The following is a 55,559-nucleotide window of genomic DNA, read 5'->3' as shown; positions in this document are numbered from 1 at the left end:
AACCCTTTGCCGGGAAGGAAGAATTGCCCCGCCTCGCCCGGCACCTCGCCGCAGTGATGCAAGGCATCTCCATCCAGGCGCGCGACGGCGCGACGCGCGAGGAATTGCAGGAGATTGTCGAAGAGGTGGTGAGCGGCCTTAGGGCGCGGCGTTTATAGGATAAACGCAGCCGTCAAGCTGATTGATGCCCCGGAACGATCGGCAGCACCACCGCCTTGCTGCCAACGGGAACACGGCTATAGAGATCGATAATATCCTGATTGAACAGCCGGATGCAGCCGGACGAGACCTTGGTTCCGATCGTCCACGGCTCGACCGTGCCATGCAGGCGGTAAAACGTGTCGCGCCCGTCGCGAAAGAGGTAAAGCGCGCGCGGCCCCAGCGGATTATTCGGCCCGCCCGGCAGGCCATCCTTCAAAGGCCCGTAGCGCTCGGGCTCCCGCGCGATCATGTCCGGCGTCGGCTTCCAGCCCGGCCATTCCTTCTTGGCTGCTATCGTCGCCTCGCCCTGGAAATTGAAGGCCTCGACCTTTCCGACGCCGACGCCATAACGAAGCGCCCGGTTGTTCTCGCCGATCAGATAGGCAAAGCGCTCGTTCGGATCGACCACCACCGTGCCCGGCGCATAGGAAGAGACGTAATCCACCTCCTGCCGCAGGAATTTCGGGTTGACGCGCTTCAGGTCCACCCCGGCGATGGGCCATGGCTCCGACGTAACGGGTCCGTACATCTCCCGATAGAAGGAATCGCCAGCTGGACGTTTCGCTACCGGTCTTGCCGGAACCGGGATTTCAGCCGTCGCGCAGCCGCCGAGAGCAAGTGGCAGGCCAGCCATGAAAGAGCGGCGCGTGATGAGCATATGGGAATGATCTCCTTTTCTCCGCATGATCTCGACCCAAAAGTCTGCAACTTTTCGGGATCATGCTCTTTTCTCCGCATGATCTGGCGGCATAAGGAGCTCTGGCGCACGAAATGTCTATTGGTTATGATGGAATAGGCACCATAACCGAAAGCTATGCCATGGACATCAATGCCGCTCTTCGCGCCTTTGTCAGAACGGTTGAGAAAGGGTCGATCACCGGCGCGGCCAAGGATCTCTCGATCTCCCAGCCAGCGGTTACGAAACATCTGAGAAACCTTGAGCGGCACGTCAATGCAAGGCTGCTGGAGCGCAACAACCGCGCCGTCCGCCCGACGCCGCAGGGCTTGGCACTTTATGAGACAAGCCGCATGGCGCTGGCCTCAATCGAAGCGGCCCTAGAAGGCGTGCGGCGCGAAACGGGCGAGATGCAGGGCACGCTGCGCATCTTCGCGCCCTCCTGCATCGGAGCGCACCATATCGACCGTATCGTCATGGAATTTCAGGAGGAGCATCCGCTGGTCTGCGTCGACCTGGTGCTGGATAACCGCCATGTCGATCTCATCCACGAGAATTTCGACCTGGCGATACGCTATGACCAGCCGGAGAATCAGGATGTCATCGCCCGGCGGATCGGGCTTATCAGGCGCGTTCTGGTCGCCTCTCCCGCTTATCTCCAGCGTGTCGGCCCGGTCGATTCGGTCGAGCGTCTCGCCGACATCGACATCGTGACGACGCTTGCCTTCCTGTCGCCGCGCAACACGCTGACGCTGCATCGGGGCAGCGAGACGGTCGAGGTGCCGGTCCGCCCGAAGCTCAGAACGAACAATGCGGAAGTGATCACCCGCAGCCTCAGGGAGGGACGAGGCGCCGGACCGGTGCAGACCATCCTCGTCTCAGACGATCTCGCCGCGGGCAGCCTCATCCCGCTCTTACCGGACTATTCGATCCGCCCGACGGAAATGTTTCTGACCTTTCCCTCGACCCGCTTCATGCGTCCGATCGTGCGCGCCTTCACGGATTTGCTGGTGCCAAGGCTGAAGGCGGTCGAGGGCGTGGATTGAATGCTTCCCTTGAGGATTTTCGGCTTTACCGCATTGTCGGCATCACGAATTCCGCGCCCTCGCGAATGCCGGTCGGCCAGCGGCTGGTGATGGTCTTGAGCTTGGTGTAGAAGCGCACGCCCTCGGGCCCATGCATGTGATGATCGCCGAAGAGCGAGGCTTTCCAGCCGCCGAAGGAGTGGAACGCCATCGGCACGGGGATGGGCACATTGATGCCGACCATGCCGACCTGAATCTGGTGCGCAAACTCCCTGGCAGCGTCGCCGTCGCGGGTGAAGATCGCGGTGCCGTTGCCGAACTCGTGCTCGTTGATAAGCCGCGCGGCGGTTTCGAATGTATCGGCGCGGGTGACCGACAGCACCGGGCCGAAGATCTCTTCCTTGTAGATCGTCATGTCGGGCGTCACATGATCGAACAGCGTGCCGCCGATGAAATAGCCATTCTCATAGCCCTGCATCCCGAAGCCGCGGCCATCGACGACGAGCTTTGCGCCTTCCGCCACACCGGTGTCGATATAGCCCCGAACGCGCTCGAGATGCTGCTTCGTCACCAGCGGGCCCATTTCGGCCTCCGGGTCCGTACCGGGACCGATCTTCAGCGCGCGGATGCGCGGCTCCAGCTTCTCGATCAGCGTCTCCGCCGTCTTTTCGCCCACCGGCACGGCGACTGATATCGCCATGCAGCGCTCGCCCGCCGAGCCATAGGCCGCGCCCATCAGCGCATCGACCGCCTGGTCCATGTCGGCATCGGGCATGATGACCATGTGGTTCTTGGCCCCGCCCAGCGCCTGGCAGCGCTTGCCCGTGCGCGCCGCGGTCTCGTAGATATAGCGGGCGATGGGGGTGGAGCCGACGAAGCTGACCGCGGCAATGTCGGGATCGTGGAGGATGGCGTCGACGGCCTCCTTGCCGCCATGCACCACATTGAAGACGCCGTCCGGCAACCCCGCTTCCTTGAGCCATGCGGCGAGCAGCAGCGATGCGGACGGGTCACGCTCGGACGGCTTCAGGATGAAGCAATTGCCGCAGGCGAGCGCCACCGGGAACATCCACATCGGCACCATGGCCGGAAAATTGAACGGCGTGATGCCCGCGACGACGCCCAGCGGCTGGCGCAGCGAATAACTATCCACGCGCGTGCCGACATTCTCGGTCACCTCGCCCTTGAGGAGTTGCGGCGCGGCGGTGGCGAATTCCACCACCTCCATGCCGCGCTGGATCTCACCCTTGGCGTCGGACAGCACCTTGCCGTGCTCGGCAGTGATGACGGCGGCAAGCTCATCGATGCGCTCCTCAAGGATGTGGAGGAAGCGGTTCAATATGCGGGCGCGGCGCAGCGGCGTGGTGGCGGCCCATCCGGGAAAAGCGCGTTTCGCGGCGGCGACGGCCTCGCGCACCTCGTCAGTGCCGGCGAGCGCGAGGGAACCCGTTTGCTCGCCCGTTGCAGGATTGAAGACAGGGGCGGTCCGGCCGCTACGCCCGGCATTGAGACGGCCGTCGATGAAATGTGAAATGTCTGATGGCATGGCGTATGCTCCCCTGTTGCTGTTCGTCCTTTAGCGGGACGCAAGGATATTACAATGAAAAAGCCGACCGGAAGGCTTCCAGCGCCTGTTCCGGATCGCCTTTGGCGAAGGCTTCCATGGCGACGGGACCGCGATAGCCCATCTCGTGAAGCGCGCGGGCGATGGCGGGATAATTGATCTCGCCGGTGCCCGGCTCGCAGCGTCCCGGCACATCGGCCACCTGAATTTCGCCGATCCATGGCAGCGCGGCGCGGCAGGTCTCGATTAGGTTCCCCTCGCCGATCTGCACATGGTAGAGGTCGAGATTGAGCTGCAAGCGCGGATGGTTGACCGATGATACCAGCGCCAGCGTGTCTTCCGCCCGGGGAAAGGGCACGCCCGGATGATCGACCAGGAGATTGAGGTTCTCCAGCGTGAAGGTGACGTTTTCCTCTTCCGCCATGTCGGCGATGCGGCAGAGCGTGTCGCGGGCCTTCAGCCACATTCGCCCGGTGATGGTTTCGCTGGGTTTTACAGGCAGACCGCCCGGCCCAAGGCCGGTGCCGTGCAGGTTCAGCCGCGCGACACCGAGACGCTTGCCGATTTGCGCGGTTTGCCGGGCGGAGCGCAGGAGTTCGTCGGCCCCTTCGTCATCAGCAAGCCTGCCGGTGAGATAGCCGTTCATGATGGAGAAAGTCGCGCCCGAGCGTTCGAGCGCGGCGAGATCATGGTCAGGCCAGTTCCATAGGCCGACCTGGAAGCCCATTTCGTGAAGTCGCGCACAGCGCCACTCGATCGGGCGGTCGCGCCAGAGCATTTCGGCGCAGGCGGCGAGGGGGAAGGGGTGGGTCATTGGCGGAAACCCTTCGACCGTCGGCGCTCACCCCCCTCTGCCCTGCCGGGCATCTCCCCCTCAAGGGGGGAGATTGGCTGACACGGTCCTCCGCCCCTGCTTTGCAACGTCGGCGATTGGTGCCGAGCATCGATGAAGGCGTGATCTCCCCCCTTGAGGGGGAGATGCCCGGCAGGACAGAGGGGGGTGAGCGCCGACGCTTCCATTTTACATCAACCGCTCAACCGCCACCGCCGCCACAAACCGCCATTTGCGCAATGGTCCTGCCATCACATTGAGATAATACATCTCAAATCCTGGCGGCGCGGCGCATGGATGATGCCCGCGCGGCACGCAGACCACGTCGCCATCATGCACAGCCATCACCTCGTTCAATTGCAGATCGTCGGTATAGACCCGCTGGATGCCGAAGCCGTCCGCCGGGTTCAGCCGGTGGTAATAAGTCTCCTCCAGATAGGTGATGCGGGGGAAATCATCCTCGTCATGGCGATGACTCGGATAGCTCGACCAGTGCCCGGCGGGGGTGAACACCTCCGTCACCAGCAGCGAGTCGCAATAATCTTCGTTTTCCATGGCGATGTTGTTGATATAGCGGGTGTTGGTCCCCTCCCCGCGCTTGGTCAGCGTAATGCCGTCCGGCCCGATACGTCTTGCCTCGTGACCGCCCTTGCCCGGCGCGGAGCATACGGCGATGGTGCAATCCGTCTCCGCCACCGCCTCCCAGTCGCTGCCATTGGGCAGATAAAGGCAGTGCGGCGGCGATTTTTCGAAGACGCTCATTCGCTCGCCAAGCAGGCCCCAGTCCTGCCCCGCCCCGGTAAACCGCGCCTTGCCCTCAACCATGACTAGGATCACCTCGCGCGCTCCGGTCGCCTCAGCCGCACGCTCACCCGCGCGCAAGCGATAGAGCGAAAAGCCGACATAGCGCCAGCCCGCGATGGTAGGCGTGATTTCATGCACCTTGCCATGGGTGCCGAACGGGCGGTGGAGCAGATTAGGCATTGATTTGTTCCTCAAGAAGACCCGCTTCCGCAGCCGCCGCCTTCAGCGTCCTCAACCCCAGCGATTGATACTCAAACGGATTGCGCAAATCCGGATCCTGCTCCGCCTCGATGACGATCCACCCATCATACCCCGCGTCCTTCAGTATCCTCAGCAGCGGCGCGAAGTGGATGCCGCCTTCCTCATCGCCCGGCACGGTGAACACCCCGGCGCGCACGCCGTCCATGAAGGACATGCCCGTTTCGCGGACCTGCCGCATGACCGCCGGGCGCACATTCTTGGCGTGAAAATGGCTGACGCGGTCCGCATATTGCGCCAGCACCGGCGTGGGGTCGGCGCCATTGCTGCCGAAATAGCAATGCCCGGCATCGAAGAGCAGTCGGGTTTCAGCCCCTGTCGCGGCCATGAAGGCGTCGATTTCCTCGGGCGTTTCCACCACCGTTCCCATATGGTGATGGTACACGAGCCGGATGCCCTGCGCCGCGGTGAATTCGGCAAGCTCTTCTACCCTTCTGCCGAAGGCTTTCATCTCCTCGGGCGAAAGCACCGGGCTGCCGCGCAGCGGCACAGCTAGGCCCTGAATGCTGTTCGACGTTTCGCAGACGATGCAGACCGTACAGCCATTGTGCTTCAGCCTGTCGAGATGGCGCTGGATCGCTTTCTTCTCGTCCTCGACGGATTGGACGAGAAGGTTCAGCGAGTACCAGCCGGAGATAAAAGCAAGGCCGTGGGAGCCCAGCAATTGCTTGAGAGCCTCTTGGTCCTCCGGCCAGCGATGGCCGTTCTCGATGCCCTCGAAGCCGATTTCCGCCGCCTCGCGTAAGATTTGCCCGGTCGGGATGTTCGCGCCGAGGGTCTGGTCGTCGTCATTGGCCCATGCAATGGGGTTTGTGCCGAAGCGGATCATTTGAAGTCCTCAGTTAACCAGTCTCTGTTTCGCGGCGGCCTTGAGATAATCCGCATAGGCCTGTTTCAGCTTGTCGGTGCTTCCCACTTCCGGCACCGCCACATCCCACCACCAACCGGCATCGCCAAAGCCCGGGCCTTCGCTCGGGTCGGTATCGATGACGATGACGGTCGGGATGTCACGTTCCCGCGCGGCGGCGATCTGCGCTTCCAGATCGGGAATGTCCTTGGCCTTGACCGCAAAGGCCCCCATCGACGCGGCATGAGCGACGAAATCGATCTGCGGCTGCTCGACGATATTGCAATCCCTGTAGAGATTGTTGAACGGCTCGCCGCCGCTCGCCTGCTGCAGACGATTGATGCAGCCGAAACCTCGGTTATCCGTGAGCACCACGGTAAACGGCAGTTTGCGCATGACGGTGGTGGCGAGTTCCGAATTCGCCATCATATAGGAGCCGTCGCCGGCGAAGCAGATCACCTCGCGCTCGGGCCGGGCGAGCTTCACGCCCATGGCTCCGGCGATTTCATAGCCCATGCAGGAATAGCCATATTCCATGTGATAGCCGCCCTGGCTCGCCTGCCAGAGCAGTTTCAGCGCGCCGGGCATGGTTCCGGCCGCGCCCAGCGCAATGGCATTTTCCCCGGTCGCGCGCTGCACCGCGCCGATGACCTGCGCATCCGTCGGCAGGCCTTGGTCTGAGGGTGCGGCGCAATGGCGGTCTACGGCGGCAAGCCATTCGGTTCTGGAACGCGCGTCCGGTTCCGGCGCGCGGTGCTCTCCCAGCAATTCGCTCAAACGCTGAAGCGTCACCTTCGCATCGCCCACGAGGCCAATCGCGCCATGCTTATCCGAATCATAGGCCTGCACATTGATGGAGACGAGCTTCACATCATCGGCCTCGAACAGCGACCACGATCCCGTCGTGAAATCCTGAAAGCGGGTGCCGATGCCGATCACCAGATCGGCTTTGCGGGCGAGTGCGTTGGCGGCCGCGGAACCATCGACTCCCGCCGCGCCGAAATTCATCGGATGGCTCTGCGCCAGCGCCGACTTGCCCGCTTGCGTTTCGACTACGGTGATAGCGTGGCGGGTGGCGAAATCGGCAAGCGTCTCTTCCGCCTCGCTATAGATCACCCCGCCGCCAGCGACGATGACAGGGCGTTTGGCGGCGCGGATAAGGGCGGCGACATCGGCAAGGTCGCGCCGGTCCGGCTCCGGTCTGCGGATGCGCCAGACCTTCGGCTCGAAGAAGGCTTCGGGCCAATCATAGGCCTCCGCCTGCACATCCTGACAGAAGGACAGCGTCACCGGGCCGCAATTGGCCGGGTCGGTCATGACCCGCAGCGCCCGCGGCAGCGCGGTCAGGAGTTGCTCCGGCCGCGTGATCCGGTCGAAATAGCGGCTGACGGGGCGGAAGCAGTCATTGGCCGAGACGGCCCCGTCGTCAAAATCCTCTATTTGCTGCAACACCGGATCAGGCCTGCGATTGGCGAAGACATCGCCGGGGATGAGCAGCACCGGCAGGCGGTTGACATGGGCGAGCGCCGCCGCCGTCACCATATTGGTCGCGCCGGGGCCGATGGAGGAGGTAACCGCCTGTACCCGTCGCCGCTTCATCGCCTTGGCATAGGCGATGGCGGCATGCGCCATGGTTTGCTCGTTCTGGCCGCGCCAGGTGGGCAGGCTGTTGCCCGCCTTTTGCAGGGCCTCGCCCAGCCCGGCGACATTGCCATGGCCGAAAATTGCCCATACGCCATCGACGAAGCGCTCGCCTTCTTCGGTCATCTGGGCGGAGAGCCATTTCACCATGGCCTGCGCCGCCGTCAGTCTCACCGTGCTCATGCTGCCTGCTCCTTCTTTCGCGCCGCATCCCACACATGGCAAAGCCTCATGTAGCGCGCCGCCATGTCCTCGACCGCTGCCTCATCCGTTATTTCGCCCGCGAACCAGCGCCGCGCGCTATCCGCAAGGATGGTGCGCCCGACGGCGAAGCCCTTGACGAGCGGGAATTTGGCCGCGGCCGCAAAGCTCGCGGCAAGCTCGGCCTCCGGCGCGTCCAGCCCCAGCACGACGATGCCGCGCGTGTGCCGGTCATGCGCCTCGATGGCGGCGATGGCGTTCTGCCAACCGGCTTCCGTCTTCATCGGTTCCAGCTTCCACCAGTCGGGGTAGATGCCCGCCGCGTAGAACTGATGGATCAAGGTCGCGACACTCATGTCGTCGGTCGTGCCGACTTTGGAAGGAATGATCTCCAGCAGGAATTCCAGCCGGTTGCGCCGCGCCGCATCGAAGAGCCGCTTGACCGTTTCTTCCTGTGCCGCGCGGGTGGCCGCATCATCCTCCGGATGGCAGAAGCAGAGCACCTTCACCACCTCCTCACGCGCCCATTCGCCAAGCCCGCCGCAATCGGAACCGAGTTCCGGTTCAAGCGTGAGCGGCCGCGAGCCCGGCCATTCCACCGGACGGCCGATCCATAGGCCCGTGCCGGAGGCGCGGTGCAGGGCGGAGCGGCCGATGCGGCTGTCGCAGAGAATGCCGTAGCCGCTTTTGCCATCCTGCACGCGAAGCGCTGCGTCGAGGCAGAGTTCCTTGAACGCCGCGCCTTTTTCCCGTGTGAAGCCCGGCATCTCTTCCAGTTGCTTGCGGTGATCGAAAGCGAAAACGCGCATGGTGGACCAGTCGCCGTTCACCCGCGTGTGGCGGGTGGTGGACCAGTGGAGCTGTTCCAACTCCGGGTCATTGCGCAGATCAGGGCGAACCACGCCTCGCTTTAGGAAGAACTGAAGCTCTTCCCAACTCGGATAAGACGGCGTGCAGCCATGGCGGCTGACGGCGAATGCGCCGCAGGCATTGGCGTATTTGAGCGAGGTGGGCCAGTCCGCCCCCGTCAGCCAGCCGCGCAGAAGCCCGGCGAAGAAACCGTCGCCCGCGCCCAGCACGTTGAACACCTCTATCCGGAACGCCTCTCCGCTTTGGCCCTTGTCGAGACTGTCGGGAATCTCGCCCTCGAAGGCGACGGCGCCGAGCGGCCCACGCTTGCACACCAGCGTCGCGTTACTCACGCCGCGCACCGCCCTCAGCGCCGCCAGCGTATCGGTCGAGCCGCCGGCAATGTGAAACTCTTCCTCTGTGCCGACGATCAGATCGAAATAATGTAAGCCGGATTGCAGCTTGGCGGTAACCTTGGCGCTCTCGACAAAGCGGCTTTCGCCATCGCCATGCCCGGCTACACCCCAGAGGTTCGGGCGATAATCGATGTCGAGCGCGGTCTTGAGACCGTGCTTTCGTGCCAGTTTCAGCGCCTTGGTGACAGCGGCTTCCGTGCGGGCGTTGGAGAGATGCGTGCCGGTGACGACGAGCGCCCGCGCTGAGGCGATGAAACTCTCATCGATATCGTCCTCGCAAAGCGCCATGTCGGCGCAGTTCTCGCGGTAGAAGATCAGCGGAAACTGCCTGTCGTCGCGAATGCCGAGGATGACGAGCGCGGTGAGCCGTTCCGGATCGACCTTGACGCCTTCGGTCGAGACGCCTTCGCGCGCGAGCTGCTCCAGAATGAACCGGCCCATATGCTCGTCGCCGACCCGGGTGATCAGCGCGGATTTGAGGCCGAGCCGCGCCGCACCGCAGGCGATATTGGTGGGCGAGCCGCCGATATATTTCTCGAACGAGCCCATATCCTCCAGACGCCCGCCGACCTGTGTACCATAGAGATCGACGCTGGAGCGGCCGATGGTGATGACGTCGAGAGGCTTCATCCCTGTCCTCCGATCCGGACGGGCGTTCCGTTTGACGCCGCCATGGCATGGATGATCCTCTCGATCTCCAGCCCTTGCGCAAAGTCCGGTCCGGCATTCGGGCCACCGGCGATGGCGGCGAGAAGATCGCGCGCTTCGATCACCTTCTGCTCGTTGAAGCCGAAATTATGGCCGGGCGCGGGGCAGAAGGCGGCGTAATCGGGCTGCGCCGGGCCGGTCAGGTGACGCACGAACCCCGCTTCCCCGGTGCGATGCACCCAGAGCTCATTCATGTTCTCCTGATCGAAGACGATGGTGCCATCCGTCCCATGCACCTCCCATTGCAGGCGGCATTTGCGCCCGCGCGCCACGCGCGAGGTGGCGAAGGAGCCTTGCGCACCGGAGGCAAAGCGCAACAGCGCGATGGCGCTGTCCTCATTCTCCACCGGTTTCACGCCTTCGGGTGAAGGCCGCATGGGGATGGCAATCTGCGTCTGGGCGGTGAGTTCGCTCACCGGCCCCATCAGCGCCAGCATCTGGCTGACGAGATGGCAGCCGAGATCGCCCAGCGCGCCTAAGCCGCCGCCTTGGTGCGTCATGCGCCAGGACCAGGGAAGGTTCGGATCGGCGGAATAATCCTCGTCATAGACCCCGCGAAAGGCCATCGGCTTGCCGATTTCGCCCTTGCGGATCATGGCGCGTGCGGCCTGAAAAGCGGGGCTTCTGAGATAATTATAGCCAAGGATGGTGACCTGCCCCGGATGGGCGACGGCGACCTCCGCCATGGCCTCCGCGTCGGCAAGCGTCAGCGCCATCGGCTTTTCCAGCCAGACATGCTTGCCGGCCTTCAGCGCGGCCTCCGCCATCGGCCGGTGGAGTCCGTTGGGCGCGGTGATGGAGACGACATCGACCTTTGGGTCGGCAACCGCGTCCTCCCAGCGGGCGGTGGCGCGGGCAAAACCGAACTGGCGAGCGAAGGTGTTGGCGGCGTCCTCCGTTGCATCGGCGAGAATTTCCAGCCTCGGATGCGCCCCGCCAAACACCGCCGCGACATTGCGCCAGGCCGTGGCATGGCACTTGCCCATGAAGCCGGTGCCGATGAGGGCGACGCCCATTGTCTGCCCCGCCCTTAAGCTCCCTTCGGTCGCTGGCGGGGACCCCAGCGTCTCCTGCATGACTACCATCACACCGTCCCCCCAAGCGAACCTTCGAGCGAGGCGAGTTCCTGCCCTCCGGCCATCAAATCCTGCAGTTCCAGCGCTGATATTTCGCCCTTCCTCGCCGTGCCGAGCGTCTGCCCGCGATTGAGCACCGTGAAGCGGTCGCCCACCGCCAGCGCGTGCCGGACATTGTGCGAGATGAACACCACACCCACCCCCTGCGAGCGCACCCGGTCGATGGTGGCCAGCACATTCGAGGTCTGGCGCACGCCGAGCGCCGAGGTCGGCTCGTCGAGGATCAGCACTTTCGCGCCGAAATAGACAGCGCGGGCAATCGCCACCGTCTGGCGCTCGCCGCCCGAAAGCGTGCCCACCGCCTGGTCGGGGCGGCGCAGATTGATGCCCATGCGGCGCATCTCCGCCATGGTGACTTCGTTGGCCTTGTCCACGTCGAAGCGTCTGAACAGGCCTCTGCCCTTTGTCGGCTCGCGTCCCATGAAGAAATTGCGCGCGACCGACATTAGCGGGATCATGGCGAGGTCCTGAAACACGGTGGCGATGCCCGCCTCCATCGCGTCACGCGGGCTGTCGAAGGACATGGGCCTGCCTTCGAAGGTGATCGTCCCCTCGGTCGGCTTGTGCACGCCCGACATGGTCTTGATGAAAGTGGATTTGCCCGCGCCATTGTCGCCCAGCAGGCAGTGGCATTCGCCGGGAGCGACGTCGAAAGTAACGCCGTTCAGCGCGATGACATTGCCGAAATGCTTCTTGATGTTCTCCATGCGGATGATCGGAGTCATCTCAACGTTCCCCCGTCACGCGCTTGCGGATGACATTGTTGAAGATGACGGCGAGGAGCAGCATTGCGCCCAGAAACACCTGAAACCAGTCCTGATCGAAGCGAGTGTAGGTCAGCCCGATGGTAACCATGCCGAAGATAATCGCGCCGAAGAACGCGCCGATAGCCGAGCCGTAGCCGCCGGTGAGGAGACAACCGCCGATGACGGCGGTGATGATCGCCTCGAATTCCTTCATGAAGCCGCGGCGCGCGTCGGTGGAACCGGCGTCGATGACCGTGATGATGGCGACCAGCGCGGCGGCCATGGCTGTCAGCATGAAGAGCGCGATCTTGACGCGGCGGACGGGCACGCCGGAATTCTGCGCGGCAAGGGCATCGCCGCCCGTGGCGAATATCCAATTGCCGAAGGGCGTGCGCAGCAGCACCCATGTTGCGACAAGGGCGAAGAGAACGAACCAGATGATCTCGACGGGAATGCCGGGCACCTTTGGCGCGCCGGACTTGAAGGCGTCGATCAGGCCCGCCTTGGCCATCCAGTCGAAGAGAAAGCCGAATGCGTCGCCGGAAAAGATCGGCGCGAGAAAATCGTCCCCGACTGCTTCGCGCACGCCGCGCAATTGCGTCGCCCCGCCGGTGAATATTTTCAGGCCGACCAGCGACGCGCCGCGCAGCACGAACAGCCCGGCCAGCGTGACAATGAAGGACGGAAGGCCGGTGCGGATGACGATCAGCCCGTTCGTCGCGCCGAGCCCGGCGGCAAAAGCCATCGTCAGCGGGATGGCGACGATGAGCGGCAGGCCCAGATTGACGGTGAAAACGCCGAAGATCATACCGGCGAAGGCGACCATGGAGCCAATCGATAGGTCGAATTCCCCGCCGATCATCAGGAGCGCAGCGGCGATGCCGAGAATACCGAGCTGCGCCGCCGGAGTCATGACGTTCATCATACCCGACAGCGTGAACATGCTGCGGTCGGCGGTCGCCAGGAAGAAAAGCGTGACGAGGATGACACCTCCGATCGCGCCCAGCTCCGGCCGTTTCATAAGTTTGGTGACGGCGGATTCGGATGTAAGCCGCTCATCCCGTTTTGCCAGCGTGTCGGTGGGCATGGGTTTTTCCTTGATTACTTGGCGCTGCCGCCTTCCCTCCCCCTTGCGGGGAGGGTGGCCCGACGGGTCGGGTGGGGGTGGTGACGTTTGCGCCACGGTCTTCAGCAAAAGCGGCACGTCGCCACCCCCATCCGCCTGCTCCGCAGGTTTCGTCGCTGGGAAAGCCAAATCGTTGGCTTTTCCCTCGGCCCTACCTTATCCCCTTCGCCGAAAGCTCGATCACCTTCGCCGCGCTATCCTTCGTCACCAGGTTCGGCCCTGACGGCACGTCTCCGCCCGGTATCAGCCCATACTCCGCATTCAGCGCCAGGAACGACACCGGCAGATAGCCTTGCAGGAATTGCTGCTGGTCGATGGCGAAGGCGGCCTTGCCGTCGGCGACATCCTTGAGGAAGCCTGCCGAGAGATCGAAGGTGGCGATCAGCACATCGTCACGCCCGAGCGCCTGCGCGGCCTTCACCGCCGGTTCGCCCACAAGGGTTGCGTTGAGCGAGAGGACGGCGTTGACATCCTTGTCGGATTCGAGCGCGGCGCGGACTTTGGATTCCACTTCCGCCGGGTCGTTGCCGGTCGGCAGCACCGTCACCGGATTGCCGAATCCTTCCGTGAAGCCGGCGCAGCGCTGGTCGAGCGAGACATTGCCGACTTCCTGGTTGATGCAGATGCCTTTCTTGCCGCCCATTTCCGCGAGTTTCGCGCCGGCGGCCTTGCCCGCGTCGAACTCCGACTGGCCGACATGCAGCTTCACGCCGAGCTTGTGCGCGACATCGCCGCCCGCATTGATCGAGATGACGGGGATTCCGGCTTCGACGGCGCGTTTGATCGACGGCCCGAGGGCGTCGCCATCGGGGATCGAGACGACGAGGCCGTCAGGGTCCTGGTTGACGGCGGCATCGATCAGCTGGCCCATCTTGACCATGTCGAAGGTTTCCGGCGCGCGATATTCGACATTGACGCCGGTATCCTTACCCGCCTTCTCGACGCCGTTCTTGACCACGGACCAGAACGGATCGTTCGCCTGGCCGTGGGTCACCACGATGATGTCAGTGGCAAGAGCGGGGGTGGCCGCCAGCATCGCGACGGCGGCAATGCCTATGCATAATTTCTTCATGCTATCCCTCCCATTGGTTGGACGTCACCTCCTGACGCCCGTTCATCCGGTCAGGCGGGACCGGCACCGAGAGCGGCGGCTCGCACCTCCCCGTGCAAGCCGCGGCAATCTGTTAATGAGGGGCCACCGGCTGGCCCGTGTTCACCGAAGCGGTCGCGGCCTCGGCCAGCGCCAGCGCGGCGACGCCGTCGCGCAGCGTGACCGGAATGGCCGCGCCGTCGAGCACGGATTTGACGAAAGCATCCCATTCCGCCGCATAGGCGCGCATGTAGCGCTCCAGAAAGAACAGTTCCGGCTTGGCGCTGATGACGCCCGCCTTCGTCGCCTTGGACAGGGTATTCTCCAGCACATTTTCCGCCGAGAGCAGGCCTTCCGAGCCGAGCAATTCGACGCGCTGATCATAGCCATAGGCGGCGCGGCGGCTGTTCCTGATGACGGCAATGCGGCCATCGGCATAGGCCATGGTCACGACAGCCGTATCGACATCGCCAGCCGCACCGATTGCGGGATCGACGATGGAGGAGCCTATGGCGTAGACGGAAACAGGCAAATCCTGCATCAGGAAATTCGCCATGTCGAAATCATGGATCATCATGTCGCGGAAAAGCCCGCCCGACACTTTCACATAGCTCACCGGCGGCGGGGCCGGGTCGAAGGAGGTGATCGAGAGCAGTTCCGGCTTGCCGATTTCGCCGGCGGCGACGGATGCCTGCATCAGCGCGAAATTCGGATCGAAGCGGCGGTTGAAGCCGATCATGACGGGAATGCCGGTGGCGGATGCCTTTGCCAGACAGGCCCGCGCCCGCTCGAGCGACAGATCCACCGGCTTTTCGCATAAGACCGCCTTGCCCGCCCCGGTGGCGCGCTCGATCAAGTCCGAATGGGTGTCCGTGGAGGTGGCGATCAGCACGGCATCGATGGAGCGATCCGCCAGAATATCGTCCGTGCCCATGGCTTTCGCGCCGTAAGCCTCGGCCAGCGACCGCGCGGCTTCCTCGTTGACATCTGACACGGCGGCAAGCGTGCTCCGCGGATGGCCGGCAATATTGACGGCATGCACACGACCGATACGGCCTGCCCCAAGCAATCCAACTTTCAGCAAATTTTCCTCCCGCACGCGGGTTCCCGACCGCGATGGGTATACTATTTCAACTTTTGCACACGCGAGCAAGAAGATTTTGCCCGCGTGTGCAAAATTTTCTGAAACGCTGACGGAAATCGCTCTATAAAAGGTGCAGGCGATGGACATAGGAATCCGCGATGACCGATGAGAAGAACGCGCAGTTTGCCGGGCATGTAACCGCCGATGATGTGGCGCTCGCTGCGGGCGTGTCGCGCTGGACCGTCAACCGCGCCTTCCGGAAAGACGCCTCCATCTCCAAGAAGAGCCTTGAGAAAGTGATGGAGGCGGCGGAGCGGCTGGGTTATGTGCCGGATTTGCGCGCCGCCAGCCTCGCCTCCGACCGGTCCAATCTGGTGGCGCTGCTGATCGATGATTTCGCCAATCCGCACAAGCTCGTCATGATGGAGCGGCTGACCCGGATTCTCAGGCGCGAGGGCTGGGACATATTGCTGGTCAACACCCTCAACCGCGAGGATGCGGGCCACGCCCTTCTCAACGCCAGCCAGCGGCGCGTGGATGCGGTGATCCTGATCGGCATCCAGTTCGACGACGAGGTGCTGGAGACGGCGCTCCATGCGCGACGCTTCCGCAAGCTCATCATCTTCGCCCGCTCCTCGCAGAACCCGAACACGATCTCCATCGCCGTCGACGATATCCTCGCCATCAAGGAGATGGCGAATTACGTCAATGCGCGCGGCTATCGCCGGCCGATGTTTCTGGCGGGGCCGCAGACCTATTCAGCACATTTGCTGCGCAAGGAGACCTTCGTCGATTATTGGCGCGAGCATTTCGGCACGGCGCCCGAAATTGCCGGTGTGCCCGCTTACGATCCGGCGCTTGCTTCGCAAATCGTGATGGAAACGCTGGCCGGGCGGCCCGCCACCGCGCTGCCGGATATTCTGGTGTGCGAGAACGACGCCCTTGCGATGGGCGCAATGGATATTCTGCGCCACAATCTCGGCCTGCGCATTCCCGAGGATATCGCCATAACCGGCTTCGACGACGTGCCCCAGGCCGCCAGCCCCAATTACCGCCTGACCACCTATCGCCAGCCGCTGACCGAAATGGCCGAATATCTGGTCCATGTGCTGCAAAGCCCTGACAATGGCGATCTCGACCGGCTGTTCGCGGGGAAACTGGTGATCCGCGACAGCGCTTGACTGTCCGTAAATCCATCGGTGCCGGGAGAGGCTCCAGGATTTGACCCGCTTCACCCACTTTCAATTCCCGCAATCGAAAATACATAAGGGCTTGGAAGGCCGCATTTGCGCGGGTAAACATGCCCCGACCCCCGTTAGGGATGCAAAATCCGTCCGGAAACACTGTTTTTCGCAAAAGCCGGCTCCGAAAGCGACAGCGCAAGATATGACCTATGCCGTCAAAGAATTGTTCAAAACGCTCCAGGGAGAAGGCGCCCAGACGGGGCGGGCCGCTGTTTTCTGCCGGTTTGCCGGCTGCAATTTATGGTCCGGACGGGAAGAGGACCGGCATAAGGCCGTCTGCCAGTTCTGCGATACGGACTTCATCGGCACGGACGGCGAAGGGGGCGGAAAGTTTCAGGATGCAGCCGGATTGGCGAGCGCCATCGCCGCCAGCTGGGGCGATGCTAAGGCCAATCGGTATGTGGTATTCACCGGCGGCGAGCCGCTCTTGCAGCTGGATAGCGCTCTCATCGACGCGGTGCATGCCGCAGGGTTTGAAATTGCAATCGAAACGAACGGGACCGTGGAACCGCCCGATGGCATCGACTGGATCTGCGTCAGCCCGAAGGCCGGCGCGCCGTTGAAGCTCACATCGGGAAACGAGCTCAAGCTCGTCTATCCCCAGATGGGCCTGCTGCCTGACGATCTTCCTCCTGTCTCTTTCGACCATTATTTTCTCCAGCCGATGGACGGACCGGACCGCATCGCGAACACCGATGCAGCCATAGAATTCTGCCTTCTGAACCCGCGCTGGCGGCTCAGCCTGCAAACGCACAAAATGATCGGAATCCCATGAAAATCACCCAGGCGTTCACTTTCGAGGCCGCGCATCGGCTACCGCATGTGCCTGCGACGCACCGCTGCCATCGCATGCACGGCCATTCATACCGGGTAGAGCTTCAGCTCGAAGGGCCTGTCGATCCGAAAACCGGCTTCGTCATCGACTTTTTCGAGGTCGAGAAGGTGTTCGGGCCGGTTCTGGCACAGCTCGATCATCATACGCTCAACGATGTGCCGGGACTTGAGAACCCTACGGCCGAGCACATCGCAGTCTGGATATGGGAAAGGGTAAAGCCCCTGCTGGCCGAATTGAGCCTCGTCAAAATATTCGAAACGCCCCTTTGCTGGGCGGAATATGATGGCAAATAAGCCGAGGGGTATTTGATATGACAGCAACCGCACTCGTCCTTTTTTCCGGCGGGCAGGATTCCACGACATGCCTGGCATGGGCGCTCGACCGGTATGAGCGGGTGGAAACGGTGGGGTTCGATTACGGCCAGAGGCACAGGATCGAGCTCGAATGCCGCCAGGCGCTCCGGGCAAAGCTGCGGGAGATGAATCCAGCGTGGGGCGCACGGCTTGGCGAGGATCATACAATTTCGCTCGCGGCGCTGGGCGAAATCTCAAACACCGCGCTAACAGGCGCTATGGCCATCGATATGGCCGAGGGCGGGCTCCCCAACACGTTCGTGCCGGGCCGGAACCTTATTTTCCTCACTTTCGCTGCCGCCCTCGCCTATCGCCGAGGCCTCAAACACATTGTCGGAGGGATGTGCGAAACCGACTATTCCGGCTATCCCGACTGCCGCGACGACACAATCAAGGCGCTGCAAGCGACGCTCAATCTGGGTATGGAGACCCGCTTCGTGCTCGACACCCCGCTGATGTGGATCGACAAGGCGCAGACCTGGCAGCTTGCGAGGGACCTCGGCGGCGACGCGCTCGTCGAGGTCATCGTGCGCGACACGCATACCTGCTATCTGGGCGAGCGCGGCGACCTGCACGATTGGGGCTATGGCTGCGGCACCTGCCCCGCCTGCGACCTCAGGGCCAAGGGCTACCGCAAATTCCTCGCTGAAGCTGCTTGATCCACCGTCACGCTGTCAATGTGCGAAGAAGGCGGCGGCCATGCCGAGGCCGACCAGCGTGATGAAGATGCGAAGCGCGAGCATATTGGTGATGCGCCGCGCCACATGCGCGCCGAGATAGCCCCCGATTGCGCAAGCTACGCCCAGCACAACAGCCGATTTCCAGTCGATCAACCCCGCCACGGTGTAGGTTATGACCGACACCAGCGAGAGGATGCTGGAAAGCAGGTTCTTGAGGCCGTTCATCTCGTGGAGATTGGTGAAGCCGACAAAGCCGAAGGCGGCGAGCAGCATAATGCCGAGGCCGCCATTGAAATAGCCGCCATAGATCGACACCGCCAGGATGAGCGCCAGCGAGGCGGGAAGCGGAAGCCTGCCGCCCTTTCCCACCACATGCCGGACCAGAACCGGCCCCGCCGCGAAAGCCACGGTCGCAAAGAGCAGGAGCCACGGCACGAGGCTGACGAATATCTCCTTCGGCGTCACCAAGAGGAGAAGCGCGCCGAGGAGACCGCCAAGCACCGACAGGATGACCATGGCGCGCAAGGACACCGGCCCATCCGCGCGAATGTCCTTGCGGAACCCCCAGGTGCTGCCGATATAGCCCGGCAGCGCGGCGAGCGTGGCCGTGGCATTGGCGGGAATGTGGGGCACGCCGACAAACACCAGCGCCGGAAATGAAAGAAACGTGCCGCCCCCCGCGACAGCATTAAGCGCGCCCGCGCCGAGCCCGGCGAGCACGAGAATGACAAAATCCATGATGCCTCCTCCCGAGGCACACGGATGGCAAAGTTGGCGGCGAATTGCAAATCTTGAAATCCGGGTCTGCTAGAAACGCCCAGCAGGCTCAGGATCGCGCGCCGCGCCAAGCGCCCGGTCGCCTACCGGGCCTGCCGCAGGCCCTGATGTGTCGCATTGATCTTCGTGTTGGCCTGCTGGCCCTGCTTGTCGGGGTTCGCGGCCTTGGCAGGCTGGCGTTCTTCCAGCTCAACCTTTCCCGGCTCGCCCGGGCCTTTGTCGCTGCGATTTTCCTCCGGGACCGGGGGTATTTTCGAACTCATGGCCTTGCCTCCTTTTCCTGCCCTAACGGCGCAAAAGGAAGCGAGTTCCTGAAGTATTTTGTTTTTAAACCGGAAGCGTCGACGGGACAGCACCCCCCTCTGCCCTGCCGGGCATCTCCCCCACAAGGGGGGAGATTACGCTTTCATAGACGTGAGCGCCAATCGCAGACGCCGTAGGACAAGAGCCGAGCGTCGTGCCAGCCAATCTCCCCCTTGTGGGGGAGATGTCCGGCAGGACAGAGGGGGGTTGCCTCGCGATTCCGTCAAAACACAGCCCCGGTAGATTCTCGCGACAAGCCCGAGAATGGCATCGCCTCAAGAAGCCCCCAAACGGAACAAACCGTTCCATTCGCCAGTTTGTTACGTGCTGGCGGAATGAACGGAGAGATTATGGCAAAGCGGAACAGTCAGTCGCCGTGGTTCTTGAACAGCGTCATCTACGGCATCGACATCAAGAAGTTCCAGGACAGCAATGGCGACGGTATCGGCGACATCAGGGGCCTGTGCGACCGGCTGCCTTATCTCCACGATCTGGGCGTGGACTGCCTCTGGCTGCTTCCCTTTTTTGAGAGCCCGAGGGAGGACAATGGCTATGACGTCAGCAATTATTACGGCATCGACCCCGAACTCGGTACGCTCGACGATTTCATCGAGCTGGTGCGCCGCGCCGGGGAGCTGGGCATAAAGATCGTTATCGACCTCATCGTCAACCACACATCCCGCAAGCATCCATGGTTCGAAAGCGCCCGGCGCGACCCGCGCAGCCAGTTCCGCAACTATTATGTTTGGAGCGAGCATATACCCGATGTCGGCGTCAGCGAGACGTCGATCTTTCCCGGCGCCGACAATCCGCTGTGGACATTCGACGAGGCCGCCAGCGCCTTCTATTTTCACAAATTCTATGCCTCCCAGCCCGAGCTCAACACCGCAAACCCTGATGTGAAGGCGGAAATCCTGCGCATTTGCGATTTCTGGATTTCGCTTGGTGTTAGCGGTTTCCGGATCGACGCCCTGCCGCTGCTGCTCACCGATAACGGGAAAGAGCACGCCAATCCCGGCGACGGGCAGGCCTTCATGGAGGAGCTTGCCGAGTTCATCACCGGCCGGCTGCCGGAATGCCTGCTCTTGGGCGAGGCCAACGTCCAGCCGGATCAAATGCGCCAATATTTTGGGAGCGGCAACCAGATCCCGCTGCTGTTCAATTTCCGCCTGAGCTGCGGCATATTCGCGGCCATCGCCCGGCAAAGCGCCGGCCCGTTCGAAGAGATGCTCGCCACCCTCCCCGAGCCGCCGACCGGGTGCGGATGGGTGAATTTCCTGCGCAATTTCGACGATTTCGACTTGTCGCAGATACCGCAATCCATGCGCGACTTTCTCCTGGAGGCCTATGCGCCGGAGGAGGAAATGGGCATTTTCGGGCGCGGCATCCGCCGCCGGCTGGCGCCGATGCTGGGCGGCGACCGGCGGAAAATCGCCCTCGCCTTCAGCTGCATCTTCTCCATGCGCGGCTCGCCGCTCCTCGTGGCGGGGGACGAGATCGGCCTTGGCGAAGACCTCACCGCCAAAGGCCGGGACGCCGTGCGCCTGCCGATGGCGTGGGAGCCGGGTGGCAAGACGGGCGGTTTTTCCACCGCGCCCGTCAAGGATCTCATACAGCGGCCTTTGAACTCCGGGCCGTTTTCCTTTCACGAGGTCAATGTCCAGGATCAGCGCGCGGATGAAAAATCGCTCATCAACGAGGTGCGCCGTCTGATCCGGCATCGCCGCGATCTGCCGCACTTTCGCGGCGGGCGCTTTGCACAGTTCGCGCCTGATCATGAGGCGACCATGCTTCATGGGTTTCACGACGGCTCGTCGGTCCTGCTCATCGCCCATAATTTCTCCGGCAAGCCGGCGGAATTTTCCGCCGACCTCACCGGCATCATCGCCCCTCGCCTCGAGACCATATTGGGGACGCATGAGCGGCTCTCCATCGAGGGCGACCGGCTGACCCTGAAGCTGCCGGCCTATGGCTATTGCTGGCTTTGCACCGAAGGGAGCAGTGGATGATCGTCGGCTATCACGCCTCCCACGAGCAATTCACACCGCGAGAGCTCGTGCATTATGCAGGGCTTGCCGAGGCGAACGGCTTCGGCGCCGTCATGTCCTCGGACCATTTCGCGCCGTGGAGCGAGGCCCAGGGCCAATCCGGCTTTGCCTGGGGCTGGCTCGGGGCCGCGATGCAGGCGACAAAGGCCATCCCGTTCGGGCTCATCACCGTACCCTGCGGCTGGCGCTATCATCCGGCCATCACCGCGCAGGCGGCGGCGACGGTATGCGACCTCTTCCCTACGCGGTTTCCCTGGCTTGCGGTCGGCAGCGGGGAGAGGCTCAACGAGCATGTGGTCGGTCAGGGCTGGCCGGGGAAGGAGGAGCGCAACGAGCGGCTCGTCGCGGCCGTTTCCATCCTGCGCCGCCTGTGGAAGGGGGAAACCGTAACTGAGGAAACGGCCATCCCGGTCGATGCGGCGCGGCTCTTCACCCTGCCACCCAAACCGCCCGCAATTATCGCCGGGGTGCTATCCGCCGAGACTGCCCGCTGGGCCGGAGGCTGGGCGGACGGCCTCATAACCGTTAACCAGTCCCCTTCGAGCCTCCACGATATCTTGAGCGCTTTCGACGAGGGCGGCGGGGCCGGCAAGCCGCGCTTCCTGCAACTCCACCTCTCCTACGGCGCGACACAGGACGAGGCCCGCCTCCACGCGTTCCACCAATGGAAGAGCAACGCCATCAATGCGGAAACGGCGGAGAATACCCGGCTCACCGAGGATTTCGACCGCCTTTCTGCCGATGTCGAGATCACGGAGCTGGAGAACCACGTCCAGATATCCGCCGACCCAGACCAACACGCCGAGATGATCGCCGCCTACGCCGCGCTGGGATTTAACGAGATCTACCTGCACAATGTGGGGAGGAACCAGGCGGAGTTTATCGAGGTTTTTGGGAGGGAGGTTTTGCCGAAGCTGAGGTAAAGCCGCCTCGGGATATCACTCCCACTCAATCGTCCCTGGCGGCTTCGAGGTCACATCGTAGACGACGCGGTTGATGCCCTTGACTTCGTTGATGATGCGGGTGGCAGTGCTGGCGAGGAATTCCATGTCGAAATGGTAGAAATCCGCCGTCATGCCATCGACTGACGTGACCGCGCGCAGGGCGCAGACATATTCATAGGTACGGCCGTCGCCCATCACGCCCACGGTCTGGACCGGAAGCAGCACGGCGAAGGCCTGCCAGATCACGTCGTAGAGACCGGCCTTGCGGATCTCGTCGAGATAGACCGCATCGGCATTGCGCAGGATTTCCAGCTTCTCGCGGGTGATGCCGCCGGGGCAGCGGATGGCGAGGCCGGGGCCGGGGAACGGGTGGCGGCCGATGAAATGGTCGGGGAGGCCGAGTTCCTTGCCGAGCACGCGCACTTCGTCCTTGAAGAGCTCGCGCAAGGGCTCGACCAGCTTCATATTCATGCGCTCGGGCAGGCCGCCGACATTGTGGTGCGACTTGATCGTCACCGAGGGGCCGCCGGTAAAGGAGACGGATTCGATTACATCAGGATAGAGCGTGCCTTGGGCGAGAAAATCCGCGCCGCCGATCTTCTTGGCTTCCGCCTCGAACACTTCGATGAACAGGCGGCCGATTGTCTTGCGCTTTTTCTCCGGGTCGGTTTCGCCTTCCAGCGCGCCGATGAAGAGGTCGGAGGCATCCACATGCACCAGCGGGATGTTGTAATGCTCGCGGAACATGGCGACCACTTCCTGCGCCTCGTTCTTGCGCATCAGGCCGTGGTCTACGAAAATGCAGGTGAGCTGGTCGCCGATGGCCTCATGGATGAGCACGGCGGCGACGGAGGAATCGACGCCGCCCGAAAGCCCGCAAATGACCCGGCCCTTGCCGACCTGTTCACGGATCGCCGCGATGGCCTGCTCGCGATAGGCCGCCATGGTCCAGTCGCCCTTGATGCCGGCGATGTTGTGGACGAAATTTTGCAGGAGCTTCGCGCCGTCGGGGGTGTGGACGACTTCCGGGTGGAACTGCACGGCGTAGAATTTGCGCTTCTCATCGGCGATGGCGGCGAAGGGTGCGCCGGTGGAGGTGCCGATGACGCTGAAGCCTTCGGGCAGCGCCGTTACCCGGTCACCATGGCTCATCCAGACCTGATGGCGGGTGCCCTTGGCCCATACGCCCTCGAACAGCGGGCTGTCGGCCTCGATATCGAGGAAGGCGCGTCCGAACTCGCGATGATGGCCGCCCTCGACCTTGCCGCCAAGCTGAGCGCACATGGTCTGTTCACCATAGCAGATGCCGAGCACGGGGATGCCCGCCTCAAAGACGATCTGCGGCGCGCGCGGGCTGCCCATCTCGGTGGTGGAGGCAGGGCCGCCGGAGAGGATCACCGCCTTCGGCTTGATGCGGTGGAAGCCTTCCTCGGCGGACTGGAAAGGGACGATCTCGGAATAGACGCCGGCTTCGCGGACACGGCGGGCGATTAGCTGCGTGACCTGGCTGCCGAAATCGATGATGAGGACGGTGTCGGGGTGTGCTGTGGTGCTCATGCGCAGCGTCTAGAGAAAAAGCGCGGCCAATGCAATGGTCAAACGGGCCTTGCTGACAGGGGATGTCAGGAGGCGAGCCCTTCTTCAACAGGGCTGAGCAGGCCATTTGCCAGCGCCGCTTCCAGCCGGCCCACGGCGAGCGCCAGCTTCTCATCGATGATGCCGAGATATTCCGTCCAGTCATCGATGTGGTGCAGTTCGGTGGCGCCGTCGGAAATGCCGCGCAGGCCGATGAGGGGTATGTCGAAGCGCTGGCAGGCGCGTAAGGCTGCGAAGGTTTCCATGTCGACCATGCCGGTGTCGATGGCGTCATAGGCCGCGCCGGAAACGACGTTCGCGCCGGTGGAGAGCGTGGCTTGCTTAATGCCGGGGATGCGATAGGGCAGCGGTACGGTGGCGGGAAGATCGAGGAGCGGCGTCCGGCCTTTCTCGAAGCCCAAAGGTGAAGCGTCCATGTCGCGGTAGGAGACGGATGTCGCCTGATACACCTCGGCCTGCTCGAGGGAGCGCGACCCCGCGGAACCGAGCGAGACGACGAGATCGGGCAGGCTGTTTGCTGCGGCGAGTGTTGTGAGGGCTGATGACAGCACGACGGCGGCCTCCACCGGGCCGATGCCTGTCATCAGCGGCTGAAACAGCTTGCGCAGATGCGGACCATATTCCGGCTCCGCCGCCATGACGAAGAGGATGTTCTTGCCGGCGATTGATGTGATGGGTGCGGTCATTTCGGACCCCCTCGTGTGATGAAATTTATCCCACAAAACCCTACCCTACCCTTTGCAACACGCTGATGTAAAACCCGTCCGAAAACGTCCGCTCCGGCGAGAGCACCATGCCGTGATCGGGAAAGACGGGCATGGCTTCCCCTGCCTCGGGTACGGCGGAATGCCACAGTCTTGCCGCGTCGATCTCGGTATAGCCAGGGTTTTGATGCAGGAATGCCTCGATCTGGCGGTTATTCTCGGACGAAAACAGCGAACAGGTGACGTAAACGAGACGTCCGCCGGGCTTCACATAGCGCTTCGCCGCATCAAGCACTTCGCGCTGCTCCGCCTCGCGCCGTTCCAGCTGTTGCGGCGAGAGCCGCCACTTCGCATCGGGGCGGCGCCGCCAGGTGCCGGAGCCGGTGCAGGGCGCGTCGGTCAGCACGATGTCCATCTGGCCTTCCAGCGGCGCCAGGTCTTCCTTGACGGCATGGACCTGCGCGTTGCGGACGCCGGCGCGTTTCAGCCGGTCGAAGATCGGCGCAAGGCGCGGCTTCTCGGCGTCGAAGGCATGGATCTGGCCTTTGTTTCCCATCATGGCCGCAAGTGCCAGCGTCTTGCCGCCCGCGCCGGCGCAATAATCGAGCACCTGCCGGCCCGGTTCAGCGCCCGCGACAAGGGCGGCGATCTGCGAACCCAGATCCTGCACCTCGAACCAGCCCTTCTGGAAGGCGGGCTCGGCCTGCACGTTGGGGTGACGACCGAGCGCGCGCAAGGGCGGGATGCGGACAGCGCCGGAAAGAAGCGGCGCGGCCTCGGCTCCGGCCCGCGCCAGCTCCTTCAGCACCTTGTCGCGGCTCGCCTTCAACGTGTTGACGCGCAGATCCACCGGCGGGCGGCCAGCCAGCGCAGCCCCTTCCCTCACCCAGTCATCGCCGAACAGCGCCTGCAAATGCTCGGCGCACCATTCGGGCACATCGGCGCGGATATGGCCGGGCGCGGCGGCGAGATCGCGGGCCTCCCAGGCGGCGAGGCGCGATTCATCCAGCGGCGCGGGGGCGAATTTGTCGTCCTCGAGCTCGGCGCCGATGGCTTCAAGGCTCATCTCGGCATCGGACAGGAGCGCGCCATAGGCGATGTCGCGCGCCTCGGCGCTGTCCATGCGCCAGGCGATGGACGATTTCCTGCGCAGCGCGTCATAGACGATATTGCCGATGACCGCACGGTCGCCCGCCCCGGCAAAGCGGTGCGAGAGGCCCCAATCCTTCAGCGCGTCGGAAGCCGGCCGCTTCCGCGTCTCGATATCGTCAAGAATTTCAATCGCCGCCTGCAGGCGCCCGCCCAGCCGCATGTTGTTTCCTTTGTTATGGTCTATAGGTTTCGCATACCCTCCCCGGCGCATAAAAGAAAGCCGGGGTTTTGCCCCGGCTTTGATCTTGCATATGAAATTGAAGCGCCAGCGCGCTGCGTCACCACCCCCATCCGCCCGCTAACGCGGACACCTTCCCCGCAAGGGGGAAGGAGGGCGGAGCTATTCCGCCGCGACCGACTTTTCCTCGTTGGAGATGGCGGTGGCCTCGTAGCCATGCGCTTCCTTCAGCGCCGCGCGGACGCCAGCCTCATAATCCGGATGCACCAGATGGAAATGAGCGAGCTGGCGTTCGATGATATGGCCGGGCACGCCCTTCATCGCGGCGGCGATATTGGAGAAGAGGCGCGCCTTTTGCCCTGCATCGAACAGGTTGAACAGCGCGCGCGGCTGCGAGTAATCGTCATTGCCGAGGCGGTGGTTGTAGCGGTCGGCGTCGCCGGAAATCCTGAGCGGCGGCTCCTTGACGGAGGGCTTTTCAGCCGCGCCCGAGAAGGAGTTCGGCTCGTAATAGGCATCCCGGCTGCCGGTCTTCTGGCCGAAGAAATTCATCTGGCCGTCCTTATGATAATGATGCACCGGGCAGCGCGGCGCGTTGACGGGCAGCGCCTCGTAATGGGTGCCGAGGCGATAGCGGTGGGCGTCGGCATAGGAGAAGATGCGCGCCTGCAGCATCTTGTCGGGCGAAAAGCCGATGCCCGGCACGATGTTCGACGGGGAGAATGCGGCCTGCTCGATTTCGGCGAAATAGTTCTCTGGATTGCGGTTCAATTCCAGCACGCCGATATCGACCGGCGGGTAATCGGCATGGGGCCAGACCTTGGTCAGGTCGAAGGGGTTGTAGGGCGTCTTTTCGGCGTCGAGTTCGGGCATGATCTGCACCTGAACCTTCCATTTCGGAAATTCGCCGCGCTCGATGGCGCCGAAAAGCTCTTCCTGATAGCTCTCGCGGGTCTTGCCGATGACCTGCTCGGCTTCCTCATTGGTGTAGGTCTTGTGGCCTTGCAGCGTCTTGAAATGGAATTTTACCCAGAAGCGCTCGCCCGCATCGTTCCAGAAGGAATAGGTGTGCGAGCCATAGCCGTTCATGAACATGGGCGCGGCCGGCAGGCCGCGGTCGGACATCAGGATGGTGATCTGGTGCAAGCTTTCGGGCGAGAGCGACCAGAAATCCCACATCGCCGTGGCGGAGCGCAGATTGGTCTTCGGGTGGCGCTTCTGGGTGTGAATGAAATCGGGGAATTTCAGCGGGTCACGCACGAAAAAGACCGGCGTGTTGTTGCCGACCAGATCCCAATTGCCTTCCTCGGTGTAGAACTTGACCGCGAAGCCGCGCACGTCGCGCTCGGCATCGGCCGCGCCAAGCTCGCCCGCGACGGTGGAAAAGCGCAGGAGCAGCGGCGTTTCCGCACCCGGCTGCAGCGCCTTGGCGCGGGTGTAGGCCGAGATATCGCCAGTGATCTTGAGCGTACCGTAAGCGCCCCAACCCTTGGCGTGGACGACGCGCTCGGGGATGCGCTCGCGGTTCTGGTGGGCAAGCTTTTCGATCAGCTGATAGTCCTGCAGCAGCACCGGGCCGCGCTCGCCCGCGGTCAGCGAATTCTGGTTGTCGGCAACAGGCGCGCCTGCGGTCGTGGTCAATGTCGGACGGTCAGCCATGAAATGCTCCTCTGTTCCATGAAAGTGATTGGCCGGGCCGGCAAACTGCCAGCCCGTTCTGGTTGGGCAGGATTTCACCAGAACCGGCGTCCCGTTTGCGTAACCCTGCTTTGTGCCGCCAATATGGAATTATTCTAATTATAACTTCCAATTGAATTTGATGTGATTTCTGATAAGCAAATCCTATCATGTTCACCATCAGGCAAATGCGCTATTTCGAGGCGCTGGCAACCACATTGCATTTCCGCAAGGCGGCGGAACTGGCGCATGTCTCACAGCCCGCGCTCTCTGCGCAGATCGCCGAAATGGAGGAGATCGTGGGCAGCCAGCTCTTCGAGCGGACGCGCAAATCGGTGATGCTGACTGACATGGGCGAGAGGCTCCTGCCCCGGATCCGCAGCATCCTCATGGAAATCCAGGCGCTGGAGGACATCGCGGCGCAGCGGGGCGGTGTCTTGCAGGGGCGCATCCGGCTCGGAATCATCCCCACCATCGCGCCCTATCTGGTGCCGATGCTCATCCCGCTCCTGCGCGAGCGCTATCCGGCCCTAAAGATGGAGCTGAAGGAAGCCGTCACTTCCAAGCTGCTGGAGGATTTGCGCGCCGGGGACCTCGACGCCGTCGTGGCGGCCTTGCCGATCGAGGATGACCGGCTGACAGTGGAGCCGGTGTTCCACGACCGGTTTCTCATCGCCACATCCGAAAACGACCATGACATTCTTTCATCGCCCATGACGCAGGAGAATGTGGCGGTGGAGCGGCTGTTGCTATTGGAAGAAGGCCATTGCCTGCGCGAGCAGGCGCTGGCGGTGTGCTCGGCGACCCGTCAACGGCAATTGGTGAACTATGGCGCCACGAGCATGGCGACGCTGCTGCAAATGGTGAGCCATGGCATGGGTCTGACGCTCATCCCCGAAATCGCCGTGCGGGCGGAAGCCGCGCGGATGAAAATCCGGGTGGTGCCCTTTGCGGGGAGCGAGCCGAAACGGGAGATCGGCCTCATCTGGCGAAGACAGAGCGAGCGGCAGGCGGATTTTCGCGCGCTTGCGGGGTGTGTCGGGGAGAGCGCGGGGGTGTTGCGGTTGGGGGAGGAGGAGATGGCGGGGTTGTAGCGCCCTCCCTCCCCCTTGCGGGGAGGGTGGCCCCGTAGGGGTCGGGTGGGGGTGGTGACGTTTGCGCCACGGTCTTCGAAGCAAGCGCAACGTCACCACCCCCATCCGCCCGCTAACGCGGGCACCTTCCCCGCAAGGGGGAAGGAAGGGCGCGAGCTGTCCCGCCGACGCTTATGGCTACCCCCGCAGCAACCACACCGCCAGCCAAATCCACAACAGCGCATTGATGACAAACCCGGCGATGAACAGCGGCCGCCCCAGCCGCAGATCGTTCGAGGTGACATGCACGGCTGTGTGCAGGATGCGGCTGATAACAAAGGCCCAGGCTAAAAGCACGGCAATGAGCGTCGCGCCGTTCACGACGTAGAGCGACAGGCAGACCACATAGAACAACACCGGCAGCTCGAACTGGTTCGCCAGGTTGCGGATCGCCGTCGCGCTGGGGGCGGGTTCGGTGAAGGGCAGCTTGAAGTCCCCTGCCCGCGCAACGCCGGTCTTGACGGCGCTGGTGCGGCGGATGGAAGTGATGACATAGACGGCGTAAACCAGCGCCGTCTGCACGATCATCGGCCAGAAGATGGCGGTTTGGGACATGGTTTGGTTCTCCCCCGATGTGGTTATATCACTTTACAGCCAAACGTAGAAGGATAGTACCCGCCCTCCTCTGCCCTGCCAGGTACCCTCCGTTATCGTGGCGCAAAACTTTTCGACGTCAGTGTCACGGTCACGCTAATGCAGCAAGCGCTTGAAATGCCTGTGCGATCACGGGGCGCTGATCGGCAAAGGCGATGCCGGCGTCGAGACGGCCGGGATTCGCCTCGATGACCGACTTCGCCAAAGTGAGGCCGGGCATTTCCGGTACGACGCGCATCTTGAGGCCGCTTAGAACCTCGCGGAGCTGGGACGCGCATTTTCCGCCGCCGTGACCGCCATAGCTCACGATCACCGCAGGCTTATCGCGCCATTCGCGGTAAAGATGATCGATCGCGTTCTTGAGGGCAGCGGGATACCCCCAATTATACTGCGGCGTAACGAAGACGAATCCATTCGCTGCCGCGACCTTTGCGCTCCAGGCTTTCGTGCTATCGGACACATAGTCCGAATGGGCGGGAACACCAGGCTCCGCGTCCATGGGAAGCGGCCAGTCACGCAGATCGACAATCTCGATCGCCGCTTCGGGGATGATTTCCGCTCCGATCAGCGCAACCCATTTCGCAATGTCTGGGCAAAGCCGGTTCTTCCGGACACTGCCCATGATAATAAGAATTTGCAGATCTTGGGCCATGTCATGCACCTATTCCGCTCTATCGGAGCCGCCAGCCCTCACGCATTTCCCGGATAGTTCGGGCTCTCCCTCGTGATCGTCACATCATGCGTGTGGCTCTCGCGCAGGCCCGCATTGGTGATGCGTACGAATGTCGCCTTCTCGCGGAATTCCTGCAGGTTCTTCGCCCCGACATAGCCCATGGAGGCGCGGAGGCCACCGGCGAGCTGGTGCAGCACGCCTGCAACCGGCCCCTTATAGGCCACCTGCCCCTCGATGCCTTCAGGGACCAGCTTCAGCTCATCGCGCACTTCGGCCTGGAAATAACGGTCCGCCGAGCCGCGCGCCATGGCGCCGACGGAGCCCATGCCGCGATAGGCCTTGAAGGAGCGGCCCTGATGGAGATAGACCTCGCCGGGGCTTTCCTCGGTGCCTGCCAGCAGCGAGCCCGCCATGGCGGCGGCGGCGCCCGCCGCAAGGGCCTTGGCGAAATCGCCTGAGAATTTGATGCCGCCATCGGCAATGACGGGTACGCCGGATTTATGCGCCGCTTCCACTGCCGACATGATGGCCGAAAGCTGCGGCACGCCGACGCCCGCGACGATGCGCGTGGTGCAGATGGAGCCTGGCCCGATGCCGACCTTGACGGCGTCCGCGCCCGCGTCGATCAGGGCCCGGGTGCCCTCGGCCGTCGCGACATTGCCGGCGATGATCCGCACGGCGTTGGAAAGCTTCTTTGCCCGCGTCACCGCGTCGAGCACGCGCTGCGAATGGCCATGGGCGGTGTCGATGACGAGGACGTCGACGCCCGCATCGATCAGCCGCTCGGCGCGCTCGAAGCCGTCGTCGCCGACGCTGGAAGCTGCCGCAACGCGCAGACGGCCTTGCGCGTCCTTAGCGGCGTTGGGGTTCAACTGCGACTTCTCGATGTCCTTGACGGTGATGAGGCCGACGCAGCGGCCTTCATTGTCGACGACCAGCAGCTTCTCGATGCGGTGCTGATGGAGCAGGCGCTTGGCTTCCTCCTGCTCGACATTCTCACGCACGGTGATGAGCCTCTCGCGCGTCATCAGCTCGTGGATCTTCTGCTTCGGATCGGAGGCGAAGCGCACGTCGCGGTTGGTGAGGATGCCGACGAGACGGCCCGGACGGCTGGCGCTGCCCTCGACGACGGGAATGCCGGAAATGCCATGGGCGCGCATCAGCGCCTGCGCCTCGGCCAGCGTCGCGTCGGGGCCGATGGTGACGGGGTTCACCACCATGCCGGACTCGAATTTCTTGACCTGCCGCACTTCCTCCGCCTGCCGTTCCGGCGAAAGATTGCGGTGGATGACGCCGATGCCGCCCGCCTGCGCCATGGCGATGGCAAGGCGCGACTCCGTAACCGTATCCATGGCGGCGGAAAGGAGCGGCAGGTTCAGTTCGATATCCGGCGCGATCATGGTGCGGATATCGGTCTGCCCCGGCATCACCTCGGAATGGCCGGGCTGCAACAGCACGTCATCGAAGGTGAGAGCGAGGGCTCCGGTGGGGGATTCAATGATGCGCGCCATGTGCCAATTCCCTTAAAATGATGAAAACGCCGCTCCCGGTTCCGGGGCGACGAGTTCGTGGTGCTTCATTTGGATTGGCACGGGCTGGTAACATGGATATGTCCAGATGGGAAGGGCCGAAAACACAATATATTGTTTTCATTCACCCCATCCGTGTTAAACCGGGGATGGAGCGAACTTGAGTTTTGGTCGCTCAAAGCGTTCTGACCCGTTGTTGGGATGGAAATGTCGAGGCATGGATTCCTGTGACAAGCACAGGAATGACGGCGGTTTGGCCGTCGTCGCCAATCTGGCGCCTCGCGGCGTGATCTGCGGTCATGGTGGGTATACCGTTCTCACCTCGTCATTCCTGTGCTTGTCACAGGAATCCATGCCTCGACGGCAGTCCCCGCCGTTACGCTGGAGGGCGCGCGCATTGTTTCCGGCCTAAAACGACGGGTTCTGGAAATGTGACTTGAAACAAGAGGTTATTGATCCGTGCATCCCGCCTATAGACGCGTGCTCAGACGTTCTCATGTCATCTGGACGCCCCGGTTGTGGAAACCCCGGCTGGTGTTCTGGGCGGGCGCGCTGGCGATCGGCTGCATCAGTGTCGCCTTCGCCTATGCGGCGGATCAGGCGCAGGAGCTGTTCCATGGCATCACCACCGGCGGCGGCTGGCATCGATGGCTGCCATTGATCATTACGCCTGTCGGCTTCGTGTTCTGCGCCTTCATGGCCCATCGCTATTTTCCCAATTCCGAGGGCAGCGGCATTCCGCAGGCCATCGCGGCGCGGCACCTGACCAATGACGAGGACCGCGAGGGACTGCTCTCGCTGCGCATGACGCTGGGCAAGATTTTCCTCACCATTGTTGGGCTTTTTTCAGGCGCATCGATAGGCCGCGAGGGGCCGACGGTGCAGGTGGGCGCGTCGATCATGCTGCTTTCGGCCAAGATCGGCGGCATGGAGCAGGCGCGCGGGCTGATTCTCGCCGGGTCGGCGGCGGGCATCGCGGCGGCGTTCAACGCGCCGCTCGCGGGCATCGTCTTCGCCATCGAGGAGATGGGTCGCGCCTATGCCGCGCGCACCAACGGGCTGGTGGTTTCCGCCGTCATCCTCGCCGGTCTCGCCTCGCTTGGGTTAGTGGGCAACTACACCTATTTCGGCACTACCAGCGTGACGACTTCAGGCGGCGAAGATTGGGCGCTGGTGTTCGTGTGCGGCGCCGTGGGCGGGCTGGTCGGGGCGATCTTCAGCGCCGCCGTGCTTTATGCGGCGCGGCGCATCAAGCGGCTGATCCAGCCATGGCCGCTCGGACGCATCATGATGATCGCCGCTGCCTGCGGCCTCGCCGTGGCGCTGATCGGCGTCGTCTCAGGCGGCGAAACCTTCGGCACCGGGTATGACCAGGCCAGAAGCGCCATCGAGGGCGCGTCGCTGCCGCCGCTCTTCTTCCTCGGCAAGTTCCTGGCCGGACTGCTCTCGACGATCTCAGGCATTCCCGGGGGCATTTTCGCGCCGTCGCTGGCGGTCGGAGCGGGCCTCGGCTCGTCGCTCGGCCTCCTCTTCGGCGCCAATGCAAGCCTTGCCGCCGTGCTCGGCATGGCCGGCTATTTCGCGGGCGTGGTGCAGGCGCCGATGACCGCCTTCGTCATCATCCTCGAAATGACGGGCAACCACAATAACGTCATCCCGCTGATGTGCGCCTCGATGATCGGCTATGGCGCGGCGCGGCTCATCTCGCACGAGCCGCTCTATCATGGGCTGTCGCGCGGATATTTGGCGGATGCGCTGCGGAAGCGGCGGGCGCGGGAGAAGGAACGGGAAGCGGCAGTGAGGGAGTAGAAGCTCGCGCCCTCCTTCCCCCTTGCGGGGAAGGTGCCCCCGTTAGCGGGCGGATGGGGGTGGCGACGTTTGCGCTAGGGTTTTCGAAGTAAGCGCAAACGTCACCACCCCCACCCGACCCTTCGGGCCACCCTCCCCGCAAGGGGGAGGGAGGGCGCGAACTCGCTTCCCTATATCTCGAACTGATAGCTCACCGGCACGAAGCGATACCCCACATCCAGCTTTTCCACATACCCCACCGCCGGAAACGGCATGTGGTAGCCGATGAACGGCAGGCGGTCGGTGGCGATCATGTCGAACACGCGCTTGCGGGTGTTGGCGGCGCGGTCCTTGTCGATGTCGAAGGCGACGTGCCAGTCGGGACGCTGCAGCGAGGCGACAAAGTGGTTTGCCGTGTCCGCGGTCAGGATCAGCTGCTTGCCGCCCGATTCCAGGCGGAAGATCATGTGGCCCGGCGTGTGGCCGGAGGCGTCCTCGCTGGTAATGCCCGCCACGACGGCATCGCCCGGCTTGATGAAGCTGGTCTTTTCCGCCAGCGGCACGACCTTTGCCTTGACGATCTTGGCATTGCCCTCGGCGGGTGTGCCGGTGCGGTCGGGGCTGGTCCAGAAATCATATTCGGCCTCACCCACGACATAGCGGGCATTGGGAAAAGCCGGGTTCTCCCCTTCCGTCAGGCCGCCGATATGGTCGCCATGCAGATGCGTCAGCACGACGAGGCTGACCTGATCGGGCGAATAGCCTGACGCCTTCATGGTCGCGGCGAGTTGGCCGAGGCCGTTGGCGCGGCCCCCTTCCCCAAAGCCGGTGTCGAACAGCACGAGATCAGAGCCGGTATTGACCAGCACCGGCGTGAAGCCGTTGACATATTTCGTCTCGGGCAGGAAGTTCTGCCGCATCAGCCCAGCCATCGCCTCCTGGCTTTGATTGGCGCCGAAGGTCGGATACGGCCCGTCGCCGGGGCGAAGGCCGTCCAGAATGGCCGTCACTTCGAAATCGCCCAGCTTGAAGCGGCTGAAGCGCGCGGGCTTCGCGTCGGAAAACGGTACGGCGGCCTCCGCCGCGCGGATCATGATTTGCGGCGAAGCCAGGCCGCCCGCGATAACAGCGGATGCCTGGAACAGAGCGCGGCGGGAAATCGTTGCAGACTGCATGCACTCACTCTCCTGTTCCCTTGGGGTTATCGGTCTTTGCCGGGCATTGCGTCACCCAAGCCCCTGCCTTTAGACCCTGTTAACAGGAATAACACATGCTTGGTGACAATAGAACAATGGGTTGTTTTGGAAAGTATCAACCGATTGTGAGATGAAACAGGGCAGGATAGGCGTAGATAGGCGCACGCGCGCGGGCAGCGCAATATCCCGCCTTTTGTCTCCGCCATGATTGGATTTCAATCGTGAACCGTATCATACCCCTCGTGCTGGCCGTCGCCCTGTTCATGGAGCAGATGGATTCGAGCATCATTTCCACCTCGCTCCCGGCCATCGCGGCAGACATCGGCACGAGCCCCATCGCGCTGAAGCTGGCCTTCACCGCCTATCTCGTCGCGCTCGCCGTGTTCATCCCGGTCAGCGGCTGGATGGCCGACCGTTTCGGCGCGAAGAACGTCTTCCGCGCGGCGATTGCCGTCTTCGTCGTCGGCTCCGTGGCCTGCGCGATTTCGAATTCGCTCTTCGCTTTCGTCGTGTCGCGCTTTCTGCAGGGCATGGGCGGCGCGATGATGACGCCGGTGGGGCGGCTGGTGCTGGTGCGCTCGACGCCGCGCCACGAGCTCGTCTCGGCCATGGCCTGGCTCACCATTCCCGCGCTTGTCGGCCCGCTGATCGGCGCGCCGGTCGGCGGTTTCATCACCACCTATTTCAGCTGGCACTGGATCTTCCTCATCAATGTGCCCATCGGGTTTCTCGGCATCTGGTTTGCAACCCGCGTGCTGCCCGATGACACGGAGCGGTCGCTCCGGCCGCTCGACTGGCCGGGGTTCTTCCTTTCCGGCATCGGCATGTCGGCCATCATCTTCGGGCTTTCCGTGGTGAGCATGCCCTATATGCCCCCGATCATCGGCATCGTCACGATCGCTATTGGGTTCGTGTCCAGCATTCTCTATGTGTGGCACGCGAAGCGGACGCCCAATCCGCTGCTCGATCTTTCGCTGTTCAGGAACGAGGTGTTCAAGACCGCCGTCATCGGCGGCAGCATCTTCCGGCTCGGCGTCGGCGCCATGCCGTTTCTCCTGCCGATGATGTTCCAGATCGGATTCGGCCTCGACCCATTCCAGTCGGGCACGGTCACATTCGTCATCGCCGTCGGCGCGATGACCATGAAATTCGGCGTAAACCGCATCTTCACCCGTTTCGGCTTCCGCCGCATCCTCATCATCGGCTCGCTGGCTTCAGCGGCGCTGATGGCGGTGAACGGCCTCTTCACGCCGCTGACGCCCTATACACTGATCATGCCGCTGCTGCTCGTCAGCGGCATCATCCGCTCGCTGTTCTTCACCGGGGTCAACGCCCTCGCCTTCGCCGAAATTCCCGACACGCAGACCAGCCAGGCGACGCCCATCACCTCGGTGGCGCAGCAGATCTCGATCGCGCTCGGCGTTGCGCTCGCAGGCGTGGTGCTCGAGCTCAGCACCGCGGTCCATGGCGGGCCATTGCAGTTGGAAGACTTTCACATCGCGTTTTTCGTGGTGGCCTTCGCCTCGGCGCTCTCCTTCTTCTTCTTCGTCAGGCTCGCGCCTGATGCAGGTCGCGAACTGCACAAGAGGATTGAAAAAAGCGAGGCAGGCGATGCGGCGGTGGGGAAGTGACACTTTTTGCCGCATGATCTTGACCGAAAAGTCTGCAACTTTTTGCTGACGCTGACCTTCGGTTCGCAATCATGCTGGCTCAAGCTGCGCGGGCAGCTAGCGTAATGTCGATCCGCACTTCGTTGTAGGGCAGGATTACCCCGCCTTCTGGAGCGCGGTCGATCAATCCGCACGTACGCATGGCGTCGAGATCGGTATGGACGCCTTTGAAATCACGGCCGACCAGACGAGCCACTTCGCGCATTGACAGCGCGCCCTTGCCCTTCATCGCATTAAGGATATCAATCCGTTTCGGCGTGAGCGTGCGGTGCAAATCTTCGTAGGTGAGGAAGGTATAAAGCGCCTCTTTTGCTTCCACACCCGCTTTCACGGCGCGTATGGTTTGGGCAATAACCTCCTCGAATGATTCGACTCTGATCCTAAGGGTCTTCATGTCCTCATCCTTCCTACTTCCGTATAGAAGTCATATAGCAGTGTATCGATATCGACGAAGTGATACGGAAATTGCTTTCTCCCAATGTGCTTATGATCGCCTTTCCTAGCCTCGTTGTCGTACCGCATCACGCATTCATCCGACACGACATAGGCAAGGCGGTATTTGTAATTATGCGTCGATCCGGCAACAGGCTTCGGCAGTGCGAATACCGACAACTCAATAAACGAGCCGTCGGAAAATCTGATCCGTTCGTCTATTATTTCTATCGCTTCCCCCATACAGAGCAGACTACATCAGCCCCGTGATGTAGTCAACTCCATCACCCCTTGAACTCCCGCGCCAGCAAATAGAGCTCCACCGACTCCGCGCGGGATGCCGGAGGCTTCACATGATGGACGGAGCGGAAGTTCTGTTTTAGAAGCGTCAGAAGCTCGTTTTCCGTGCCGCCCTGGAAGGTCTTGGTCAGGAAATGGCCGCCGGGCTTCAGTACCGAAATGGCGAAATCGGCGGCGACTTCGCATAGGTGCGCGGTGCGCAAATGGTCGGTGCGGCGGTGGCCGGTGGTGGGGGCGGCCATGTCGGAAAGGACCACGTCGGGCTGTCCGCCCAGCGCTTCGATCAGCTTTTCCGGCGCTTGCTCATCGAGAAAGTCCATCTTCAGCAGGGTGACGCCGGGCAAGGGATCGACATCGAGATAATCGATGCCGACGACATGCGGGTCCTGGTCGGTCGAGCCGACGATCCGGGCCGCGATCTGGCTCCAGCCGCCGGGCGCGGCGCCGAGATCGATGATCTTCTGGCCCTTTTTCAGAATATGATAGCGCTCGTCGATCTCGATCAGCTTGAAGGCCGCGCGGGAGCGGTAACCTTCCTGCTTCGACTTTTGCACGTAAGGATCGTTCATGTGCCGCTCGAGCCAGCGGCGCGAGGATTCCTTGATCGTTCCCGGCTTCTTCTTGACGCGCGTATAGAGGCCGCGCGTACCTGCGCCGCCCCGGCCCCCGGCTTTGGTGCCGCCTGGTTTTTTCATGAATGCCTGCCATTGGTCCGGTTATGGTCGCGCCAGGCGCCATCCCGCGACATCAGTTCCGTCAATATTCCCTCGCGCAACCCCCTGTCGGCAACCCGCAGCTTCCGGCTTGGCCAGACATTGCGGATGGCATCGAGGATGGCGCAGCCCGCCAGCACCAGATCGGCCCGGTCCGCGCCGATACAGGGATTGGCGACGCGCGCGTCGAAATCCCAGGAAAGGAGCCGGCTCGTCATGCTGGTCACATCGTCCTGATCCATCCACATGCCGTCGATGCGCCTGCGGTCATACCGCTGGAGCCCCAGATGAATGCCGGCGAGGGTCGTTACCGTCCCCGAGGTGCCGATGAGGTGGAAGCGCGGGCTTTTCGCCAGATCCCCCAGCTTGTGCCGGTCGGAGAAGGCCTCGATCATTTCCGCGACATGGGCCACCATGGCGGCGAAGCTCTCGCGCGTAACCACCCGCCCGCCGAAGCGTTCGGCCAGCGTGACCACGCCGATGGGCAGCGAGGTCCAGGCGATGATATGCTCCGCCAGCCGCGGCGAGCGGCGGCGCGAGACATCGATAAGCGCGATTTCCGACGAGCCGCCGCCGATATCGAAGAGCACGATGGCCTCCGCATCGCGGTCCACCAGCGTGCCGCAGCCGGACACGGCGAGGCGCGCCTCGGTCTGCCGGTCGACGATTTCGAGCTCCAGCCCGGTTTCCTCCCGGACGCGGCCCAGAAATTCCGCACCATTTGCCGCCGAACGGCAGGCCTCTGTGGCGATCAGCCGGGATTTGCGGACCGTTTTCGACGCAAGCTTGTCGCGGCAGATTTTCAGCGCTTCGACGGCGCGATCCATGGCCCTGTCGCTCAAGCGGCCTGTCGAGCCGAGCCCCTCCCCCAGCCGGACGATGCGCGAGAAGGCATCGACGACCCGGAACTGGCCGGGCCGGGTCGGCGAGGCAATGAGAAGGCGGCAATTGTTGGTGCCAAGGTCCAATGCCGCATAGAGCGGCGAGGTTTCCGCACCGGAAACGCCGCGCGGGCGCGGGTCGGCTTGCGGGCTGGCGGGCCGCGCCGGGGCGACCCGTTTCTCCGATGCGGCGTTGAGCGGTGCAGCAGCAACGCGGCCCTGCCTGCCGCGCTTCGAGCGGCGGCGGTGGGAGGACTTCGGCGCAGCAGGCCTGGCAGGCGCGGGCTCCGCGGCGGCAGCCAGGGCCGCGCTTCCCCGCGACTTCGCCTTGCCGCGCCGGCGGCGGCGCGCGCGTTTCTTCTGCTCTGGATCCGGGCGCCCCGAATCGGCAACCTCTCTCGGTTCTGCCGATGCGGCTACGGGCCTGCGGTGTTCCCGCTTGCCGCTTCTGGCGAAATTGCGCGCCTCATCACGCGCGCCATTCCCGCCGGACGCCCCGTCGCGCGGCTCTGCAGCCGCCTCCTCGTCGGGGTTCTTCAAGGTCTTGTCCTTCACAGGCGCCGCGCGAAACCGCTAGGCACGCAGGCGGGCGCTGTCAGTCTTCATGTTGAGACCAATGTAACAGCGCTTTGTAAAATAACCAAGACCTTCGCAGGTCTTATCTCTTAACCGACCTCGCCAGAAAATAGCCGGCCCAAGCAGCGGCAAGTGAGAGAAACAGCACAAGCACGAGATAACCAACCGCCCGCACGGGCTCGCCCTGGTGTAAAAGCAAAAACGTATCGAGGCTCATTGTGGAAAAGGTGGTGAAACCGCCGCATATGCCGCCCATCACGAATTGCCGCGCCGCTGTTCCCGCAGGCCAACGACCGTTAGGCCCGGTGCTGGCGGCGAAGAGCGTGATGACAAAAGAGCCTAGGATATTGACGAAGGCGGTCGCCCAGAGGGCGCCCAGCCCAAATTCCGAAAACAGCAGCCCTGAAGCAAAACGCAGCAGCGCGCCGAGACCCGCGCCGCAACCGACTACGAGGTGGAGCCTGCCCGTCACGGATGAAAGACTTTTCATTACTTCCTCATCCGGCAAGTGCGAATCCGGCAGCCGCCGCGACGACGCTAAAAATGGCGGACATGGCGACATAGATGAATGCCGGCCGCGTCTCACCCTTGAGGCACATGTCCACGCTTTGCAGCGCGAAGGAGGAAACAGTGGTATAACCGCCGAGCACTCCCACCATGACAAACGCGCGGAACATCTCACTTGCAAAAACGCCGCCGGCGGAATGTGAGAGCCCGGCAACAGCCCCGGCAAGAAACGCGCCGCTTATATTCACGGCTAACGTACCCCATTGAAACGCCCTCCCCGTTTGGCCGTCAACGAAACGGGAAAGGGCGAATCGGGCGACGCCGCCGACAAAGCCGCCGGCCAATACGAGAAAACAGGCTGCAACGCTCAACGAACAGTTCCGCCTTTCCACGGCTGAAAGAAAATAGAGCTTGATTTGCTAACATCCCCTGCGGGTCGAGAACAGGCGGGTTTTCATGGGCCTTACCCAATATTTCATCAATCGGAATTCGGGGCTTGATTGAACTGGCAAATATGCTAGAAGGCGGCACCGAACGAAAGCGCGCTCACCGAAGCTTCGTATGAAGCTGAAGCAACACTTTCGCTCTTGGTTCCAAAGCGTTGGAAACTTACGTTTTGGGGGATAGTTTAAGGGTAGAACAGCGGACTCTGACTCCGTTAGTCTTGGTTCGAATCCAGGTCCCCCAGCCAACGGTGATTTTTTAATAAAATCAACGACTTGGGAAACGAGCCGCTTGCGGCCCATATGGCCGAAGCAAGTTATGTTTCCTCAGCCTGCCGCCTCCTTCTGCGAAATCATATAGGCGCAGCGGCGCGCTCCTTTCAGGAGATGCTCGACGCGGCGCACCTCGACAGCGGGGCCGAGGGCACTCTGGAATATGCTGAGCTCCGAGCTGCATAATTTCTGACAAGCCGTCGCCGCAACGCAGATCGGGCAGTGGTTTTCGACCAGCAGAATGCTGCCGTCTTCCATCGCAATCGCCTCGGCCATGTAGCCTTCGGCGGAGCGGATCCGCGCCAGTTCCTCCACCTTTTCGGTGAGCGTACCGAACGGTGCCAGGCCTTCTCTATAGGTGGCGAGCGTTGCGGTTTCCCGATGCGAGATCAGCCGGTCCAGGCCTTCATTGCCGAAAACCGCCTTTATCGAAGCCAGGAGTTCGACCGTCATCCCTGAGTGATTGTCGGGGAACTGCCGGTTGGCCGTATCCGTCAGGTGCCAGAACCGTTTCGGCCTGCCGACGCTCTCGCGGCTGTCCTCAAAGTCCACAAGCCCCGCTTCGTGAAGCCGCCCCAGCATCTGGCGCACCGCGACCGGCGTGATCGAGAGTTTCTCCGCAAGGGAAGCCGCCATCTGCGGGCCAGACACTTTCAGCGAATAGAGCATGCGGTTTGTGGTGCGATCCTGCATGGGGCCGTTATAAGCGCGGGGAATTAAAAAAGCCATTGCTTTTTATATTCGCGGGAATATAGAAACGTTCACATTATCAAATCGAGGATATTCCCATGATCGAGTCGACCGAAGCCAGCGATGCGCGCTGGTCCGAGCTTCTGACGCCGCGCTATTCCGCTGCGACGACGACGCTGTGCCTTGGCGTCGCTCTTTTCGCCTTCAACGGGTTTCTGGTGTCCACCTCGCTGCCGACAGCGGTGACCGAAATCGGCGGGGTAGCGCTGATTTCCTGGGCTTTCACGCTCTATCTGGTGCTTTCCATCGTCGGCGGCTCGGCGGCAGCGCTGCTGAAGGGGCGGCTCGGGGCGCGCAATGCGCTGGTCGGCTCGGCGCTGCTCTTCCTCCTGGGAACGCTGATCGCCGCCTTCGCCTCCTCGATGACCGAAGTGCTGATCGGGCGGGCCTTGCAGGGGCTCGGCGAAGGGATCATCGCCGCGATCTGCTATGCGCTGATACCGGAGCTGTTTCCGTCGCGCCTTGTCGCCAAGGTGTTCGGCGCGGAGGCGGTGGTCTGGGCCATCGCAGCCTTCGGCGGGCCGCTGGTGTCGGGCATGCTGACGGAGCATCTGTCCTGGCGCGCCGCCTTCCTCGTCAATGTGCCGCTGTCGCTGCTCTTCATCGGCCTCACCTTGCGCATCGTGCCGCGTTCCGACGCCCGGATGCCCAGCGCGTTCGTTCCGTTCGTCCGGCTCGGGGCGATCGGGGGCGGCATCATGCTCGTCGCATTTGCGGGCATCGTGGAGGCGATGGCGACACAGGCGCTCTTCGTTGCCGGCGCGGCGGTGACGCTGATTTGCGTCACGGTTTTTGATCGGCGCAGCGCGGCGCCGCTCTTTCCCTCCGATGCGTTTTCGCTGAATTCCACTGTCGGTATCGGCCTATGGATCGTCCTGCTCATGCCCGTGGCTCAAGCCGTTACCTCGGTCTATCTGGTGATGACGCTGCAGAATCTCTGGGGCTATAAGCCGACCTTGGCGGGCGCGTTCCATGCGACCTTCGCCATCGCCTGGAGCCTTCTGGCCATCCTCGTCGCCAATATCATGAGCCCGCATTATCGCGCATGGCTGATCCGCCTCGGGCCGACGCTGCTCGTCGCCGGGCTCGCCATCATCGTCGCGGGCTTCCGAATGGATGTGCCACTGATCGTCATGGCCGGGCAGATCGCCATCGGCGCCGGCTTCGGCGTGAGCTGGGGGTTTCTCAGCCAGACGATCATGGAATCGGCGCCCGATGCCGAGCGCGACCGGGCTTCAGCGCTGCTGCCGACCTTGCAATCGGCGGGCTACGCCATCGGCGCCGCAATCGCGGGGCTGACGGCCAATGCCGCCGGATATCCGCAGGCGGCAACGCCGGAGGCCCTGCGGGACGCGACGATCACGGTGTTCCTGGTCTTCACCGTTATCGGCCTGGGCGCGCTCATCGCCGGCTATGCCCTGCCCCTTGGCAAACGGCGGGTGCCGTCGCTCGGCAGAACCGAAAGTTGATGATCAATAAAAAACGTCATTCTCCAATGATATTCTTTCGCTTAATCTCTCAAAATTCGCTGGGGAGGTTAGGCGCGCATCATGGCGAAGAATATCGTCATTCTCTTCGACGGAACTTCGAATGAAATCTCCGCCGACCGCACCAATGTGCTGCGTCTTTACGGCATGCTGGAGAAGAGCGCGCGGCAGCTCGTCTATTACGATCCCGGCGTCGGCACCATCGGCCCGCAGAATGCGTGGCTCCGGTTCTGGCGCAAGACGGGCGAAATCTGGGGCATGGCGACGGGCTGGGGCCTCGATCAGAATGTGAAAGACGCCTATCGCTTTCTGGTCGAGAATTATGAGAAAGGGCCCCGGACAGGAGACGGGACGCGCGAGCGGGACAAGATCTATCTCTTCGGCTTCAGCCGGGGCGCCTATAGCGCGCGGGTGCTGGCCGGTTTCATCCACACGATCGGCCTCATCAAGAAGGAAAATCTCAACCTTCTCGATTATGCCTATCGCGCCTATACGCGCATCGGCGACAGGGAGGTGGACAGTTTCGCCGAGGTGCGGCTCTATGAGCGCATTCTCAATCCGGACCATCCGCCTATCCGCCTGCTCGGCCTTTTCGACACGGTCGCCTCGGTGATCGAGAGCGGGCCGTATCTGCCGCGCCTGAGCTCGCAGGCCTTCACCCAGAAGAACCCGAGCGTCGAAGCGGTCCGTCACGCCGTATCGATGGACGAGCGGCGCACCATGTTCCGCCCGCTATTGTGGACCAAGGGCGAGGATTATTGGGGCAACCCTTTCAACCGCGCCGCCGCCCGACCGCAGGATGTGCGCGAGGTCTGGTTCCGCGGCATCCATGACGATGTCGGGGGCGGTTATCCGGAAGCCGAAAGCGGGCTGCCGAAGGTCTCGCTCCAATGGATGTTCGATGAAACGAAAACGATGGGGCTCCATTACCGGATGCCATCGGTCGTTGACCTTCTGGGACAAAACCCCGCCAAAAAGCACTATATACCGCCGAACCCGCTCGCGCCGATCCACCAGAATATAAACTGGGCGTGGGCGATCCTCGAACTCATCCCCTGCCGCCGCCCGGAGGGGAGCAAAAGACGGGCGCTGTTCGGCTTCGTTCTTCCCCTCTTCCAATGGCGCGTCATCCCTGACAATGCCGTTCTCCACGCATCCGTGCTGGAACGGGCGAAGCTATTAGGGGACCTGCCGCCCAATATGCCCTCGGTTTATCAAGTGGAGGGGGAGCCCGTCAAAATTCCTTCATCGGCTCTTCCGAAGGAAAAGAAAAAGGTGCCAAGCCGCGAGGCCGCCCCTGCCCGCCCCCGCGCGCGTAGAAAAGGTAGCCCGGAAGTTCAGTAAGCGGAAGTGCGCTCCCGGAACATTCGCCTCCTTCGCGGGTTTCACACATTATTTACAATTTTCACAATCCTGTGTCCTGCGCTGTCTTAAGGCTTGCGCAGCTGATAACGGCTTGTTACATTATGTAACCGTTCGCTAAATCGCGTCGGACTTGGGCGGGGGCCCAGTTGCCGCGGCATCGCCGGAACAGGCGGTGCGAAGATTCACTGAGATAGGGCGCTTGCGCAGTCGATAGGCGCAACGCACTAGGAGGTTGAAATGAGCGAGATAACGAAAACCGCCATTTTCTATTCGATGATGATCATCACGCTCAACATGGCGCTCGCCATCGGCGTGATGGGGCACGACATTCTCCTGCCCTGAAAGTTTCGGGGAGTGAGGGAATAGGTGAGCAGGGACAGGCTGCCCTGTTTTCTTAGTCCCTTGTTCTCCTCGGCCTTTTAGATGCCTTTCGTCTTTGCGGACTGTCTTAGAACCATCTGCACCGCTGTGGTTATGGAGCGGGTGAGGTATGGATTCCTGTGACAAGCACAGGAATGACGGCAGGTTTGCTGTTGGGCAGCCATCCCTCTACCCTTCCGCTTCGCGGGAACGGTTGTTCCGGGGCGGAACACCATCTCCATCCCGTCATTCCTGTGCTTGTCACAGGAATCCATGCCTCACCCGCGCCGCTACCACGACGGTTCCGAATGGAATCCAAGCAATTCCATCAAAGTATGAGCGGCCCTAAATCCGCGCTTCCGTCTTCGGGTCGAAGAACACCGCCTTATCCAGATTGAAGGCAAGGCGGGCGGTCTGGCCTACGGCGATATTGGCGTCGGCGCGCAGGCGGGCCACCACGGGCTTGCCGCCCAGATGGGTGACCGCGAACGTATCCGAGCCGGCGGGTTCCACAACTTCGATCAGGCAATCGCCTTCCGCCAGCGAATGCGCCTTGCGGTCCGCGCCATCTGGGTCGGTCAGCGCTTCCGGGCGGATGCCGAAGACCACATCCTTGCCCTTATAGGCGGCGAGCTTCTTGCTGGCGCCGTTGACTGGCAGGGACAGGCGCTCGCCATTGGGGCGGTCGAGCGAGACGCTGAGGCCGGTCGGGCCATCCTCGAGCTTCGCCGTCAAGAGGTTCATCGCGGGGGAGCCCATGAAATCGGCGACGAATATATTGGCGGGGCTGTTATAGATTTCCGCCGGCGTGCCGAACTGCTGCAGCACACCATCCTTCAGCACCGCGATCTTGGTGGCGAGCGTCATGGCCTCGATCTGGTCGTGCGTGACATAGACGATGGTCGTCTTCATGCGGTGGTGCAGGCGCTTGATCTCGGTGCGCATGTCGACGCGCAGCTTGGCGTCGAGGTTGGAGAGCGGCTCGTCGAACAGGAAGACCTGCGGATTGCGCACCAGCGCCCGGCCCATGGCGACGCGCTGGCGCTGGCCGCCGGAAAGCTGGCTCGGCTTGCGGTCGAGCAGATGGGCGATCTGCAGCGTCTCGGCCACAGACTTGATCGCCTTCTCGCGCTCCTCCTTCGGCACGCCGCGGATTTCCATGCCGAAGCCGATATTTCCGGCGACGGTCATGTTCGGATAAAGCGCGTAGGACTGAAACACCATGGCGATATCGCGCTGCGAGGGATGCAGCCCGGCAATCGACTTACCGTTGATCGAGATATCGCCCGAGGTGATCGGCTCAAGCCCGGCAATGCAGTTGAGCAGCGTGGACTTGCCGCAGCCGGAGGGGCCGACGAGGACGAGGAAACCGCCCTCCTCGATCTCGATATTGATGTCCTTCAGGACCGGCACGTTGCCGTAGTTCTTGTGGAGGTTCTTGATGGCCAGAAACGACTTTGCGGACGACATGGGCTTGTCTCTCTTATCCCTTGACGGCGCCGGACATCAGGCCACGCACGAAGTAGCGGCCGGCGACGATATAGACGATGAGCGTGGGAAGGGCGGCGAGGATCGCGCCCGCGAAGTGGACGTTATATTCCTGCACGCCGGTGGAAGAGTTCACGAGATTGTTGAGCGCGACCGTCATCGGCGTGCTCGTGGCGTTCGAGAAGGACGCGCCGAACAGGAAGTCGTTCCAGATATTGGTGAACTGCCAGATGACCGACACGACGATGATCGGCCCCGAGGACGGCAGCAGGATGCGCCGGAAAATCTGGAAGAAGCTCGCGCCGTCGATCTGTGCCGCGCGGATGAGCTCGGTCGGGAACGCCGCATAATAATTGCGGAAATAGAGCGTGGTGAAGCCGATGCCGTAGATGACGTGGACGAAGATCAGACCCGGCACTGTGCCCGATATGCCGAGCATGCCGAGGATGCGGGCCATGGGGATGAGCACAATTTGGAACGGGATGAAGCAGGACAGCAGCAGCATGCCGAACAGGACATTGGAGCCGCGGAATTCCCATTTGGTCAGCACATAGCCGTTGAGCGCGCCCAGTACCGTCGAAATGGCGACGGCGGGCACGACCATCAGGATCGAGTTGAGGAAATAGGGTTTCAAGCCCGTCGGCTGCACGCCGATCTGCGCCGTCGACCAGGCGGAAAGCCAGGGCGCAATCGTCCACTGATGGGGGAAGGCCAGCATGCCGCCCTGCCGGATCTCCTCCAGCGGCTTGAACGAATTGACCAGCATGACGTAGAGCGGCAGCAGGTAATAGATGGCGAAGAGGATGAGCGCGGCATAGATGAGCGCACGCGTCAGCCGGCCGTGATTGATCACATTGTCAGGGCTTTGGGCGCTCATCAGCGTTTCTCCCCGCGCAGTTCCGAATAGAGATAGGGCACGATGATCGAGAAGATCATGATCAGCATGATGATGGCCGAGGCGGCGCCGATGCCCATCGAATTGCGGGCGAAGGTGTAGGAATACATGAAATTGGCCGGAAGCGTCGTCGCCTGCCCCGGGCCGCCGCCGGTCATCGCCACGATCAAATCATAGGATTTGATGGCGAGGTGGGCGAGCACCACGAAAGCCGAGAGAAACACGGGCCGCATTAGCGGGATGATGATGCGGCGATAGATGGTGACGGTCGAGGCGCCGTCGATCTGCGCCGCCTTGATGATCTCATTATCGACGCCGCGCAGGCCAGCGAGGAACATGGCCATGACGAAGCCCGAGGATTGCCAGACCGCGGCGATGACGATGGTGTAGATCGCCATTTGCGGATCCTTGATCCAGGTGAAGGAGAAGCTCGTCCAGCCGAGCTGGTGCATGGTGTTTTCCAGGCCGATGCCCGGGTCGAGGAACCATTTCCATGCCGTGCCCGTGACGATGAAGGACAGCGCCATCGGATAGAGATAGATCGGGCGCAACAAGCCTTCGGCGCGGATCTTCTGGTCGAGCAGGATGGCGAGGCCGAGGCCTATGACGATGGAGAACAGGATATAGAGCGAGGCGAAGATGGCGAGGTTCTCGATCGCCGTCCACCATTGCGGCAGCAGCCAGAGCTTGTGGTAATTCTCCAACCCCACGAAACCGTAGGAGGGCAGCATCTTGCTGTTGGTCAGCGAAAGATAGCCCGTATAGAGAATAAACCCGTAAACGAAGATCAGGATCAGCAGGAAGCTCGGACTTACCACGAGCTTCGGCAGCCAATCCTGCAAGCGGCTACGACTGTTCATACGCCTCACTCACCCTATGCGCTTGTTGCCCGTCGTTCATTTTGTTCTTGCATCCGGTCAGCCTGCACCTGGAACAGTTTGTTTTGAGACGGAAGCAATATGCGCTCCTCCATCCTTGCAGCAGGGAGTAGCGTAGAGGCATGGATTCCTGTGACAAGCACAGGGAATGGCGGATTGCTTGATCGTCGCTGACAACCTTCAACCTCACAGCATGCACTCCAGCTCTTGCTGAAGAGCGGCCATCACGTTTCCGTCATTCCTGTGCTTGTCACAGGAATCCATGCCTCGGCATTTCCATCGCAACAACGGTCCAGAACCGTTGCGGATAACCCCACCAAAACAAATTTGCTCTAAGGGCTGCTTAACCGCCTGTTAAGCAAGCTCCTCCGCCCGGCAGAGGAGTATGAATTACAAGGGCATCCCTACAAATATGGAACCGCCGGAGTCAAAGACCCCGGCGGTCACACTTACGTTTACTGCGCCGCCGCGACGGCGGTGACGAGTTCCTTCACCGCGTCCTCGGAAGACAGCTCGCCATTGAACTGGCGGGTGACCACGTCGAAGATCGCATTCTTGACGGCGGCCGGCTCAGCATAGCCATGAGCCAGCGAGCCCAGCATACGGCCATCGGCATTGGCGGCCTTGATGTCGGCGATAGCCTTCTTACCGCAGGCGTCGAACTTGGTGTCCGGCACGTCCATGCGGGCGGGCGCGGCGCCCTTGACGGTGTTGAAGGCGACCTGGAAATCCGGGCTCATGATGGCCGAAGCCATGGCCATCTGCGCGGGAACCTTATCCTTGGCCACGTTGAACATGGCGAACATGTCGGAATTGAAGGTCACCGCTCCCTGCGTTCCGGGATAGCGGGCGCAGACGAAATCCTTGCCCGGCTCCTTGCCGGCCTTGAGGAACTCGCCCTTGGCCCAGTCGCCCATGAACTGCATGCCGGCCTTGCCCTCGATCACCATGGCGGAAGCCAGGTTCCAGTCGCGGCCCGAGAAGTTCGGATCGACATAGGAGCGCAGCTTGGTCATGCGGTCGAAGACCTGCTTCATCGTGTCGGAGCCGAGCGCCTCGGGATCGGCATCGATGATGGCTTTCTTGTAGAAATCATCGCCGAAGGACAGCACGACCGCCTCGAAAACCGTCGAATCCTGCCAGGGCTGGCCGCCATGGGCGATGGGGATAATGCCCTGCTTCTTGAAATTATCGAGCAGCGCGATCAGTTCGTCCCAGTTCTCCGGCACCTTGCCGCCGGCCTTGTCGAGCGCGGCCTTGTTGATCCACATCCAGTTCGTCGAATGGATATCGACCGGCGCGGCAATCCAATGGCCGTCATATTTGGCGAATTTCTGCAACGCGTCGGGGACGACCTTGCCCCAGCCTTCCTTTTCCGCCACGGAATCGAGATTGCCGAGCACGCCTTGCTCCGCCCAGTCCTTGATATCGAAGCCCAGCATCTGCACTGCCGTGGGCGGATCGCCGGCGGTGACGCGGGCGCGAAGCACCGTCATCGCCTGGACGCCGCTGCCGCCGGCGACGGGCATGTCGACCCAACCGATGCCCTGCTTTTCCAGATCCTTCTTCAGCACGTCGAGCGCAGCGGCCTCGCCGCCCGAGGTCCACCAGTGCAGGACCTCGACGCTCTGCTTCTTGTCCTGAGCATGAGCGAACGTCGCCGCCCCCGCCATCAAAGCCGCAATCGCGACCGTCGATACAAATTTGCGCATGATAAGCCTCCCTGCTTCGCGTTTTTCCTCGATGGATCATCCATCGCCCGGCCCCAGTCTATGGCTGACAACGGTGACATAAGCAAGGTTTTTCCGTCATTTACCCCTGAGGGCAAATGGGATGCTCGGGATTGGCGGTATTTCAGGAAAAGCTTAAATCAGCGGACTATTGCGGCCATTGCCCGGCCGGCCAATGACGCGCAGTGTGTATGACCCGCACTATGACAACGCTTTCTTGGCCGCGGGATTGTTGCAGCGCGTAGGCAATCACTGAGCCGCACGGCGCGCTGGCGCCCGGGCGCGTTTTATGTATTGTGCCGCTTAACGACAGGCGCAACGACAAGGACGAATAGAATGGACATCCGTGAGATCGACGACACTTTCTCCGTTACCGGCCAGATCTACCCCGACGATGTCAGGGACATCGCCGCCGCGGGCTTCCGCACGCTGATCTGCAACCGCCCGGACGATGAATCCCCCGACCAGCCCGCCTTCGCCGAGATCGCCAGCGTGGCGGAGAAGGCCGGCATTCCCGTGCATTATATTCCGGTCGTGCCGGGCGGGCTTACCCAGGACGATGTGGACGCGATGGCCGCGGCGCTCGCCGAGGCGGAGGGCCCGGTGCTCGCCTATTGCCGCTCCGGCGCGCGCTCGACCAATATTTATGGCCTCGCGCGGCAGCAAATGGGGCGGTAAGACGCTATTCCCTCGCTCAAGATCGCTCCCATGACCGCTCCACGCTTCACGCCGCTCGTCGGCAGAATTCCCTCCACCGTCCCGTTCGTCGGCCCCGAGGCGCTGGAGCGGCAACGGGGGCGCGCTTTCGCGGCCCGGCTCGGGGCGAATGAAAACGGTTTCGGCCCAGCCCCGTCGGTGATCGCTGCCATGCAGGAGGCGGCGGGCGAGGTGTGGAAATATGGCGACCCCGAGAATCATGCGCTCAAGACGGCGCTGGCGGCTCATCTGGGCATAGGGCCCGACAACATCGCCGTGGGTCCCGGCATCGATTGCCTGCTGGGGCTCGTCGTCAGGCAATATGTCAATCCCGACGATGCGGTCATCAATTCGCTGGGCGGCTATCCGACCTTCAACTTCCATGTCGCGGGTTTCGGCGGGCGCCTCGTCACCGTGCCCTATCGCGACGACCGGAGCGACCTTAGCGGGCTACTCGATGCGGTGAAGCGCGAGAGGGCACCGCTCGTCTATCTCGCCAATCCCGATAATCCGATGGGCACATGGCTGGAGGCGGAGGCGGTGCAGGCCTTTATCGAGGCTTTGCCGGAGACGACGCTCCTCATTCTCGACGAGGCCTATGGCGAGACCGCGCCCGCCTCGGCCATCCCGCCGCTCGACGTGGCGCGTCCGAATGTGCTGCGGATGCGCACTTTCTCGAAAGCCTATGGGCTCGCTGGAATGCGCTGCGGCTACGCCATCGGCGCGCCGGAACAGATTGCCGCTTTCGACAAGATTCGCGACCATTTCGGCGTTCCGCGCCTGACGCAAATCGCCACGATGGCCGCGCTAAGGGATCAGGCTTATCTCGATGCGGTGACCGGCGCGATCGATGCGGCGCGGCGGCGGATCGCCTCGATTGCGGCGGCCAACGGGCTTGCCGCCATCCCCTCGGCCACGAATTTCGTCACCATCGATTGCGGGCGGGACGGCGCATTCGCGAAACACGTTCTCGATGCGCTGATCGAGCGCGACATCTTCGTGCGCAAACCCGCCGCGCCAATTCTCGACCGCTGCATCCGCGTGAGCGTCGGGCCGAAAGGCGAGCTCGATCTTTTCGAGGAAACATTGCCGCTGGCGCTTGCGGCGGCGGATATCTGACAGGGGGTTAAGACCATGGTTCAGGAACTCTACCGTCCCTTCGCGCTTCTCGGCGCCTTAAGCGGCGCGGCCGCCATCGCGGCCTATGCGGCGTCCGCCCATGGCGGCAGCGCCAATCTCAGCACCATCGCGCCGCTGCTCCTCGGCCATGCGCCGGCCCTCATCGCGCTGTCGATGCTTGCGGCTGGGAGGGGCGTCGCAAAGCTCGGCGGATGGGCGATCCTCATCGGGCTTCTGCTTTTCACCGGCGATCTCCTGATGCGCGATTTGACCGGCGACCGGCTCTTCCCCTACGCCGCGCCGTCAGGCGGAACGCTGATGATGCTCGGATGGGTGATCGCGGGCCTGGGGCTGATGGCGCGGAAGGCTTAAAAGAAAACGGGGCGCGAGCGCCCCGTTGCTCCGTAGCCGCAAACGCTTACGACGTCTGCTTCAGCCGTGCATTGCAGAGGCTGTAGAAGCCGCCGCCCTTCTGGATCCACTTCAGGCCGCCGAGCGTATTGGCCTCCTTGTTGGCATAATATTGCTCGAGGCAGGTGTGCATCCGCGCCTTGGCAGGCTTTTCATTGGCGAATTTCGGCGAAATGGCGGTCGGGAAGCTCACGCCGGTAGGGGCGCGCATGGTTGGCGCGGCCGGCTCGCGGTCGCCATCGGTGCTGAGCGCCGTGGCATCGGCACCGGGGCCGCATTCCGCCTTGCGGAAGGCGTTCCAGTTCATGCCGTTGAGGCTGCCGGAGATCTTGGCCGCCTCATATTTGGCGGCGCATTCCAGCCGGCTCAAACCCTTGGCACCGGCTGCAGCGGCTGCGGTTCCGGCAGCGGCGCCTGCGGCTGCACCGCCAGCGGTGGCGTTGTTGTTGCCAGCCGGTGCGGCCGGAGCGGCGGCGGCAGCATCGCCCTCGCACTGGGTCTTGCGGAAATCATTCCATTTCACGCCGCCCAGCGTTCCCGCCTCCTTGGCGGCCTTGTATTTCACGCTGCATTCCTTCATCGTGAGCGCATTGGCCGGGGATGAAGCAGTCAGGGCGGCCGCACCCAGGATGACGGCAGCGCCGGCCAGACTTGCGATGGATCGAATAAGCATTTGTCGGTTCTCCGTGATCAGGGTGCCGCAAATGTGCACCCCCGCCAGTTTTTCCGTCAATAAACCTATATATTCAAGGTAAAATTTGTGTTGACCGCTTTAAACTGCGTGATTGCCAGCGGAGATAAACTTAGATTACATAAGTAAAACTGAATTTACCTCATCATGACGGTCTGTGTGGCCGGCTCCTGCGGCGCGCGCGGCGGCTGCGGCACGGAGAAATCGAGCCGGACGGGAAGATGATCGGAGGCGACGGGAGAAAGCGAGGCGATCCTGGCGACGCCGACACCGGGGCTCACCAGGATCTGGTCGATGGGCAGGCCGATATAGCGGGTGAGACGCGCCAGTTGAGGCGGCGCGTAGGACGGGCCGATGCCGGAGATATGATGGGTGCCGCTGGCCGCCTCGATGCGGCGAACGGCATTACTCCAGGGAACGGCATTGAAATCGCCGGCGACGATAAGGGGAGCATCCTGCCTTGCCAGATGCGGTTCCAGAAGAGGGATATCCCGCGGCTGGCCGTAGGGCCAGGGCCAGCGCAGATGCAGCGCAACGACAGTCAAGGGAGCGCCGCCGAGGTCGAACCGGGCAAAAGCCATGAGGCCTCTGCCCGCGCAGCCGGCCTCACCGCCTTCGGCGAAGGGACGGCGCGAAAGGATGGCGACACCCCAGCCGATGCTGCGGCAGACCTGCTGGTAGGGATAGCGCCCCTTCAGCAGTTCCAGCTTCTCCGCCCATTCGTCCGAGACCTCCTCGAAGGTGATGATATCGGGCTTTTCCCGCGCGATCATGCGCAGCACTTCCGCCGGGTCCGGATTGTTGTAGAGCAGGTTGAGCTGGATGAGGCTGTAATGCGCCTCCCCCTTCTCCCCGGCCTCGGCCTTCGCCGCACCGGAGAGAAGCCCTTGCGCCGCGCCGAGCGTCGTGGCGAAGGCACTCACCGAGAGAAGGAGCACCATCGCCCCCTCGCGCCAAAGCGCGGTGAAAAACAATGGCAAGGCGAGCAGGCCCATCACGACAGCGATATGGGCGCGAAAATGGGAAAAGGAATCGAGCGCCGGATGCAGACGGCCCAAAAAGCCCAGAACCAGCGGCACCGAAAGCATCAGCGCAGCGGCGAGGAGGAGAATTGGGAAAAGAGCGGTGCTTTTTGGGGTCATAACGCGCAGTAAAAAGAGGATTGCGGCTGGGAGATGGCTGGACGCATATAGAATAAAGATGAAATGCGGGATTCAAACGCTCGCACAAATCCATCCGTCGCGCTGCGCTGGACGGGGTATCGCCCTACTGAAACGCCGTCTCGAAAAAGCTCCTTAACTTTCGCGAATGCAGGCGTTCCGGCGGCATGGCGCGGAGTTTTTCCATGGCGCGGATGCCGATCTGGAGATGCTGCGCCACTTGCCGTTTGTAGAACTCCGTCGCCATGCCCGGCAGTTTCAGCTCCCCATGAAGCGGCTTGTCGGAAACGCAGAGCAGCGTGCCGTAGGGAACGCGGAAGCGGAAGCCGTTGGCGGCGATGGTGGCCGACTCCATGTCGAGCGCCACTGCGCGCGATTGCGACAGGCGATGCACCGGGCCGCGCTGGTCGCGCAGTTCCCAATTGCGGTTGTCGATGGTCGCCACGGTGCCGGTGCGCATGATCCGCTTCAGATCGTAGCCCTCAAGACCGGTGATCTCCTCCACCGCCTCCTCCAGCGCCACCTGCACTTCGGCGAGCGCGGGCAGTGGCACCCAGACCGGCAGATCGTCATCGAGCACATGGTCCTCGCGCACATAGGCGTGGGCGAGAACATAGTCGCCCAGCTCCTGGCTGTTGCGCAGGCCCGCGCAGTGCCCAAGCATCAGCCAGGCATGGGGGCGCAGCACGGCGACGTGGTCGGTGATGGTCTTGGCGTTGGACGGGCCGACGCCGATATTGATCATGGTGATGCCCGACTGGTCCGGCATGACCAGATGATAGGCCGGCATTTGCGGCAGGCGATGCAGGGGCAGGCCGATGGAGGGCGCATGATCGCCGGCAAGGGTGACGAGATTGCCGGGCTCGACGAATTTCGCATATCCGCCGCCACCTTCCGACATCAGCTCCCGCGCATAGGCGCAGAACTCATCGACATAGAACTGGTAATTGGTGAAGAGAACGAAGTTCTGGAAATGCGCCGGGCTGGTGGCCGTATAATGCGCAAGGCGATGCAGCGAATAGTCCACCCGCTGGCCGGTGAAAGGCGCAAGCGGCATGGCCTCGCCGGGCGCAAGCTCATAATCGCCGTTGACGATGCGGTCATCGGTGGCGGCAAGATCAGGGACGTCAAAAATATCGCGCAGCGGGCGGGCGAATGCCTCCGCGACGCCGGCCTTGATATGCGTCCCCTCGAGGAAGGCAAAGTGAATGGGGATAGGCACCAGCGATTCCTGCACGGTGACGGGTACGCCGTGATTGCGGATCAAGAGCCTGATCTGCTCGTGGAGATATTCATCGAACAGGTCCGGCCGGGTAATCGTCGTGGAATAGATGCCAGGCGTCGAGACATGGCCGAATGCCAGCCGGGAATCGACATGGGCAAAGCTGGTGGTCGAAAGCCGCAATTCGGGATAATAGGCGCGATAGCGCTCACTTCCCCCCTCCCCTTGCGCGATCCGGTCAAAGGCGTCGCGCAGGAACGCGGTGTTGCGTTCATAGAGCGCGCGCAGGCAATCGACCGCCGCGCGGGCATCGGTGAATTGCTCGGGTTCCTGATGGGGAGGCGTTTGAATGCCGGGATGATGGGGAGTGCCGATTCGATTTTCCATGCGCCTAATAATAGGGCATGATTTTGAAAAATTGCAGACACCGCCGAAGTTTCGTTTATCCCTCCCGCTGGAGGGTGACGAGCAGGACGAGGCCCGCTCCCTGAATGCCGGGAGCCTTGTTCGCCTGCATTGCCGCGAAAGCGCCCACCGGCCCCACCAGAACCGCGGCGAAGACGACCATGCGCAGGAAGATAGCGGCGGAGGCGCGCATTCTGGCGGTCATTGCAGTCCCGCCTTGGGGGTTTGCGAAGCCTCGAAAAGCGGCTTCTGCGCGTTCGCCTTGCGGGCCTCATGGACGAGGCCGCCGGTCAGAATCGCGAGTCCCATGAGGAAAAGACTGAAAATGGTAAAACGCCGCAACAGCATGAGGTCGTCCTTCGTTGATGACCTAGAGATAGCCGTTCGAGGCTGAATGCATGCTGAGAGCGCCGTTCATCCGCCGTTCAAACACTTTGACGTGAGGTAAAGCCCGGCTTGTTGCGATATTGGCGGAGGGCCATATCTGCTATGCTCCTCA

General features: G+C 62.5%; 54 protein-coding genes and 1 tRNA gene (1 of these 55 only partly in view). 17 read left to right on the top strand and 38 right to left on the bottom strand.

What is annotated here, in order from left to right; all coding sequences use genetic code 11:
- Positions 1 to 158 carry the 3' portion of a TetR/AcrR family transcriptional regulator gene (locus ACOWVG_RS01345; protein WP_420959653.1) on the top strand. 442 nt of this gene lie to the left of the window's left edge, so only the last 158 of its 600 coding nucleotides appear in the window; the start codon falls outside the window, past its left edge; the stop codon is at positions 156 to 158.
- A gap of 14 nt (positions 159 to 172) precedes the next feature.
- Here the strand turns inward: ACOWVG_RS01345 and ACOWVG_RS01340 are convergent, their stop codons facing one another.
- Positions 173 to 859, bottom strand: coding sequence for a L,D-transpeptidase (locus ACOWVG_RS01340; protein ID WP_420959652.1), 687 nt, complete (start codon positions 857 to 859; stop codon positions 173 to 175).
- A gap of 161 nt (positions 860 to 1,020) precedes the next feature.
- On the opposite strand from ACOWVG_RS01340, the gene ACOWVG_RS01335 reads away from it, so the two are divergent.
- Entirely contained in the window at positions 1,021 to 1,923 is a 903-nt protein-coding gene (locus tag ACOWVG_RS01335) for a LysR substrate-binding domain-containing protein (RefSeq protein ID WP_420960147.1), read from the top strand.
- Between the two features lie 25 nt (positions 1,924 to 1,948).
- Here ACOWVG_RS01335 and ACOWVG_RS01330 read toward each other — a convergent pair whose 3' ends face one another.
- The 11 genes from ACOWVG_RS01330 to iolG all read right to left on the bottom strand — a co-directional run bounded on the left by ACOWVG_RS01330 (position 1,949) and on the right by iolG (position 15,204).
- Positions 1,949 to 3,448, bottom strand: a complete 1,500-nt coding sequence (locus ACOWVG_RS01330) for a CoA-acylating methylmalonate-semialdehyde dehydrogenase (RefSeq protein ID WP_420959651.1) — start codon at positions 3,446 to 3,448, stop codon at positions 1,949 to 1,951.
- Positions 3,449 to 3,497: 49 nt separating this feature from the next.
- Positions 3,498 to 4,280 (bottom strand): TIM barrel protein, encoded by a 783-nt coding sequence (locus ACOWVG_RS01325; protein WP_420959649.1) that lies wholly within the window; start codon positions 4,278 to 4,280, stop codon positions 3,498 to 3,500.
- A 207-nt stretch (positions 4,281 to 4,487) separates the two neighbouring features.
- Complete coding sequence (iolB, locus tag ACOWVG_RS01320) at positions 4,488 to 5,282, bottom strand: 5-deoxy-glucuronate isomerase (protein WP_420959647.1); 795 nt, start codon at positions 5,280 to 5,282, stop codon at positions 4,488 to 4,490.
- Positions 5,275 to 6,189 (bottom strand): myo-inosose-2 dehydratase, encoded by a 915-nt coding sequence (gene iolE / locus ACOWVG_RS01315; RefSeq protein ID WP_420959646.1) that lies wholly within the window; start codon positions 6,187 to 6,189, stop codon positions 5,275 to 5,277. Before iolE ends, iolB begins: the two co-directional genes overlap by 8 nt.
- 9 nt (positions 6,190 to 6,198) lie before the next feature.
- Positions 6,199 to 8,031, bottom strand: a complete 1,833-nt coding sequence (gene iolD, locus ACOWVG_RS01310; RefSeq protein ID WP_420959644.1) for a 3D-(3,5/4)-trihydroxycyclohexane-1,2-dione acylhydrolase (decyclizing) — start codon at positions 8,029 to 8,031, stop codon at positions 6,199 to 6,201.
- Entirely contained in the window at positions 8,028 to 9,944 is a 1,917-nt protein-coding gene (locus ACOWVG_RS01305; protein ID WP_420959643.1) for a bifunctional 5-dehydro-2-deoxygluconokinase/5-dehydro-2-deoxyphosphogluconate aldolase, read from the bottom strand. The genes iolD and ACOWVG_RS01305 overlap by 4 nt, the downstream gene beginning before the upstream one ends.
- Positions 9,941 to 11,107 (bottom strand): Gfo/Idh/MocA family protein, encoded by a 1,167-nt coding sequence (locus ACOWVG_RS01300; RefSeq protein WP_420959642.1) that lies wholly within the window; start codon positions 11,105 to 11,107, stop codon positions 9,941 to 9,943. The genes ACOWVG_RS01305 and ACOWVG_RS01300 overlap by 4 nt, the downstream gene beginning before the upstream one ends.
- Positions 11,107 to 11,883 carry an ATP-binding cassette domain-containing protein gene (locus ACOWVG_RS01295; RefSeq protein ID WP_420959640.1) on the bottom strand — a complete coding sequence of 259 codons (777 nt, stop codon included), beginning with the start codon at positions 11,881 to 11,883 and terminating at the stop codon, positions 11,107 to 11,109. Before ACOWVG_RS01295 ends, ACOWVG_RS01300 begins: the two co-directional genes overlap by 1 nt.
- 1 nt (position 11,884) lies before the next feature.
- Positions 11,885 to 12,991 carry an ABC transporter permease gene (locus ACOWVG_RS01290; RefSeq protein ID WP_420959639.1) on the bottom strand — a complete coding sequence of 369 codons (1,107 nt, stop codon included), beginning with the start codon at positions 12,989 to 12,991 and terminating at the stop codon, positions 11,885 to 11,887.
- 190 nt (positions 12,992 to 13,181) lie between these two features.
- Positions 13,182 to 14,066, bottom strand: a complete 885-nt coding sequence (locus tag ACOWVG_RS01285; protein ID WP_420960145.1) for a sugar ABC transporter substrate-binding protein — start codon at positions 14,064 to 14,066, stop codon at positions 13,182 to 13,184.
- Positions 14,067 to 14,214: 148 nt separating this feature from the next.
- Complete coding sequence (iolG, locus tag ACOWVG_RS01280; RefSeq protein ID WP_420959638.1) at positions 14,215 to 15,204, bottom strand: inositol 2-dehydrogenase; 990 nt, start codon at positions 15,202 to 15,204, stop codon at positions 14,215 to 14,217.
- Between the two features lie 158 nt (positions 15,205 to 15,362).
- On the opposite strand from iolG, the gene ACOWVG_RS01275 reads away from it, so the two are divergent.
- The 4 genes from ACOWVG_RS01275 (at position 15,363) to queC (ending at position 18,295) form a co-directional block, all read left to right on the top strand.
- Positions 15,363 to 16,385, top strand: a complete 1,023-nt coding sequence (locus ACOWVG_RS01275; RefSeq protein WP_420959637.1) for a LacI family DNA-binding transcriptional regulator — start codon at positions 15,363 to 15,365, stop codon at positions 16,383 to 16,385.
- Positions 16,386 to 16,590: 205 nt separating this feature from the next.
- Complete coding sequence (queE, locus tag ACOWVG_RS01270; protein ID WP_420959636.1) at positions 16,591 to 17,223, top strand: 7-carboxy-7-deazaguanine synthase; 633 nt, start codon at positions 16,591 to 16,593, stop codon at positions 17,221 to 17,223.
- Positions 17,220 to 17,576 (top strand): 6-carboxytetrahydropterin synthase QueD, encoded by a 357-nt coding sequence (gene queD / locus ACOWVG_RS01265; RefSeq protein WP_420959635.1) that lies wholly within the window; start codon positions 17,220 to 17,222, stop codon positions 17,574 to 17,576. Before queE ends, queD begins: the two co-directional genes overlap by 4 nt.
- Before the next feature lie 17 nt (positions 17,577 to 17,593).
- The gene (gene queC, locus ACOWVG_RS01260) at positions 17,594 to 18,295 is read left to right on the top strand and encodes a 7-cyano-7-deazaguanine synthase QueC (RefSeq protein ID WP_420959634.1); all 702 of its coding nucleotides are present in this window, start codon (positions 17,594 to 17,596) and stop codon (positions 18,293 to 18,295) included.
- A 15-nt stretch (positions 18,296 to 18,310) separates the two neighbouring features.
- Here the strand turns inward: queC and ACOWVG_RS01255 are convergent, their stop codons facing one another.
- Both ACOWVG_RS01255 and ACOWVG_RS01250 read right to left on the bottom strand, forming a co-directional pair.
- Entirely contained in the window at positions 18,311 to 19,054 is a 744-nt protein-coding gene (locus tag ACOWVG_RS01255) for a sulfite exporter TauE/SafE family protein (RefSeq protein WP_420959633.1), read from the bottom strand.
- A gap of 122 nt (positions 19,055 to 19,176) precedes the next feature.
- Positions 19,177 to 19,356, bottom strand: a complete 180-nt coding sequence (locus ACOWVG_RS01250; protein ID WP_420959632.1) for a hypothetical protein — start codon at positions 19,354 to 19,356, stop codon at positions 19,177 to 19,179.
- A 390-nt stretch (positions 19,357 to 19,746) separates the two neighbouring features.
- On the opposite strand from ACOWVG_RS01250, the gene ACOWVG_RS01245 reads away from it, so the two are divergent.
- Together ACOWVG_RS01245 and ACOWVG_RS01240 are read left to right on the top strand one after the other, a co-directional pair.
- Positions 19,747 to 21,405: an alpha-amylase family protein gene (locus tag ACOWVG_RS01245; RefSeq protein ID WP_420959630.1), complete on the top strand. Its 1,659-nt coding sequence runs from the start codon at positions 19,747 to 19,749 to the stop codon at positions 21,403 to 21,405.
- The gene (locus tag ACOWVG_RS01240) at positions 21,402 to 22,367 is read left to right on the top strand and encodes a TIGR03885 family FMN-dependent LLM class oxidoreductase (RefSeq protein WP_420959628.1); all 966 of its coding nucleotides are present in this window, start codon (positions 21,402 to 21,404) and stop codon (positions 22,365 to 22,367) included. Before ACOWVG_RS01245 ends, ACOWVG_RS01240 begins: the two co-directional genes overlap by 4 nt.
- Positions 22,368 to 22,382: 15 nt before the next feature.
- Here the strand turns inward: ACOWVG_RS01240 and guaA are convergent, their stop codons facing one another.
- From guaA to katA, 4 genes are all read right to left on the bottom strand, one after another.
- Entirely contained in the window at positions 22,383 to 23,945 is a 1,563-nt protein-coding gene (guaA, locus tag ACOWVG_RS01235) for a glutamine-hydrolyzing GMP synthase (RefSeq protein WP_420959627.1), read from the bottom strand.
- Between the two features lie 65 nt (positions 23,946 to 24,010).
- Positions 24,011 to 24,670, bottom strand: a complete 660-nt coding sequence (locus ACOWVG_RS01230; protein ID WP_420959625.1) for a 5'-methylthioadenosine/S-adenosylhomocysteine nucleosidase — start codon at positions 24,668 to 24,670, stop codon at positions 24,011 to 24,013.
- A gap of 40 nt (positions 24,671 to 24,710) precedes the next feature.
- Positions 24,711 to 26,000: an RsmB/NOP family class I SAM-dependent RNA methyltransferase gene (locus ACOWVG_RS01225; RefSeq protein ID WP_420959624.1), complete on the bottom strand. Its 1,290-nt coding sequence runs from the start codon at positions 25,998 to 26,000 to the stop codon at positions 24,711 to 24,713.
- A 180-nt stretch (positions 26,001 to 26,180) separates the two neighbouring features.
- Positions 26,181 to 27,677, bottom strand: a complete 1,497-nt coding sequence (gene katA, locus ACOWVG_RS01220; RefSeq protein ID WP_420959623.1) for a catalase KatA — start codon at positions 27,675 to 27,677, stop codon at positions 26,181 to 26,183.
- Positions 27,678 to 27,865: 188 nt separating this feature from the next.
- On the opposite strand from katA, the gene ACOWVG_RS01215 reads away from it, so the two are divergent.
- Positions 27,866 to 28,789 (top strand): LysR substrate-binding domain-containing protein, encoded by a 924-nt coding sequence (locus ACOWVG_RS01215; protein WP_420959622.1) that lies wholly within the window; start codon positions 27,866 to 27,868, stop codon positions 28,787 to 28,789.
- Between the two features lie 177 nt (positions 28,790 to 28,966).
- On the opposite strand, the gene ACOWVG_RS01210 is transcribed toward ACOWVG_RS01215, so the two are convergent.
- The 3 genes from ACOWVG_RS01210 to guaB all read right to left on the bottom strand — a co-directional run bounded on the left by ACOWVG_RS01210 (position 28,967) and on the right by guaB (position 31,606).
- Positions 28,967 to 29,383 carry an MAPEG family protein gene (locus ACOWVG_RS01210; RefSeq protein ID WP_420959621.1) on the bottom strand — a complete coding sequence of 139 codons (417 nt, stop codon included), beginning with the start codon at positions 29,381 to 29,383 and terminating at the stop codon, positions 28,967 to 28,969.
- Positions 29,384 to 29,513: 130 nt separating this feature from the next.
- Positions 29,514 to 30,074, bottom strand: a complete 561-nt coding sequence (locus ACOWVG_RS01205) for an NADPH-dependent FMN reductase (protein WP_420959619.1) — start codon at positions 30,072 to 30,074, stop codon at positions 29,514 to 29,516.
- Between the two features lie 38 nt (positions 30,075 to 30,112).
- Positions 30,113 to 31,606 (bottom strand): IMP dehydrogenase, encoded by a 1,494-nt coding sequence (gene guaB, locus ACOWVG_RS01200; protein WP_420959618.1) that lies wholly within the window; start codon positions 31,604 to 31,606, stop codon positions 30,113 to 30,115.
- A 477-nt stretch (positions 31,607 to 32,083) separates the two neighbouring features.
- Between guaB and ACOWVG_RS01195 the strand changes: the two genes are divergently transcribed.
- On the top strand, positions 32,084 to 33,433 hold the full coding sequence (locus tag ACOWVG_RS01195) for a chloride channel protein (protein ID WP_420959617.1): 1,350 nt from the start codon (positions 32,084 to 32,086) through the stop codon (positions 33,431 to 33,433).
- Positions 33,434 to 33,603: 170 nt separating this feature from the next.
- Here the strand turns inward: ACOWVG_RS01195 and ACOWVG_RS01190 are convergent, their stop codons facing one another.
- A complete protein-coding gene (locus ACOWVG_RS01190; protein ID WP_420959616.1) occupies positions 33,604 to 34,587 on the bottom strand; it encodes an MBL fold metallo-hydrolase in 984 nt (327 codons plus the stop codon).
- Positions 34,588 to 34,829: 242 nt separating this feature from the next.
- Between ACOWVG_RS01190 and ACOWVG_RS01185 the strand changes: the two genes are divergently transcribed.
- Positions 34,830 to 36,239, top strand: a complete 1,410-nt coding sequence (locus ACOWVG_RS01185; protein ID WP_420959615.1) for a DHA2 family efflux MFS transporter permease subunit — start codon at positions 34,830 to 34,832, stop codon at positions 36,237 to 36,239.
- A gap of 79 nt (positions 36,240 to 36,318) precedes the next feature.
- Here the strand turns inward: ACOWVG_RS01185 and ACOWVG_RS01180 are convergent, their stop codons facing one another.
- The 6 genes from ACOWVG_RS01180 to crcB form a co-directional block, all read right to left on the bottom strand.
- A complete protein-coding gene (locus ACOWVG_RS01180; RefSeq protein WP_420959614.1) occupies positions 36,319 to 36,672 on the bottom strand; it encodes a transcriptional regulator in 354 nt (117 codons plus the stop codon).
- A complete protein-coding gene (locus ACOWVG_RS01175; RefSeq protein ID WP_420959613.1) occupies positions 36,669 to 36,953 on the bottom strand; it encodes a toxin-antitoxin system TumE family protein in 285 nt (94 codons plus the stop codon). Before ACOWVG_RS01175 ends, ACOWVG_RS01180 begins: the two co-directional genes overlap by 4 nt.
- A 41-nt stretch (positions 36,954 to 36,994) precedes the next feature.
- Entirely contained in the window at positions 36,995 to 37,705 is a 711-nt protein-coding gene (locus ACOWVG_RS01170; protein ID WP_420959611.1) for an RlmE family RNA methyltransferase, read from the bottom strand.
- Positions 37,702 to 39,144, bottom strand: a complete 1,443-nt coding sequence (locus ACOWVG_RS01165) for a Ppx/GppA phosphatase family protein (RefSeq protein ID WP_420959609.1) — start codon at positions 39,142 to 39,144, stop codon at positions 37,702 to 37,704. The genes ACOWVG_RS01170 and ACOWVG_RS01165 overlap by 4 nt, the downstream gene beginning before the upstream one ends.
- Positions 39,145 to 39,262: 118 nt before the next feature.
- The gene (locus ACOWVG_RS01160) at positions 39,263 to 39,670 is read right to left on the bottom strand and encodes a CrcB family protein (protein WP_420959608.1); all 408 of its coding nucleotides are present in this window, start codon (positions 39,668 to 39,670) and stop codon (positions 39,263 to 39,265) included.
- A 7-nt stretch (positions 39,671 to 39,677) separates the two neighbouring features.
- Positions 39,678 to 40,058: a fluoride efflux transporter CrcB gene (crcB, locus tag ACOWVG_RS01155; RefSeq protein ID WP_420959607.1), complete on the bottom strand. Its 381-nt coding sequence runs from the start codon at positions 40,056 to 40,058 to the stop codon at positions 39,678 to 39,680.
- Positions 40,059 to 40,304: 246 nt separating this feature from the next.
- Between crcB and ACOWVG_RS01150 the strand changes: the two genes are divergently transcribed.
- A tRNA-Gln gene (locus tag ACOWVG_RS01150) sits at positions 40,305 to 40,378 on the top strand.
- A 79-nt stretch (positions 40,379 to 40,457) separates the two neighbouring features.
- Here ACOWVG_RS01150 and ACOWVG_RS01145 read toward each other — a convergent pair.
- Positions 40,458 to 41,096: a helix-turn-helix transcriptional regulator gene (locus ACOWVG_RS01145; RefSeq protein WP_420959606.1), complete on the bottom strand. Its 639-nt coding sequence runs from the start codon at positions 41,094 to 41,096 to the stop codon at positions 40,458 to 40,460.
- Positions 41,097 to 41,191: 95 nt separating this feature from the next.
- On the opposite strand from ACOWVG_RS01145, the gene ACOWVG_RS01140 reads away from it, so the two are divergent.
- Together ACOWVG_RS01140 and ACOWVG_RS01135 are read left to right on the top strand one after the other, a co-directional pair.
- Positions 41,192 to 42,622: an MFS transporter gene (locus ACOWVG_RS01140; RefSeq protein WP_420959605.1), complete on the top strand. Its 1,431-nt coding sequence runs from the start codon at positions 41,192 to 41,194 to the stop codon at positions 42,620 to 42,622.
- Positions 42,623 to 42,703: 81 nt separating this feature from the next.
- Entirely contained in the window at positions 42,704 to 43,984 is a 1,281-nt protein-coding gene (locus tag ACOWVG_RS01135; protein ID WP_420959604.1) for a DUF2235 domain-containing protein, read from the top strand.
- 726 nt (positions 43,985 to 44,710) lie between these two features.
- Here the strand turns inward: ACOWVG_RS01135 and ACOWVG_RS01130 are convergent.
- The 4 genes from ACOWVG_RS01130 to ACOWVG_RS01115 all read right to left on the bottom strand — a co-directional run bounded on the left by ACOWVG_RS01130 (position 44,711) and on the right by ACOWVG_RS01115 (position 49,338).
- The gene (locus tag ACOWVG_RS01130) at positions 44,711 to 45,835 is read right to left on the bottom strand and encodes an ABC transporter ATP-binding protein (protein ID WP_420959603.1); all 1,125 of its coding nucleotides are present in this window, start codon (positions 45,833 to 45,835) and stop codon (positions 44,711 to 44,713) included.
- 13 nt (positions 45,836 to 45,848) lie between these two features.
- Positions 45,849 to 46,730: a carbohydrate ABC transporter permease gene (locus ACOWVG_RS01125; RefSeq protein ID WP_420959602.1), complete on the bottom strand. Its 882-nt coding sequence runs from the start codon at positions 46,728 to 46,730 to the stop codon at positions 45,849 to 45,851.
- Positions 46,730 to 47,608 (bottom strand): carbohydrate ABC transporter permease, encoded by an 879-nt coding sequence (locus ACOWVG_RS01120; protein ID WP_420959601.1) that lies wholly within the window; start codon positions 47,606 to 47,608, stop codon positions 46,730 to 46,732. The genes ACOWVG_RS01125 and ACOWVG_RS01120 overlap by 1 nt, the downstream gene beginning before the upstream one ends.
- A gap of 473 nt (positions 47,609 to 48,081) precedes the next feature.
- Positions 48,082 to 49,338 carry an ABC transporter substrate-binding protein gene (locus tag ACOWVG_RS01115; protein WP_420959600.1) on the bottom strand — a complete coding sequence of 419 codons (1,257 nt, stop codon included), beginning with the start codon at positions 49,336 to 49,338 and terminating at the stop codon, positions 48,082 to 48,084.
- 354 nt (positions 49,339 to 49,692) lie between these two features.
- Between ACOWVG_RS01115 and ACOWVG_RS01110 the strand changes: the two genes are divergently transcribed.
- The 3 genes from ACOWVG_RS01110 to ACOWVG_RS01100 are packed head-to-tail and all read left to right on the top strand — an operon-like array spanning position 49,693 to position 51,543.
- Positions 49,693 to 50,034 carry a TIGR01244 family sulfur transferase gene (locus ACOWVG_RS01110; RefSeq protein WP_420959598.1) on the top strand — a complete coding sequence of 114 codons (342 nt, stop codon included), beginning with the start codon at positions 49,693 to 49,695 and terminating at the stop codon, positions 50,032 to 50,034.
- A gap of 30 nt (positions 50,035 to 50,064) precedes the next feature.
- The gene (locus tag ACOWVG_RS01105; protein WP_420959596.1) at positions 50,065 to 51,171 is read left to right on the top strand and encodes a pyridoxal phosphate-dependent aminotransferase; all 1,107 of its coding nucleotides are present in this window, start codon (positions 50,065 to 50,067) and stop codon (positions 51,169 to 51,171) included.
- Between the two features lie 15 nt (positions 51,172 to 51,186).
- On the top strand, positions 51,187 to 51,543 hold the full coding sequence (locus ACOWVG_RS01100; protein ID WP_420959595.1) for a DUF423 domain-containing protein: 357 nt from the start codon (positions 51,187 to 51,189) through the stop codon (positions 51,541 to 51,543).
- Positions 51,544 to 51,589: 46 nt separating this feature from the next.
- Here ACOWVG_RS01100 and ACOWVG_RS01095 read toward each other — a convergent pair whose 3' ends face one another.
- The 5 genes from ACOWVG_RS01095 to ACOWVG_RS01075 form a co-directional block, all read right to left on the bottom strand.
- On the bottom strand, positions 51,590 to 52,255 hold the full coding sequence (locus ACOWVG_RS01095; RefSeq protein ID WP_420959593.1) for an antifreeze protein: 666 nt from the start codon (positions 52,253 to 52,255) through the stop codon (positions 51,590 to 51,592).
- A gap of 155 nt (positions 52,256 to 52,410) precedes the next feature.
- Positions 52,411 to 53,415 (bottom strand): endonuclease/exonuclease/phosphatase family protein, encoded by a 1,005-nt coding sequence (locus tag ACOWVG_RS01090; RefSeq protein WP_420959591.1) that lies wholly within the window; start codon positions 53,413 to 53,415, stop codon positions 52,411 to 52,413.
- Between the two features lie 124 nt (positions 53,416 to 53,539).
- Positions 53,540 to 55,042, bottom strand: coding sequence for an AMP nucleosidase (locus tag ACOWVG_RS01085; RefSeq protein WP_420959589.1), 1,503 nt, complete (start codon positions 55,040 to 55,042; stop codon positions 53,540 to 53,542).
- A 55-nt stretch (positions 55,043 to 55,097) separates the two neighbouring features.
- The gene (locus tag ACOWVG_RS01080) at positions 55,098 to 55,265 is read right to left on the bottom strand and encodes a hypothetical protein (RefSeq protein ID WP_420959587.1); all 168 of its coding nucleotides are present in this window, start codon (positions 55,263 to 55,265) and stop codon (positions 55,098 to 55,100) included.
- Entirely contained in the window at positions 55,262 to 55,408 is a 147-nt protein-coding gene (locus ACOWVG_RS01075) for a hypothetical protein (protein ID WP_420959585.1), read from the bottom strand. Before ACOWVG_RS01075 ends, ACOWVG_RS01080 begins: the two co-directional genes overlap by 4 nt.
- Positions 55,409 to 55,559: the final 151 nt, after the last annotated feature.

Source organism: Brucella sp. IR073, assembly GCF_049065735.1.
Classification (GTDB): Bacteria; Pseudomonadota; Alphaproteobacteria; order Rhizobiales; family Rhizobiaceae; genus Paramesorhizobium.
Note: the sequence above shows the minus strand (reverse complement) of the source record. Positions and strands in the feature narration are given on the sequence as shown.

Coding starts and splice junctions, on each gene's coding strand:
- ACOWVG_RS01340 (WP_420959652.1), bottom strand. CDS start 859: ATGCTCATCACGCGCCGCTCTTTCATGGCTGGCCTGCCACTTGCTCTC.
- ACOWVG_RS01335 (WP_420960147.1), top strand. CDS start 1,021: ATGGACATCAATGCCGCTCTTCGCGCCTTTGTCAGAACGGTTGAGAAA.
- ACOWVG_RS01330 (WP_420959651.1), bottom strand. CDS start 3,448: ATGCCATCAGACATTTCACATTTCATCGACGGCCGTCTCAATGCCGGG.
- ACOWVG_RS01325 (WP_420959649.1), bottom strand. CDS start 4,280: ATGACCCACCCCTTCCCCCTCGCCGCCTGCGCCGAAATGCTCTGGCGC.
- iolB (WP_420959647.1), bottom strand. CDS start 5,282: ATGCCTAATCTGCTCCACCGCCCGTTCGGCACCCATGGCAAGGTGCAT.
- iolE (WP_420959646.1), bottom strand. CDS start 6,189: ATGATCCGCTTCGGCACAAACCCCATTGCATGGGCCAATGACGACGAC.
- iolD (WP_420959644.1), bottom strand. CDS start 8,031: ATGAGCACGGTGAGACTGACGGCGGCGCAGGCCATGGTGAAATGGCTC.
- ACOWVG_RS01305 (WP_420959643.1), bottom strand. CDS start 9,944: ATGAAGCCTCTCGACGTCATCACCATCGGCCGCTCCAGCGTCGATCTC.
- ACOWVG_RS01300 (WP_420959642.1), bottom strand. CDS start 11,107: ATGGTAGTCATGCAGGAGACGCTGGGGTCCCCGCCAGCGACCGAAGGG.
- ACOWVG_RS01295 (WP_420959640.1), bottom strand. CDS start 11,883: ATGACTCCGATCATCCGCATGGAGAACATCAAGAAGCATTTCGGCAAT.
- ACOWVG_RS01290 (WP_420959639.1), bottom strand. CDS start 12,991: ATGCCCACCGACACGCTGGCAAAACGGGATGAGCGGCTTACATCCGAA.
- ACOWVG_RS01285 (WP_420960145.1), bottom strand. CDS start 14,066: ATGCTGGCGGCCACCCCCGCTCTTGCCACTGACATCATCGTGGTGACC.
- ACOWVG_RS01275 (WP_420959637.1), top strand. CDS start 15,363: ATGACCGATGAGAAGAACGCGCAGTTTGCCGGGCATGTAACCGCCGAT.
- queE (WP_420959636.1), top strand. CDS start 16,591: ATGACCTATGCCGTCAAAGAATTGTTCAAAACGCTCCAGGGAGAAGGC.
- queD (WP_420959635.1), top strand. CDS start 17,220: ATGAAAATCACCCAGGCGTTCACTTTCGAGGCCGCGCATCGGCTACCG.
- queC (WP_420959634.1), top strand. CDS start 17,594: ATGACAGCAACCGCACTCGTCCTTTTTTCCGGCGGGCAGGATTCCACG.
- ACOWVG_RS01255 (WP_420959633.1), bottom strand. CDS start 19,054: ATGGATTTTGTCATTCTCGTGCTCGCCGGGCTCGGCGCGGGCGCGCTT.
- ACOWVG_RS01250 (WP_420959632.1), bottom strand. CDS start 19,356: ATGAGTTCGAAAATACCCCCGGTCCCGGAGGAAAATCGCAGCGACAAA.
- ACOWVG_RS01245 (WP_420959630.1), top strand. CDS start 19,747: ATGGCAAAGCGGAACAGTCAGTCGCCGTGGTTCTTGAACAGCGTCATC.
- ACOWVG_RS01240 (WP_420959628.1), top strand. CDS start 21,402: ATGATCGTCGGCTATCACGCCTCCCACGAGCAATTCACACCGCGAGAG.
- guaA (WP_420959627.1), bottom strand. CDS start 23,945: ATGAGCACCACAGCACACCCCGACACCGTCCTCATCATCGATTTCGGC.
- ACOWVG_RS01230 (WP_420959625.1), bottom strand. CDS start 24,670: ATGACCGCACCCATCACATCAATCGCCGGCAAGAACATCCTCTTCGTC.
- ACOWVG_RS01225 (WP_420959624.1), bottom strand. CDS start 26,000: ATGCGGCTGGGCGGGCGCCTGCAGGCGGCGATTGAAATTCTTGACGAT.
- katA (WP_420959623.1), bottom strand. CDS start 27,677: ATGGCTGACCGTCCGACATTGACCACGACCGCAGGCGCGCCTGTTGCC.
- ACOWVG_RS01215 (WP_420959622.1), top strand. CDS start 27,866: ATGTTCACCATCAGGCAAATGCGCTATTTCGAGGCGCTGGCAACCACA.
- ACOWVG_RS01210 (WP_420959621.1), bottom strand. CDS start 29,383: ATGTCCCAAACCGCCATCTTCTGGCCGATGATCGTGCAGACGGCGCTG.
- ACOWVG_RS01205 (WP_420959619.1), bottom strand. CDS start 30,074: ATGGCCCAAGATCTGCAAATTCTTATTATCATGGGCAGTGTCCGGAAG.
- guaB (WP_420959618.1), bottom strand. CDS start 31,606: ATGGCGCGCATCATTGAATCCCCCACCGGAGCCCTCGCTCTCACCTTC.
- ACOWVG_RS01190 (WP_420959616.1), bottom strand. CDS start 34,587: ATGCAGTCTGCAACGATTTCCCGCCGCGCTCTGTTCCAGGCATCCGCT.
- ACOWVG_RS01180 (WP_420959614.1), bottom strand. CDS start 36,672: ATGAAGACCCTTAGGATCAGAGTCGAATCATTCGAGGAGGTTATTGCC.
- ACOWVG_RS01175 (WP_420959613.1), bottom strand. CDS start 36,953: ATGGGGGAAGCGATAGAAATAATAGACGAACGGATCAGATTTTCCGAC.
- ACOWVG_RS01170 (WP_420959611.1), bottom strand. CDS start 37,705: ATGAAAAAACCAGGCGGCACCAAAGCCGGGGGCCGGGGCGGCGCAGGT.
- ACOWVG_RS01160 (WP_420959608.1), bottom strand. CDS start 39,670: ATGAAAAGTCTTTCATCCGTGACGGGCAGGCTCCACCTCGTAGTCGGT.
- ACOWVG_RS01145 (WP_420959606.1), bottom strand. CDS start 41,096: ATGCAGGATCGCACCACAAACCGCATGCTCTATTCGCTGAAAGTGTCT.
- ACOWVG_RS01140 (WP_420959605.1), top strand. CDS start 41,192: ATGATCGAGTCGACCGAAGCCAGCGATGCGCGCTGGTCCGAGCTTCTG.
- ACOWVG_RS01135 (WP_420959604.1), top strand. CDS start 42,704: ATGGCGAAGAATATCGTCATTCTCTTCGACGGAACTTCGAATGAAATC.
- ACOWVG_RS01130 (WP_420959603.1), bottom strand. CDS start 45,835: ATGTCGTCCGCAAAGTCGTTTCTGGCCATCAAGAACCTCCACAAGAAC.
- ACOWVG_RS01125 (WP_420959602.1), bottom strand. CDS start 46,730: ATGAGCGCCCAAAGCCCTGACAATGTGATCAATCACGGCCGGCTGACG.
- ACOWVG_RS01120 (WP_420959601.1), bottom strand. CDS start 47,608: ATGAACAGTCGTAGCCGCTTGCAGGATTGGCTGCCGAAGCTCGTGGTA.
- ACOWVG_RS01115 (WP_420959600.1), bottom strand. CDS start 49,338: ATGCGCAAATTTGTATCGACGGTCGCGATTGCGGCTTTGATGGCGGGG.
- ACOWVG_RS01110 (WP_420959598.1), top strand. CDS start 49,693: ATGGACATCCGTGAGATCGACGACACTTTCTCCGTTACCGGCCAGATC.
- ACOWVG_RS01105 (WP_420959596.1), top strand. CDS start 50,065: ATGACCGCTCCACGCTTCACGCCGCTCGTCGGCAGAATTCCCTCCACC.
- ACOWVG_RS01100 (WP_420959595.1), top strand. CDS start 51,187: ATGGTTCAGGAACTCTACCGTCCCTTCGCGCTTCTCGGCGCCTTAAGC.
- ACOWVG_RS01095 (WP_420959593.1), bottom strand. CDS start 52,255: ATGCTTATTCGATCCATCGCAAGTCTGGCCGGCGCTGCCGTCATCCTG.
- ACOWVG_RS01090 (WP_420959591.1), bottom strand. CDS start 53,415: ATGACCCCAAAAAGCACCGCTCTTTTCCCAATTCTCCTCCTCGCCGCT.
- ACOWVG_RS01085 (WP_420959589.1), bottom strand. CDS start 55,042: ATGGAAAATCGAATCGGCACTCCCCATCATCCCGGCATTCAAACGCCT.
- ACOWVG_RS01080 (WP_420959587.1), bottom strand. CDS start 55,265: ATGACCGCCAGAATGCGCGCCTCCGCCGCTATCTTCCTGCGCATGGTC.
- ACOWVG_RS01075 (WP_420959585.1), bottom strand. CDS start 55,408: ATGCTGTTGCGGCGTTTTACCATTTTCAGTCTTTTCCTCATGGGACTC.